General features: G+C 64.7%; 59 protein-coding genes, 1 tRNA gene and 2 pseudogenes (1 of these 62 only partly in view). 32 read left to right on the forward strand and 30 right to left on the reverse strand.

Going from position 1 to position 54,046, the window contains the following annotated elements; genetic code table 11:
* The first annotated feature begins 351 nt into the window (after positions 1-351).
* The 4 genes from RE429_RS08140 (at position 352) to rpsD (ending at position 4,039) form a co-directional block, all read left to right on the forward strand.
* On the forward strand, positions 352-1,086 hold the full coding sequence (locus tag RE429_RS08140; RefSeq protein WP_414473809.1) for an RNA methyltransferase: 735 nt from the start codon (positions 352-354) through the stop codon (positions 1,084-1,086).
* A 62-nt stretch (positions 1,087-1,148) separates the two neighbouring features.
* Positions 1,149-2,354, forward strand: coding sequence for a chlorophyllase/cutinase-like alpha/beta fold protein (locus tag RE429_RS08145; protein WP_414473810.1), 1,206 nt, complete (start codon positions 1,149-1,151; stop codon positions 2,352-2,354).
* Between the two features lie 11 nt (positions 2,355-2,365).
* On the forward strand, positions 2,366-3,238 hold the full coding sequence (murI, locus tag RE429_RS08150; RefSeq protein ID WP_414473811.1) for a glutamate racemase: 873 nt from the start codon (positions 2,366-2,368) through the stop codon (positions 3,236-3,238).
* Positions 3,239-3,421: 183 nt separating this feature from the next.
* Positions 3,422-4,039, forward strand: a complete 618-nt coding sequence (gene rpsD / locus RE429_RS08155; protein WP_414473812.1) for a 30S ribosomal protein S4 — start codon at positions 3,422-3,424, stop codon at positions 4,037-4,039.
* Positions 4,040-4,215: 176 nt separating this feature from the next.
* Here rpsD and RE429_RS08160 read toward each other — a convergent pair whose 3' ends face one another.
* Positions 4,216-4,815, reverse strand: a complete 600-nt coding sequence (locus RE429_RS08160) for a Spy/CpxP family protein refolding chaperone (RefSeq protein WP_414473813.1) — start codon at positions 4,813-4,815, stop codon at positions 4,216-4,218.
* A gap of 336 nt (positions 4,816-5,151) precedes the next feature.
* On the opposite strand from RE429_RS08160, the gene RE429_RS08165 reads away from it, so the two are divergent.
* Entirely contained in the window at positions 5,152-6,306 is a 1,155-nt protein-coding gene (locus tag RE429_RS08165) for a hypothetical protein (RefSeq protein WP_414473814.1), read from the forward strand.
* Between the two features lie 7 nt (positions 6,307-6,313).
* Positions 6,314-6,868, forward strand: a complete 555-nt coding sequence (locus RE429_RS08170) for a c-type cytochrome (protein WP_414473815.1) — start codon at positions 6,314-6,316, stop codon at positions 6,866-6,868.
* 172 nt (positions 6,869-7,040) lie between these two features.
* Here the strand turns inward: RE429_RS08170 and RE429_RS08175 are convergent, their stop codons facing one another.
* Entirely contained in the window at positions 7,041-7,595 is a 555-nt protein-coding gene (locus tag RE429_RS08175) for an RBBP9/YdeN family alpha/beta hydrolase (protein WP_414473816.1), read from the reverse strand.
* A 194-nt stretch (positions 7,596-7,789) separates the two neighbouring features.
* Here RE429_RS08175 and RE429_RS08180 point away from each other — a divergent pair, with 194 nt between their 5' ends.
* On the forward strand, positions 7,790-9,820 hold the full coding sequence (locus RE429_RS08180; protein WP_414473817.1) for a hypothetical protein: 2,031 nt from the start codon (positions 7,790-7,792) through the stop codon (positions 9,818-9,820).
* Positions 9,821-9,856: 36 nt separating this feature from the next.
* Here RE429_RS08180 and RE429_RS08185 read toward each other — a convergent pair whose 3' ends face one another.
* From RE429_RS08185 to rpe, 3 genes are all read right to left on the reverse strand, one after another.
* Entirely contained in the window at positions 9,857-11,107 is a 1,251-nt protein-coding gene (locus tag RE429_RS08185; RefSeq protein WP_414473818.1) for a class I SAM-dependent methyltransferase, read from the reverse strand.
* 74 nt (positions 11,108-11,181) lie between these two features.
* A complete protein-coding gene (gene purB, locus RE429_RS08190; protein WP_414473819.1) occupies positions 11,182-12,495 on the reverse strand; it encodes an adenylosuccinate lyase in 1,314 nt (437 codons plus the stop codon).
* A 59-nt stretch (positions 12,496-12,554) separates the two neighbouring features.
* On the reverse strand, positions 12,555-13,226 hold the full coding sequence (rpe, locus tag RE429_RS08195; protein ID WP_414473820.1) for a ribulose-phosphate 3-epimerase: 672 nt from the start codon (positions 13,224-13,226) through the stop codon (positions 12,555-12,557).
* A gap of 206 nt (positions 13,227-13,432) precedes the next feature.
* On the opposite strand from rpe, the gene RE429_RS08200 reads away from it, so the two are divergent.
* Entirely contained in the window at positions 13,433-14,674 is a 1,242-nt protein-coding gene (locus RE429_RS08200; RefSeq protein ID WP_414473821.1) for an NAD(P)/FAD-dependent oxidoreductase, read from the forward strand.
* A 138-nt stretch (positions 14,675-14,812) separates the two neighbouring features.
* Here the strand turns inward: RE429_RS08200 and RE429_RS08205 are convergent, their stop codons facing one another.
* The gene (locus RE429_RS08205) at positions 14,813-15,829 is read right to left on the reverse strand and encodes a P1 family peptidase (RefSeq protein ID WP_414474151.1); all 1,017 of its coding nucleotides are present in this window, start codon (positions 15,827-15,829) and stop codon (positions 14,813-14,815) included.
* A gap of 103 nt (positions 15,830-15,932) precedes the next feature.
* On the opposite strand from RE429_RS08205, the gene RE429_RS08210 reads away from it, so the two are divergent.
* Together RE429_RS08210 and RE429_RS08215 are read left to right on the forward strand one after the other, a co-directional pair.
* On the forward strand, positions 15,933-16,661 hold the full coding sequence (locus RE429_RS08210) for a cytochrome c biogenesis CcdA family protein (protein WP_414473822.1): 729 nt from the start codon (positions 15,933-15,935) through the stop codon (positions 16,659-16,661).
* A 120-nt stretch (positions 16,662-16,781) separates the two neighbouring features.
* Positions 16,782-17,249 (forward strand): DUF1203 domain-containing protein, encoded by a 468-nt coding sequence (locus RE429_RS08215; RefSeq protein WP_414473823.1) that lies wholly within the window; start codon positions 16,782-16,784, stop codon positions 17,247-17,249.
* A gap of 170 nt (positions 17,250-17,419) precedes the next feature.
* Here the strand turns inward: RE429_RS08215 and RE429_RS08220 are convergent, their stop codons facing one another.
* From RE429_RS08220 to RE429_RS08245, 6 genes and pseudogenes are all read right to left on the reverse strand, one after another.
* Positions 17,420-18,547: an ABC transporter substrate-binding protein gene (locus tag RE429_RS08220; protein ID WP_414473824.1), complete on the reverse strand. Its 1,128-nt coding sequence runs from the start codon at positions 18,545-18,547 to the stop codon at positions 17,420-17,422.
* A gap of 127 nt (positions 18,548-18,674) precedes the next feature.
* Complete coding sequence (locus tag RE429_RS08225) at positions 18,675-19,037, reverse strand: DUF6867 family protein (RefSeq protein WP_414473825.1); 363 nt, start codon at positions 19,035-19,037, stop codon at positions 18,675-18,677.
* Positions 19,037-19,804 carry an ABC transporter ATP-binding protein gene (locus tag RE429_RS08230; RefSeq protein ID WP_414473826.1) on the reverse strand — a complete coding sequence of 256 codons (768 nt, stop codon included), beginning with the start codon at positions 19,802-19,804 and terminating at the stop codon, positions 19,037-19,039. The genes RE429_RS08225 and RE429_RS08230 overlap by 1 nt, the downstream gene beginning before the upstream one ends.
* 32 nt (positions 19,805-19,836) lie before the next feature.
* A pseudogene (locus RE429_RS08235) lies at positions 19,837-20,646 on the reverse strand (ABC transporter ATP-binding protein); the annotation flags it as partial.
* A complete protein-coding gene (gene livM, locus RE429_RS08240) occupies positions 20,646-22,058 on the reverse strand; it encodes a high-affinity branched-chain amino acid ABC transporter permease LivM (RefSeq protein WP_414473827.1) in 1,413 nt (470 codons plus the stop codon). The pseudogene RE429_RS08235 and the gene livM, both read right to left, overlap by 1 nt.
* Positions 22,059-22,070: 12 nt before the next feature.
* Positions 22,071-22,991: a branched-chain amino acid ABC transporter permease gene (locus RE429_RS08245; RefSeq protein ID WP_414473828.1), complete on the reverse strand. Its 921-nt coding sequence runs from the start codon at positions 22,989-22,991 to the stop codon at positions 22,071-22,073.
* Between the two features lie 299 nt (positions 22,992-23,290).
* Between RE429_RS08245 and RE429_RS08250 the strand changes: the two genes are divergently transcribed.
* Entirely contained in the window at positions 23,291-23,815 is a 525-nt protein-coding gene (locus tag RE429_RS08250) for a flavin reductase family protein (protein ID WP_414473829.1), read from the forward strand.
* 9 nt (positions 23,816-23,824) lie between these two features.
* Here the strand turns inward: RE429_RS08250 and RE429_RS08255 are convergent, their stop codons facing one another.
* Positions 23,825-24,673 (reverse strand): methionyl-tRNA formyltransferase, encoded by an 849-nt coding sequence (locus tag RE429_RS08255; RefSeq protein ID WP_414473830.1) that lies wholly within the window; start codon positions 24,671-24,673, stop codon positions 23,825-23,827.
* A gap of 113 nt (positions 24,674-24,786) precedes the next feature.
* Here RE429_RS08255 and RE429_RS08260 point away from each other — a divergent pair, with 113 nt between their 5' ends.
* The 4 genes from RE429_RS08260 to RE429_RS08275 all read left to right on the forward strand — a co-directional run bounded on the left by RE429_RS08260 (position 24,787) and on the right by RE429_RS08275 (position 27,033).
* Positions 24,787-25,392, forward strand: a complete 606-nt coding sequence (locus tag RE429_RS08260; protein WP_414473831.1) for a helix-turn-helix domain-containing protein — start codon at positions 24,787-24,789, stop codon at positions 25,390-25,392.
* A gap of 10 nt (positions 25,393-25,402) precedes the next feature.
* Entirely contained in the window at positions 25,403-25,936 is a 534-nt protein-coding gene (locus RE429_RS08265) for an N-acetyltransferase family protein (RefSeq protein WP_414473832.1), read from the forward strand.
* A gap of 131 nt (positions 25,937-26,067) precedes the next feature.
* On the forward strand, positions 26,068-26,337 hold the full coding sequence (locus RE429_RS08270; protein ID WP_414473833.1) for an usg protein: 270 nt from the start codon (positions 26,068-26,070) through the stop codon (positions 26,335-26,337).
* 180 nt (positions 26,338-26,517) lie between these two features.
* Positions 26,518-27,033, forward strand: a complete 516-nt coding sequence (locus tag RE429_RS08275) for an exopolysaccharide biosynthesis protein (protein WP_414473834.1) — start codon at positions 26,518-26,520, stop codon at positions 27,031-27,033.
* A 25-nt stretch (positions 27,034-27,058) separates the two neighbouring features.
* On the opposite strand, the gene radC is transcribed toward RE429_RS08275, so the two are convergent.
* Both radC and map read right to left on the reverse strand, forming a co-directional pair.
* On the reverse strand, positions 27,059-27,745 hold the full coding sequence (gene radC / locus RE429_RS08280) for a RadC family protein (protein WP_414473835.1): 687 nt from the start codon (positions 27,743-27,745) through the stop codon (positions 27,059-27,061).
* Between the two features lie 91 nt (positions 27,746-27,836).
* Positions 27,837-28,658 (reverse strand): type I methionyl aminopeptidase, encoded by an 822-nt coding sequence (gene map, locus RE429_RS08285; RefSeq protein WP_414473836.1) that lies wholly within the window; start codon positions 28,656-28,658, stop codon positions 27,837-27,839.
* Between the two features lie 143 nt (positions 28,659-28,801).
* Here map and RE429_RS08290 point away from each other — a divergent pair, with 143 nt between their 5' ends.
* Complete coding sequence (locus tag RE429_RS08290) at positions 28,802-29,626, forward strand: FkbM family methyltransferase (RefSeq protein ID WP_414473837.1); 825 nt, start codon at positions 28,802-28,804, stop codon at positions 29,624-29,626.
* Between the two features lie 87 nt (positions 29,627-29,713).
* Here the strand turns inward: RE429_RS08290 and sfsA are convergent, their stop codons facing one another.
* Positions 29,714-30,433: a DNA/RNA nuclease SfsA gene (gene sfsA / locus RE429_RS08295; protein WP_414474152.1), complete on the reverse strand. Its 720-nt coding sequence runs from the start codon at positions 30,431-30,433 to the stop codon at positions 29,714-29,716.
* 120 nt (positions 30,434-30,553) lie between these two features.
* On the opposite strand from sfsA, the gene RE429_RS08300 reads away from it, so the two are divergent.
* The 6 genes from RE429_RS08300 (at position 30,554) to RE429_RS08325 (ending at position 35,899) form a co-directional block, all read left to right on the forward strand.
* Entirely contained in the window at positions 30,554-31,300 is a 747-nt protein-coding gene (locus RE429_RS08300; protein WP_414473838.1) for a competence/damage-inducible protein A, read from the forward strand.
* A gap of 35 nt (positions 31,301-31,335) precedes the next feature.
* Positions 31,336-31,842 (forward strand): xanthine phosphoribosyltransferase, encoded by a 507-nt coding sequence (gpt, locus tag RE429_RS08305; protein ID WP_414473839.1) that lies wholly within the window; start codon positions 31,336-31,338, stop codon positions 31,840-31,842.
* Between the two features lie 18 nt (positions 31,843-31,860).
* Entirely contained in the window at positions 31,861-33,417 is a 1,557-nt protein-coding gene (locus RE429_RS08310; RefSeq protein ID WP_414473840.1) for an AMP-binding protein, read from the forward strand.
* Positions 33,418-33,527: 110 nt separating this feature from the next.
* Positions 33,528-33,818 (forward strand): hypothetical protein, encoded by a 291-nt coding sequence (locus RE429_RS08315; protein ID WP_414473841.1) that lies wholly within the window; start codon positions 33,528-33,530, stop codon positions 33,816-33,818.
* Positions 33,819-34,191: 373 nt separating this feature from the next.
* Positions 34,192-35,421 (forward strand): porin, encoded by a 1,230-nt coding sequence (locus RE429_RS08320; RefSeq protein WP_414473842.1) that lies wholly within the window; start codon positions 34,192-34,194, stop codon positions 35,419-35,421.
* 184 nt (positions 35,422-35,605) lie between these two features.
* A complete protein-coding gene (locus RE429_RS08325) occupies positions 35,606-35,899 on the forward strand; it encodes a hypothetical protein (RefSeq protein WP_414473843.1) in 294 nt (97 codons plus the stop codon).
* Positions 35,900-36,687: 788 nt separating this feature from the next.
* Here the strand turns inward: RE429_RS08325 and RE429_RS08330 are convergent.
* Positions 36,688-36,840, reverse strand: coding sequence for a hypothetical protein (locus tag RE429_RS08330; RefSeq protein ID WP_414473844.1), 153 nt, complete (start codon positions 36,838-36,840; stop codon positions 36,688-36,690).
* A 112-nt stretch (positions 36,841-36,952) separates the two neighbouring features.
* Positions 36,953-37,141, reverse strand: coding sequence for a hypothetical protein (locus RE429_RS08335; RefSeq protein WP_414473845.1), 189 nt, complete (start codon positions 37,139-37,141; stop codon positions 36,953-36,955).
* 416 nt (positions 37,142-37,557) lie between these two features.
* Here RE429_RS08335 and RE429_RS08340 point away from each other — a divergent pair, with 416 nt between their 5' ends.
* Both RE429_RS08340 and RE429_RS08345 read left to right on the forward strand, forming a co-directional pair.
* Complete coding sequence (locus RE429_RS08340) at positions 37,558-37,956, forward strand: response regulator (RefSeq protein WP_370438105.1); 399 nt, start codon at positions 37,558-37,560, stop codon at positions 37,954-37,956.
* Between the two features lie 107 nt (positions 37,957-38,063).
* Positions 38,064-38,480, forward strand: a complete 417-nt coding sequence (locus RE429_RS08345; RefSeq protein ID WP_414473846.1) for a hypothetical protein — start codon at positions 38,064-38,066, stop codon at positions 38,478-38,480.
* Positions 38,481-38,522: 42 nt separating this feature from the next.
* On the opposite strand, the gene RE429_RS08350 is transcribed toward RE429_RS08345, so the two are convergent.
* Positions 38,523-38,774: a NepR family anti-sigma factor gene (locus RE429_RS08350; RefSeq protein ID WP_414473847.1), complete on the reverse strand. Its 252-nt coding sequence runs from the start codon at positions 38,772-38,774 to the stop codon at positions 38,523-38,525.
* A gap of 340 nt (positions 38,775-39,114) precedes the next feature.
* Between RE429_RS08350 and RE429_RS08355 the strand changes: the two genes are divergently transcribed.
* Complete coding sequence (locus RE429_RS08355; RefSeq protein WP_414473848.1) at positions 39,115-39,282, forward strand: hypothetical protein; 168 nt, start codon at positions 39,115-39,117, stop codon at positions 39,280-39,282.
* A 979-nt stretch (positions 39,283-40,261) separates the two neighbouring features.
* On the opposite strand, the gene RE429_RS08360 is transcribed toward RE429_RS08355, so the two are convergent.
* From RE429_RS08360 to RE429_RS08375, 4 genes are all read right to left on the reverse strand, one after another.
* Positions 40,262-41,053, reverse strand: coding sequence for a hypothetical protein (locus RE429_RS08360; RefSeq protein WP_414473849.1), 792 nt, complete (start codon positions 41,051-41,053; stop codon positions 40,262-40,264).
* 535 nt (positions 41,054-41,588) lie between these two features.
* A tRNA-Leu gene (locus tag RE429_RS08365) sits at positions 41,589-41,674 on the reverse strand.
* A 60-nt stretch (positions 41,675-41,734) separates the two neighbouring features.
* Positions 41,735-42,922, reverse strand: a complete 1,188-nt coding sequence (locus tag RE429_RS08370) for an FAD-dependent oxidoreductase (protein ID WP_414473850.1) — start codon at positions 42,920-42,922, stop codon at positions 41,735-41,737.
* A gap of 1 nt (position 42,923) precedes the next feature.
* On the reverse strand, positions 42,924-43,187 hold the full coding sequence (locus RE429_RS08375) for a zinc-finger domain-containing protein (protein WP_370438099.1): 264 nt from the start codon (positions 43,185-43,187) through the stop codon (positions 42,924-42,926).
* Between the two features lie 371 nt (positions 43,188-43,558).
* Here RE429_RS08375 and RE429_RS08380 point away from each other — a divergent pair, with 371 nt between their 5' ends.
* Together RE429_RS08380 and RE429_RS08385 are read left to right on the forward strand one after the other, a co-directional pair.
* On the forward strand, positions 43,559-44,323 hold the full coding sequence (locus RE429_RS08380) for an alpha/beta fold hydrolase (protein WP_414474153.1): 765 nt from the start codon (positions 43,559-43,561) through the stop codon (positions 44,321-44,323).
* Positions 44,324-44,453: 130 nt separating this feature from the next.
* The gene (locus RE429_RS08385; protein WP_414473851.1) at positions 44,454-44,939 is read left to right on the forward strand and encodes a class I SAM-dependent methyltransferase; all 486 of its coding nucleotides are present in this window, start codon (positions 44,454-44,456) and stop codon (positions 44,937-44,939) included.
* A gap of 3 nt (positions 44,940-44,942) precedes the next feature.
* On the opposite strand, the gene RE429_RS08390 is transcribed toward RE429_RS08385, so the two are convergent.
* On the reverse strand, positions 44,943-45,743 hold the full coding sequence (locus tag RE429_RS08390; protein ID WP_414473852.1) for an enoyl-CoA hydratase: 801 nt from the start codon (positions 45,741-45,743) through the stop codon (positions 44,943-44,945).
* Positions 45,744-45,821: 78 nt separating this feature from the next.
* Between RE429_RS08390 and cysE the strand changes: the two genes are divergently transcribed.
* The 3 genes and pseudogenes from cysE to RE429_RS08405 all read left to right on the forward strand — a co-directional run.
* On the forward strand, positions 45,822-46,658 hold the full coding sequence (gene cysE / locus RE429_RS08395) for a serine O-acetyltransferase (protein ID WP_414473853.1): 837 nt from the start codon (positions 45,822-45,824) through the stop codon (positions 46,656-46,658).
* 96 nt (positions 46,659-46,754) lie between these two features.
* Positions 46,755-46,967 (forward strand): DUF3126 family protein, encoded by a 213-nt coding sequence (locus RE429_RS08400; RefSeq protein WP_414473854.1) that lies wholly within the window; start codon positions 46,755-46,757, stop codon positions 46,965-46,967.
* Positions 46,968-47,233: 266 nt separating this feature from the next.
* Positions 47,234-47,377, forward strand: a pseudogene (locus tag RE429_RS08405) (DapH/DapD/GlmU-related protein); the annotation flags it as partial.
* Positions 47,378-47,614: 237 nt separating this feature from the next.
* Here RE429_RS08405 and RE429_RS08410 read toward each other — a convergent pair.
* Positions 47,615-48,298: a transglutaminase-like cysteine peptidase gene (locus tag RE429_RS08410; RefSeq protein WP_414473855.1), complete on the reverse strand. Its 684-nt coding sequence runs from the start codon at positions 48,296-48,298 to the stop codon at positions 47,615-47,617.
* A 395-nt stretch (positions 48,299-48,693) separates the two neighbouring features.
* Between RE429_RS08410 and RE429_RS08415 the strand changes: the two genes are divergently transcribed.
* A complete protein-coding gene (locus RE429_RS08415; protein ID WP_414473856.1) occupies positions 48,694-49,512 on the forward strand; it encodes a rhomboid family intramembrane serine protease in 819 nt (272 codons plus the stop codon).
* 130 nt (positions 49,513-49,642) lie between these two features.
* Positions 49,643-50,074 (forward strand): CBS domain-containing protein, encoded by a 432-nt coding sequence (locus RE429_RS08420; RefSeq protein ID WP_414473857.1) that lies wholly within the window; start codon positions 49,643-49,645, stop codon positions 50,072-50,074.
* Here RE429_RS08420 and RE429_RS08425 read toward each other — a convergent pair whose 3' ends face one another.
* The 5 genes from RE429_RS08425 to folE form a co-directional block, all read right to left on the reverse strand.
* Positions 50,075-51,082 carry a patatin-like phospholipase family protein gene (locus RE429_RS08425; RefSeq protein WP_414473858.1) on the reverse strand — a complete coding sequence of 336 codons (1,008 nt, stop codon included), beginning with the start codon at positions 51,080-51,082 and terminating at the stop codon, positions 50,075-50,077. It lies immediately after the preceding gene.
* A gap of 74 nt (positions 51,083-51,156) precedes the next feature.
* Positions 51,157-52,332 (reverse strand): MFS transporter, encoded by a 1,176-nt coding sequence (locus tag RE429_RS08430; protein ID WP_414473859.1) that lies wholly within the window; start codon positions 52,330-52,332, stop codon positions 51,157-51,159.
* 111 nt (positions 52,333-52,443) lie between these two features.
* Positions 52,444-53,201, reverse strand: a protein-coding gene (locus tag RE429_RS08435) for an IS5 family transposase (RefSeq protein ID WP_414471476.1) whose coding sequence is annotated in 2 segments (ribosomal slippage) — positions 52,444-52,865 and positions 52,865-53,201 — 759 coding nt in all. Because the reading frame shifts where the segments join, the coding sequence is not laid out codon by codon here.
* Positions 53,202-53,330: 129 nt separating this feature from the next.
* Positions 53,331-53,747: a phosphoribosyl-AMP cyclohydrolase gene (gene hisI / locus RE429_RS08440; protein ID WP_414473860.1), complete on the reverse strand. Its 417-nt coding sequence runs from the start codon at positions 53,745-53,747 to the stop codon at positions 53,331-53,333.
* A gap of 31 nt (positions 53,748-53,778) precedes the next feature.
* A protein-coding gene (gene folE / locus RE429_RS08445) for a GTP cyclohydrolase I FolE (protein ID WP_414473861.1) crosses the window boundary here: on the reverse strand, positions 53,779-54,046 show its 3' end. Its footprint extends 368 nt past the window's final position; only the last 268 of its 636 coding nucleotides appear in the window; the start codon falls outside the window, past its right edge — the gene reads right to left on this strand; the stop codon is at positions 53,779-53,781.

The following is a 54,046-nucleotide window of genomic DNA, read 5'->3' on the forward strand; positions in this document are numbered from 1 at the left end:
CATTCGGTGAAAGGAAATGACGGCTTGGAGAATGGACCCGCATGGGTTTTGGTTCCGATTGTAAGAAAGTTGGCCTGAGGGAGTCGTGAGCCTGGTTCGGGGGCGCTCGCTTGCCCCGAGGCGCTCTGCCGACAGAGCAAACGCCATGGGATTGTCATGGCTCCAGCGCATCGTGTGAACGAGTGGTCCCGGTTTTTCGCAGTAGCGATGCGCTCTTTCCAAGAAGGGAGCATTGGACCCGAAAGTGGATTCCACTTTCGGGTCCAATGCTCTAGTCGCGCGGCCGCGTTTGGCGTTATGGAGGGAGGTCTTCCCCCCGTCCGTTGGGTCCGTTTCCCTCAAAGGCGCACCATGATCCGCCCCATCATCATCCTCGTGGAGCCGCAGCTTGCCGAGAATATCGGCATGGTGGCGCGCGCCATGGCCAATTTCAGCCTCTCGGAGCTGCGCATCGTGGCGCCCCGCGACGGCTGGCCCCGCAAGGGCGCACATTCGGCGGCATCGGGGGCGGTGCATGTGCTGGACGGCGCGAAGCTCTACGACACCGTCCGCGAGGCCATCGCCGACCTGAACTTCGTCTTCGCCACGACCGCCCGGGAGCGGGGCCAGATGAAGCGGGTCTACGGGCCCGACGAGGCCATGGCCGAGACGCACCGGCGCGGCGCGGAGGGGCAGCGCATCGGCATCCTGTTCGGACGCGAGCGGACGGGCCTCGAGAACGACGAGGTGTCGCTGGCGGACGCCATCATCACCTTCCCGGTCGACCGGCAGTTCTCGTCGCTGAACCTGGCCCAGGCGGTGCTGCTCGTCTCCTATGAATGGTACAAGCTGGCGACCGGCGGCGCGCTGCCGTTCTCCGGCGAAATCCTCTCGCCGCCGGCTCCCCGCGAGATGGTGACCTCGTTCTTCGATTACCTCGAGGCCGAGCTCGCCGAGGTCAATTTCTACCCCGGGGACAAGCGGCCGACGATGACCCGCAACATGCGGGACATCTTTCATCGTCTCGCGATGACCGAGCAGGACGTGCGCACCCTTCGGGGAGCGATTCGGGCTCTCTCGGAAGGCCGCCGGTTGAGGAAGCCTTAAAGAACTCATGCTCTAGTGTTGCCTGGTGCCATCCGCACCGCCCATTCCGACCCGGGACCGCCATGCGCCGCTCGCTGACCACCTTCGTTCTTCTCGCGTCGTGCCTTTCCGCTGCTGCCGTTTCCGCGGCCACGCCTCCGAAACAGCCGGAGCAGGGGCCGGGCGGGTCGGATTACGCGATCGCCGACGTCATCAAGACCGGAACCGGCACCGTCGCGTCGGGCAGTTACGTCTTCTACGGCAACGACACGCCGTCGACGCCCCGTCCGGTGGTGGTCTTCTTTCACTCCTGGGGAGCCGTGAACCCCGCCCTCTACGGCGGCTTCATCGATCATCTGGCGCGCAAGGGCTATCTCGTCGTCTTCCCGCGCTTCCAGGAGGTGAACCGCTCCCGCCCTGTCGATGCGTCCGTGCGGGCAGGGGATCTGATCGCCGGGGCCCTGGCGGCGCTGGCCGCCGATCCGCAGGCGCGGCCCGATCCCGCCCGAGTGGCCTTCATCGGCCATTCCGCCGGCGTGCCCATCGCGCTCAACGTGGCCGCGGGCGTCTCGCAATCGGGGGTGCCCGCGCCCAGGCTCGTCTTCGGCCTCGTGCCCGGCGGCATCGCCTCGAACGAGAAGGAGCGTGGCATCATGCTCCACGATCTGTCCGCGATCGACCCCGCGACCCTTCTCATCACCATGAGCGGCGACCGGGAGCACCTCCCGAGCGATCGCGCCTCCCGCCGCATCTTCGAGGCGGCGAGCGCCGTTCCGGCGACGCGCAAGCTGTTCATGCGCGCCAGTTCGGACGATCACGGCTACCCGGCCCTGACGGCGACGCTGGCCTTTCCGGGCTCCCCGAAGGCCACATACGACGCTGCCGCCATCAAGCTGCAGCCCGATCCCCCGCGCGATCCGAAGCAGAAGAACACCTGGAAGTGGAGCGCCGACATGGCGCTCTCGGGGCCCCAGACCATCCTGACCCAGCAGCTCGGCAACAACCCGACCGATACGCTGGACTATCTCGCCCTCTGGAAGACCTTCGAGATCGCCGCCGATGCGGCCTTTACCGGCAAGGACGCCGCCGCCCTCGCGCGCGATCCGAAATTCGTCGATATGGGCAATTGGAGCGACGGCTGGCCCGTGCGCCGCCTGTCGGCCCAGATGCCCAAGGGGGAGGTGCAGGAGGAGAAGCCCGAACGAGGGCCCCGGCGCAGGCTCAATCTCGGCCCGACCGAAAGCCAGCAGGGCGCGGTGGATGATCTCGTCAAGCCGTTTCGCTCGTAAGGGGCGGGCGGATGCGTATCGATCTTCTGGCCGGTGCGTCCTATAACCCGGCTGTCATGCCTGCCCCCGTTCCCACGATTCTCGTCTTCGATTCCGGCCTCGGCGGCCTGACGGTGTTCTCCGAGGTTCTGAAAGCCCGTCCCGATGCCCGCTTCGTCTATGCGGGCGACGATGCGGGCTTTCCGTATGGGCGGCTGAGCGAGACGGCGCTGACCGCCCGGGTGCTCTCGGTCATGGAGCGGCTGATCGGCCTCTACGATCCCCGGCTCGTGGTGATAGCCTGCAACACGGCTTCGACGGTCGTGCTGCCGCCCCTGCGCGAACGGTTCCCGGTTCCTTTCGTGGGCACCGTGCCGGCCATCAAGCCTGCGGCTCTCGCGACCCGGACGGGCCATGTGACCGTGCTCGCGACGCCCGGCACCGTGGCGCGCGACTATACCCGCGATCTGGTCGAGACCTATGCAGGTGGTTGCAAGGTCAACCTCGTCGGCTCGCGCCGTCTGGCCGCCTTCGCCGAGGCGGAGCTCGCCGGAGCGCCGGTTCCCGACGAGGAACTGCTGGCCGAACTCCGGCCCTGCTTCGTGGAGGGAGAGGACGGCCGGACCGACGTGGTGGCCCTCGGCTGCACGCATTACCCGTTGCTGTTGCGCCGTTTCCAGGCGCTCGCGCCATGGCCGGTGACGTGGATCGATCCGGCGCCGGCCATCGCGCGCCGCGTCACCCAGCTCATCGGCCCGCCCGTTCCCGGGCACGAGGCCGACGAGAACGAGGCTCAGGCAGTCTTCACCAGCGGGGCCGGCATCACCCCGGCGTTCCGGGAGGCCTTGCGGGACAAGGGTTTGCCTCTCGTGACCATCGAGGACATGCCGCTCCTGCAGGGATAGGACGGTCCGGGTGCCCTTGATTGACTTCCTGCCCGTTTTCTCGTACATCCCTCCCGTTCACGCGGTCCTTAACGGGGCCGCGTAACTTTTTACGCTCCCGTGGCCCGGTTCCGGCCGGCCTGTCGTCCCTTACGGGAAGAGGAGGGCGCGTTCCTCGCAAATTCGACAACAAGAGGAACAGCGATGTCGAAGCGCATTCAGGCCAAGCACAAGCTTGACCGCCGCATGGGTCAGAACATCTGGGGCCGCCCGAAGAGCCCCGTGAACCGCCGCGAATACGGCCCCGGCCAGCACGGCCAGCGCCGCAAGGGCAAGATGTCCGACTTCGGCACTCAGCTCCGCGCCAAGCAGAAGCTGAAGGGCTACTACGCCAACATCACCGAGAAGCAGTTCCGCCGCTACTACGCGGAAGCCATTCGTCAGAAGGGCGACTCCGGTGAGAACCTGGTCGGTCTGCTCGAGCGCCGTCTCGACGCGATCGTGTATCGCGCGAAGTTCGTCGCGACCCCCTTCGCCGCTCGTCAGTTCGTCAACCACGGTCACGTGAAGGTCAACGGCCGCCGCGTGAACATTCCGAGCTATCTCGTGAAGGCTGGCGACGTGATCGAGGTGAAGGAGAAGTCCAAGCAGCTCGAAGTCGTGGTCGTTGCGAGCCAGCTCGCCGAGCGCGACGTGCCGGACTACATCGAGGTCGATCACTCCAAGATGACGGCCCGTTTCACCCGCATCCCGACCCTCTCCGAGGTGCCGTATCCGGTGCAGATGGAACCGAACCTCGTGATCGAGTTCTATTCGCGGTAATGTCCGCGAAGCCGATCTCAAACTGGAAAGGCCGCCCGATGGGCGGCCTTTTTATTTTGGGCGGGGGCATCCCTTCACGCAAAGCGGATTCGGCTTTGCGTGAAGGGATGCTCGAAGCCGACATGTTAATGTGCCGGACGTGGGTCCGAACCCATGTCCGGCACTTAAGCGTCTCTTTACTGCTGAGGGGCAGGGCCGCGCGGCCCGGAACCCATTCCTCCGGGACCCATAGGTCCTTGATGGCGCATCATCTCAGCATGGCGCCCGTGACGGCCGCCTCGCTCCTGCCGTCCGATGCCGTCGTTCAAGGCTTCACGCAGGAGGCGCGGAGCGATGCGCTTCTGATCTTCGCTGAACGAGTCCCACAGAGGACGCATGGCCTTCGCGACGGCCGCGGAGGTCTGCGCGCGCTCGGTCTGCATGGTGCTGCGCTGCTCCAGGCGCTGCATGAAGTCTGCCGAGCGGCGCTGCTCGCGATTCTCCCGGAACTGGGTCATCCGCGCGTAGCGCTGGTTGGCGGCGTCGCGGATGGCCGTTTCCACCGGAGCCCAGAGCTTCTCCTGGTCGCCGTTGAGTTTCAGGCCGGCCTTGATCGCGGCCACGCGGGCGTCGACGAGACGGCTGAAATCGTCCTGGGACAGGCGGGGGCGGCCCTGCGGTCCCTGATCCTGGGCGGCGGCCGGAGGAGTCGTAGCGGCCGGAGCCTGGGCGAAGGCATAGCTTCCGACGCCGGCGAGCAGAGCGGCGGCAGTGGCGAGGGTGGCGATCTTTTTCATGCGGTTATCCTCCTTGAACACCGATGAGAGGAGAATGCACCGGCCCCGCTATCGTCGGCATGACCCACGCATGAACTTTTCGTCATCTTCCGGGAAACGACGCCGGTGCCGGATGGTGGCGGCGTGTGGCCCCGCACCGTCTGTCCGCGAACCGTCATCCAGACTGGCGATCATCCAGCCGACGATAAGAAGCGTGTGCGGCATATCGCAAGGCTATACCATTTGATCGCGAAATGTTATATAGCTGGAATCATGCACGTGAGATGAAGGCGTCGGGACTCCGATGCCCTGCACGGCAAACGCCAACGACAATGGAACCGGAGAAAGGAGCCGATCGTGGAACGAGCCGCCGCGCCAGCCCTGCCGGACGTGCGTGAGCCGCGCGCCAGATATCGCGCGCTGGCTGTCGTTTCCGTGCTCGCCGCTCTGGCTCTCCTCGCGACGACTCTTCTCGGCACCGCTGCCCTCGCGCGCAGGCCCATTCTCAAGAACGCCCCCGAGCTGCTGCAGGAGACGGGGCTTTATGCCGATTTCGCCCGGCACCGGGTGGATCCGCGCCATCTGGAATTCTCGCCGCAATATCCGCTCTGGTCGGACGGCGCGGCCAAGAAGCGCTGGATTTCACTGCCGGCGCATGCGGCCATCAACGGCTCCAATCCGGATGCGTGGGTGTTCCCGGCCGGAACACGGTTCTGGAAGGAATTTTCCTTCGGCGGCCGGCGCATCGAGACCCGGTTCATGGAACTGCAGGAGAACGGCACCTGGCTCTACGCGACGTATGCCTGGAACGCGGACCAGAGCGAGGCCCGCCTCGTTTCGGAGAAGGGGCTGGCGAGGGCCTATGATTTCGGCGGGGGACGGTCGCACTTCATTCCCGGCGTCAACGACTGCAAATCCTGCCATCAGGGACATTCCGCAGAGGTGCTCGGCTTCAGCGCGCTCCAGTTGTCGCCCGCGCGCGATCCGAACGCCATTCACGGCGAGCCCGTGCCAGCGCCCGGCATCGACCTGAATTATCTCGTCGACAACAAGCTGCTGAAGCGGCTTCCCCAGGCTTTGCGCGACAAGCCGCCCGTCATCCAGGGCGCGACGCCCGTCGAGCGGGCCGCGCTGGGCTATCTCCACGGTAATTGCAGCCATTGCCACAACGATGCGGGCTCCCTGAGGAATCTCGGATTCTCGTTGCGGCATGTGGAGAGCCCCGCAGGGGAAGCGACCGAGCGCGCCGTGGCGACGGCCATCGGACGGCCGGTCAAGGGCCATGTTCCGGGGCAGGCGCCCGACGCGACGCTGCGGGTCGAAGCGCGGAACCCGGAGCGCAGCGTGCTGCTGCAGCGCATGAGTTCGCGCAACCCGATCGTGCAGATGCCGCCCGTAGCCACCGCCATGACGGACGAGGAAGCCATCCGCCTCGTCGCGCAATGGATTCGAGATCTGGAGCCCCCGGTGTCGTCAGCCGGGGCGCCCAGGAAAACCGCCCAACCAGAATGAGGGAACCATGAAGTCAAGCCGTATTGTTTTACTCGCAGCAGCCGTCGTGTTGTCGGCCCCTGTGATCGCCTTCGCGCAGAGCAAGGCACCCGCCAAGAGCCCGCAGGTCAAGCGCGGGGAATACCTGGTGAATGCCGTCGGCTGCCACGACTGCCATACGCCGATGAAGATGGGGGCCAACGGCCCCGAGCCCGACATGACCCGGATGCTCTCGGGCCATCCTCAGGGCATGCAGGTGCCGCCGGCTCCCGCGTCCTCCGGACCTTGGGTCGTTCATGCGGCACCTCTGACGGCCTGGTCGGGCCCCTGGGGCATGTCCTACTCGGCCAATCTCACGCCCGATCCGGAGACCGGCGTTCTCAGGGATTTCACGGAGCAGCAGTTCATCCAGGCGATCCGCACGGGCAAGCACCAGGGCCAGGGCCGGCCGATCCTTCCGCCCATGCCGTGGCCCGCGTTCAAGAACATGACGGACGGAGACCTGAAGGCGATCTTCGCCTATCTGCGCCAGATTCCGCCGGTCAAGAACAAGGTGCCGGATCCCGTGATGGCGGCTCATTAAGGCATCGGACGCGGGAAGTGGGTCCGGTCCGCCGCCCAAAAACGCGGCAAGGTTCGGACAAGGACCGGTCCACGCAAAGGGGAACGCTCTGAAGTGAGCCTGCGGAGCTTGTCCCCATCATGGCCCGACATCCCCGGATGTCGGGCATTTTTTTGACGACGGCTGCGCGTTCCTATGCCAGCCGCTTGAGGAAGCCTGCGAAGCGCATCAGGCCCTCGGGCCAAGGGCCGTGCCCGCTCTCGGTGTTCAGGTGCCCGGCATCCCCCGCATCGACGATGGACGATCCCCAGGCATAGGCGATGTCCTCCGCTTTCTCGTAGTCGCAATGGGGATCCGTGCGGCTCGCCACCAGCACCGAGGGAAAGGGCAGGGGGTCGCGGGGAATCGGCGCGAAGGCGCGGTCGATGGCGGGCATGAAACCGGGCCGCTCCACATCCGGCATGCTCACCAGAAAGGCTCCACGCACCTTGTCGGGGGCAAGAAGGGGAGCGGCATGCACGATGGCCAGGACGCCGAGGCTGTGGCCGACGAGCACGACGGGCCGTTCGGCGCGCTTCACGTCCTGAACGATCCGCTCGACCCATTTGTCCCTGTCGGGAGCGTCCCAGTTCTCCTGCTCGACGCGCCATGCGGTCGAGAGCTGGCGCTCCCAGCGGCTCTGCCAGTGGTCGATGCCGGAATTTTCATGGCCGGGGACGATGAGGATATCGCAATCGGAGGTTTTCATAGGCCGGAGGTAGATGCGCCGGGACGCGTCTTCAAGCGCTCCCCGTCATTTTGGAATGAACTTGCCGACGGAACCACAGTTTTCCATATTCAACGTGATGATGTATTATAATAGATAGCCCGGCGGCCCTTTGGTGCCGGTCCGGGCTTCGCCGAGATCGGAAGAGGCCGTGTCCGGGGAATGTGGTGAGTTGCATGCGGGAGAAAGCAGGGTTGCCGCGACGAGTTCTGCCTCGGATTCTTGCCGCGCTGTCTCTTCTGGTTTGCTACACCGCTGCCTCTGCCGACGACCGCTTCGTCCTTCGGGCGGGGAGGCCTCTTGTCGACATCCGGGACCCTGCTCTGCTTTCCCAGGTCGAGGACAGGGGATTTCGGTTTGGTGTCGTCCTGGGAGCGCCCGATGCGGTTTCGACGGCCCGCCTTTTCGAACTGAGCTCCGCCTTTCGGTCCATGCACGGATATCTGTCGCAGGATCTCGACGCGTTGAAATCGGACATGCGCGCCAGCGGACGAGAGCTGGGCCAGAAGGCCCAGTGGAACGTCGGGCGAAGCCTCAACCTCGACTGGCTCCGCTCACCGCACGCCCGGTTCCGCCTCGTGGGAGTGATCAACCGGCAGGACAGGAGAGATTTCGCCGAGATTTCGAGGCCGGGCGATAGCTGTGGCGAAATCCGGCTCATCTATCGCCTGGGCTATCGTATGGCGCCTGGCTGGTTGTCCGGCCTATCAGGCAACACCACCCTTTCCGCCTCGCGAATGCCGTTTACCCTGAACGTCATCTATGAGCGGCCTCGTTCGGCATTTCGGGATTGCTCGCTGGCCGCGCGGGCCGCGATCCCGGAGCGCGATTTCACGCGCAAAGAGGAGGTCATGGACTGGCTTCTGGGCGGCGTCCTGGCCCAGAGCCAGTTGCGTTTGAAACAGGTCGAGGTGAATGCGCAGGTCGTCCGGCTGCCCTCGGAAACGGAACCGGAATTCGGAGGACAAGCGATCTATCTCATGCGGATCTTCAAGCCCTCCGTTGCAGCCGGGACGCTCGATCTCGTTCCTCAGGTTCTGGAGAATACGCCAGATTCGGAGCGGATCGTTCAGGATGCGACTTTGCGGGGGGAGCTGATTGCTTACATCAGGTCCCATATCCCGGACATCGATCAGGGCGTCTATCAGCTCCCCGACAAGTTTCTTGCGACCAAGGCTCTGACCTATTCGACCTTCGGCAGTGCGCGGGGCGCGAACCATCCGTTCTCGGCTCTAATCAGACCTCATGAGCTTGGAAGAGTGCCGTTCCCGAAAACGAAGCTGGTTCGCTCCGCCAAGGGCGTGCTTGCGCGCCTCGATAACGGCAGCTGCATGGGCTGTCACCAGTCAGGAGCGACGGCAGGGTTTCACTTCTTCGGCTTGGATGACGAGGACGCGCTCGCGCACAACCAGGTGCAGCAGGGAACCTCGCCGCACTACTATGCTGAAACTGCACGGAGGGAGGCCTACATCACGGCCCAGGCTGAAGGCCGGAAGCCGAACCATTTTCGCCCCCTTTCGGCCGCGCCAAGTGCGGTCTGGTCGAAGAACGGGCCTGACTACCAGCCGGCAAACCTCGCCGGTTCATGCATCGTGGCCCCATCTGCGTCCCATCTCGCGTCCCCATGGAGCTGCCGGGCAGGAACGATCTGTGAGCCCATCGCCGACAACGACGGCCTGTCGGTGGAATTCGGCCAATGTGTCCCCGAGCGACGGTTCGCCATCAGCGCCGGGCTGGCCTGTCTGGTGGGCCGGATCAGGAGTTCCTCCAGGCCTTTCGATGACCGTATGGAGTCAAGCGAGGCTTTAAGCATCAGCCGGGGGCTCGCTTCTCCGAAGCACATCTGCCTGCAGCCTCGCCTCGGGGTCCCAGGCGGTCTGAGCTACAGGCGGTGTTCGCCCGACGATCTGGCGTTCGGGCGGTTCAAGAACGGGAATGTCCCCGACGAGATTTGCGGCATGGGCGGCGGGCAGGCCTTCGATCGATGTGCCGCCACAGGCGATTTCAGGTCCTGCCTCGATGCGAGCATCGTGAGGCAAAACCGGCAGACTTGCGGGAAGGATCGCTTCTGCCGCGAAGACTATATCTGTCAGGCATTGCCCGACGAAGTGCCCGGCGCAGCCGAAATCAGGAAAGATTGGGGCTATTGCTCGCCAACCTACTTCCTGTTCCAGATGCGCCTCGACGGCCACCCGGACCCGACCTGACGCCGGAGGGCCTTCGAGCGGCCCGCCCGCGCTCGTTCAGGCGCTGCGCTTCAGCTCCATCCTCTCGGCCTCCTTCAGCGCGGTTTCCCGTTCCGCGATGTAGTCGCGGGTCAGGGGCACCACGTCGTTGCGCTTGGCCAGCTGGACCTGGAACACGACCGCGTCCTGCCAGCGGAACGCCGATTCCGACATGGCGAGGTAGCATTCCCACATCCGGCAGAAGCGCTCGTCGTAGAGCTTCAGGACCTCGTCCCGATGGGCCATGAAGCGCTCGCGCCAGGCCTGGAGCGTATAGGCGTAGTGCAGGCGCAGGATCTCGACATCCGTGACCACCAGCCCGGCGCGCTCGACGGCGGGCATCATCTCCGACAGGGTCGGCAGGTGGCCGCCCGGGAAGATGTAGCGGGCGATCCAGGGATTGGTCGGATAGGGCTTTCCGGTCCGGCCGATGGTGTGCAGCAGCATCACGCCGTCGTCCTTGAGGAGCTTGCGGCAGGTCTGGAAATAATCGTCGTAGGACGCGAGGCCCACATGCTCGAACATGCCGACCGAGACGATGCGGTCGAATTGCCCGGCCGTGGCGCGATAATCCTCGAGCTCGAACTTCACCCGCTCCCCGATGCCTGCGGCGGCCGCGCGCTTGCGCGAGACGTCGAGCTGCTCCTCCGACAGGGTCACGCCCTTCACCGGGCCCGCACCCGCCACCTGCGCAAGGTAGAGCGCCATGCCGCCCCAGCCGGAGCCGATATCGAGCACGCTGTGGCCTCGCTCCACCAGGAGCTTCGCGGCGATGTGCCGTTTCTTGGCGGCCTGGGCCTCCTCGAGGCTCGCGTCGGGATGGTCGAAATAGGCGCAGGAATATTGCTTGTCGCTATCGAGGAAGAGGGAATAGAGCCGCCCGTCGAGGTCGTAATGGTGGGCGACGTTCCGTTTGGACCGGGTGGCGTCGTTCTCGCCGCGCCGGGTCAGCCATTGCCGGATCTTGCGCAGGCGGTGGAGGGGAAGATCGTCGAGTTCGCCATGCGTATCCTGAAGCAGGAGCTGGAGAAGGCCCAGAATATCGCCCTTCTCGATGACGAGCCTGCCCTCCATGAACAGTTCGCCGAGCTTCAGTTCCGGGTGGAGACAAAGGGCCGTTTCGGCCGCGCTGTCCGTGAACCGGATCGCGACTTCCGGGAGCCCGCCATCGCCGAAGGTGAAAACCTGGCCCTTGGCGGTGGTCATTCTGAGGTTGCCCCGCTTCACGGCTTGCGCGAAGGCGGCGGCGAGGATCTTCTCTGACAGCATGGATACAATCCCCCTGCCGTTGATCGTTCGACGGGGGATTGTTGCGCGCTAGGCAAAAATGTCCAGAGGGCGAGCTATGCCTTCGCGGAACCGAAGACCCGCGTGAAAATCGTGTCCACATGCTTGAAGTGGTAACCCAGATCGAAGCAGGCCTCGATTTCCTCGGGCTTCAAGTACCGGGTCACGTCGGCATCGTTCTTGAGGAGGGTCAGGAAGTCGCCTTCGCCGCGCCAGACCGGCATGGCGTTGCGCTGGACCAGGCGATAGGCGTCCTCGCGGGAGGCGCCCTTCTGGGTGAGCGCCAGCAGGACGCGCTGCGAATGCACGAGGCCACCGAGGCGGTCCAGGTTCTTCTGCATGTTCTCAGGGTAGACCACGAGCTTGTCGATGACGCCCGTGAGCCGCGCCAGGGCGAAGTCGAGGGTGACGGTCGCATCGGGGCCGATCATGCGCTCGACGGACGAATGCGAGATGTCCCGCTCGTGCCAGAGCGCCACGTTCTCCATGGCCGGGATCGCATAGGCGCGCACCATCCGGGCGAGGCCGGTGAGGTTCTCCGTCAGCACCGGGTTGCGCTTGTGCGGCATGGCCGAGGAGCCTTTCTGGCCCGCCGAGAAATACTCCTCCGCTTCGAGGACCTCGCTGCGCTGCAGGTGGCGGACTTCCGTCGCCAGCCGCTCGATGGAGGAGGCGATCACGCCCAGCGTCGCGAAATACATGGCGTGACGGTCGCGGGGAATGACCTGGGTCGAGACCGGCTCGACCTGCAGGCCCATCCGCTCGGCCACGTATTCCTCCACGGTCGGGTCGATATTGGCGAAGGTGCCGACAGCCCCCGAGATGGCGCAGGTGGAAATCTCCCGCTGGGCCTCGATCAGGCGCAGCTTGCAGCGCTCGAACTCCGCATAGGCCTGGGCGAGCTTGAGGCCGAAGGTGGTGGGCTCCGCATGGATGCCGTGCGAGCGGCCGATGGTCGGCGTCATCTTGTGCTCGAAGGCGCGGCGCCTGATGGCGGCGAGCAGCTCGTCCATGTCGCGCAGCAGGATGTCGGTGGCCCGGGCGAGCTGCACGTTGAAGGTGGTGTCGAGCACGTCCGAGGACGTCATGCCCTGGTGGACGAAGCGGGCCTCGGGGCCGACGATCTCGGCCAGATGCGTCAGGAAGGCGATGACGTCGTGCTTCACCTCGCGCTCGATGGCGTCGATGCGCTCCACGTCGAACGTGGCCTTGGAGCCCAGCTCCCAGACCTTCTCGGCCGCTTCCTTGGGCACCACGCCGAGATTGGCGAGCGCCGTGGTGGCGTGGGCCTCGATCTCGAACCAGATGCGGAACTTCGTTTCGGGCGACCAGATGGCCACCATCTCGGGACGGCTGTAACGGGGGATCATGGCTCTTCAACTTCCACGCGGGTGATGTGCCCGCGCGGTAGCACGATCGCCTGTCGATCTCAACGTGCCTTCGCGGCGGCCTCGCGAATGGCGGCAATGTTCGGGGCGTAGGCGTCGGGGCCGCCCTTGAAGACGGCGGAGCCGGCCACCAGGACGTTGGCTCCCGCTTCCGCGACCAGAGGGGCCGTCTCGGGCGTGACGCCGCCATCGATCTCGATGTCGATGTCCCGGTCGCCGACCATGGCCTTGATCCGCCGGAGCTTCGGGCAGACGGAGGGGATGAAGGCCTGACCGCCGAAGCCGGGATTGACCGTCATGAGGAGGATCAGGTCCACCTCGTCGAGCACCGGCTCGATCATGGCCTCATGGGTGCCCGGGTTGAGGACGATGCCGGCCTTCTTGCCGAGCTTGCGGATGGTCTGGAGGGACCTGTGCAGGTGCGGCCCGGCCTCCGCATGGATGCTGATGATGTCCGCGCCGGCCTTGGCGAAGGCCTCGAGATAGGGATCGACCGGGGCGATCATCAGATGAACGTCGAACGCCTTCGAGGTGTGGGGGCGCAGGGCCTTCACCACGTCGGGGCCGATGGTGATGTTGGGCACGAAATGGCCGTCCATCACGTCGACGTGGATCCAGTCGGCGCCGGCGGCGTCGATGGCGCGGATTTCCTCGCCGAGCTTCGAGAAGTCGGAGGCGAGAATGGAGGGGGCGATGAGAAGCGGGCGTGTCATGGCAGGCGCGGTAGCACGCGCCTTCATCGGCGGCAACGGGCTTTCACGAATGTCATGATCCAATTGAATACCACTTGCCTGGGGAGAGGCGGTTTTGCCGCACGAATTGCGTGGACGGTCTCGATGGAACGGGGGTAGAACTCCGTCTGCAACGGAGCGAAAAGCTCCGCTCTCCCCGCGAGAGGAAACACGACAGGCAGGGCTTCATGCGTAAGGATGTGGTTGTTCTTGGCGCCGGCATCGTCGGCGTGTCGATTGCCGTGCATTTGCAGAAACGCGGCCGCTCGGTTCTCCTCGTCGACAGGCGCAAGCCCGGTGAGGAAACCTCCTTCGGCAATGCCGGCCTCATCCAGCGCGAGGGCGTGTATCCTTACGGTTTCCCGCACGATTTCGGCGCGCTGCTGCGCTACGCCCTGAACAACACCATCGACGCCCATTATCACTGGAGCGCGCTTCCGAAGATCGCGCCCTTCCTGCTCCAGTACTGGATGCATTCCCGTCCCGCCCAGCACAAGGCGATCGCGCGCATGTACGCGCCTCTCATCGAGCACAGCGTCACCGAGCATATGGCGCTGGCCGAGGAATCGGGCTCGACCCATCTGATCCGCCCGACCGGCTGGATGAAAGTCTTCCGTAACGAGGAGACCCGGGACAGGCAGTTCCGCGACGCCGAGGCCGTGAAGCGCGATTTCGGCGTGAATTTCGATGCTCTCGACACCAGGGGCGTGGCGGAGCGCGAGCCGCACATCAAGGTCTCGACCAAGGGCGGCATCCACTGGACGGATCCGGCTTCGGTCAGCGATCCCCATCTGCTCACCATGGGCTATGTGGGCCTGTTCGAGCGCCTCGGCGGCGAGCTGGCGGCGGGCGACGCCAAGACCCTGGAGGAAACCCCGACCGGATGGCGCGTCCAGACCGAGAACGGTCCGGTGGAGGCGGACGCGGTGGTCATCGCCCTCGGCGCCTGGGCGGACGTGGTGACGAAGCGCCTAGGCTACGACCTGCCGCTCGCGGTCAAGCGCGGCTATCACATGCATTATCAGCCGGAAGGCAACGCGGTGCTGAACCGGCCGACCCTGGATTTCGACCGCGGCTACTTTCTGGCGCCGATGCTCAAGGGCATCCGCCTCACCACGGGCGCCGAATTCGCGGTGCGCGATGCGCCCAAGACCCCGGTGCAGCTTGCCCGCGCCGAGCCGATCGCCCGCGAGTTCTTCCCGCTCGGCGGGCGGGTCGATCCGGAGCCGTGGATGGGCATGCGCCCCTGCACGCCCGACATGATGCCGATCATCGGCAAGGCTCCCCGCCACAAGAACCTGTGGTTCGGCTTCGGCCACGCCCATCACGGCCTGACCCTCGGCCCGGTCACGGGCCGCCTGCTCGCCGAGATGATCACGGGCGAGACTCCGGTGGTGGATCCGAAGCCCTACCGCGTCGAGCGGTTCTAAAGGGTTCCAGCGGTATCCCGCACGTCATGGCCGTCCCCGGACTTGATCCGGGGATCAGTCCCGGCCATCCACGTTTTCGGGGCGCAACGTCAGTAACGTGGATCCCCGGGTCAAGCCCGGGGATGACGTGCTGCAATCCTAATCCCCCACCAGCCCGCCGAACCTGTCCTTCCAGGCGGGCAGCGCGCCGGCAAAGGGCAGGGCGGTGGCCTCGTAGATGCCGCGCGCGATGGCGCGGGCGAGGCAGTCGCTCGCCAGAGCGCCGATCTCGATGAAATCCGCGGCCTCGTCCTTCAGGGGCCTGCGTCCGGTCGCGGCCGAGAAGACGGTGTCGCCGTCGAAGAGCGCATGGGCGAAGCGCAGGCCCTTGGCGAGGCCGTCATGGGAGACGACCGCGAGGCGCTTGGCCTGCGCCTTGGTGAGAACCGCATCCGTGGCCACGAGCGCGATGGTCGTCGAGAGGGGCGGGGGCGCCTGCCGGGCGCGGCCTTTCCAGTCGAGCCTTCGCATGGCGGGCGTGATCCTGGCGGGAAAGCCCAGGCCGCCGAATTCCCGGCCCTCCTCGTAGGCCCCGGCCCAGAAATGCGGCCCGTTGCCGATCACGGTCGAGGCCAGGGCATTGACGATGACGAGCGCGCCGACCGTATGGCCCGCCTCCGTCACGGCGCTGGCCGAGCCGAGGCCTCCCTTCAGGTCGACCGTCGTGGCGCCGTATCCGCCACCGGCCGTGCCCAGGGAGAAGTCGATGCCGGCGGCCTGGGCAGCCTCGTAGCCGAGTTCGCGATAGGGCGCGAAACGGCCCCAATCCTTGTTGCCGCCGTTGAGCAGGTCGAAGGTGATCGCCTGCGGGACGAGCGGCACGAGCGCGGAGCCGACCGCGAACCCGATCCCCTTCTCCCGCAGAAAGGCCTGCACGCCGCCGGCCGCGTCGAGGCCGAAGGCGGAGCCCCCCGACAGGACGATGGCGTTGACCCCGGCCACCGCCTTGTCGGGTTCGAGCAGATCCGTCTCCCGGGTTCCCGGAGCGCCGCCATTGACGGCGTAGGACGCCACGGCGGCCTCGTCGAACAGCACGGCCGTCACGCCCGAGGCGAGGGCCGCGTCATGGGCGTTGCCGACCCGAAGGCCCGCGACATCGGTGATGAGATTGCGCAAATCCGTCATCCCCCAAGGCAACTCCAAAACGGCCGGCTTCACAAGCAGGCGAGCCCTGCATCCACCGGCTTTCTCCTCCGTCCGGAAAGGGCTAGAAGGCGACATGCTCAGCGTTTCCCTCCCTGCCGCGGCCCTCGGCGGCCTCATCAGCTTCCTCAGCCCGTGCGTTCTGCCGCTGGTGCCGCCCTATCTGTCGTTTCTCGCAGGCACCACCTTCGACCAGCTCCACGCGGGCGACGACCGGGCGGTCCGCCGCCGCGCGATCCTGGCCGCTCTGCTGTTCGTCGCGGGGTTTGCGACCGTGTTCGTGCTCCTGGGCGCGACCGCATCCGCGCTGGGGCAGGTGATCCGGCAATATCTCGATGTCCTGAGCACCGTCGCGGGCATCGCCATCATCGTGATGGGCCTGCACTTCCTCGGGGTGTTCAGGATCGGCCTGTTCTACCGGGAGGCCCGGTTCTCGGTCGAGAAGCCGGTGGGCCTCTGGGGCGCCTATGTGATGGGCCTCGCCTTCGCGTTCGGCTGGACGCCCTGCATCGGGCCGGTTCTGGCCGCGATCCTGGCGGTGGCCGGGTCGGAGAACAGCGTCGCCTACGGGGCCATGCTGCTCGCCGCCTATTCGGCCGGCCTCGGCATTCCCTTCCTTCTCGCGGCCTTCGCCATGAAGCCCTTCGTGGCCCTTCTCAAGCGCATGCGCTCCCGGTTCGGGCTCGTGGAGAAGGTCATGGGCGTCCTGATGATCCTCACGGGGATCGCCTTCCTGACCGGCTGGATCACGAACATGTCGTTCTGGCTCCTCGAGACGTTCCCGGTGCTCGGAACGCTGGGTTAGCGCTTCGGACGGGAACGGCCGGGACCGATCCCCGGACAGCGAGAGGCCGTCACAGGAAACGGGTCGCGCTCCTTGCGATGAAGAGCGCACATGGAATGATCCAGACCAAGGAGATCATCCATGACCTTCCAGATGCGCGGCCTCGAGGCCGCGACCTTCGCGCCGCTCTTCCGGCTCGGCGACGATGAGCTTCAGGCCATGGGCGCGCAGCGCGTCCATGCGGACGAGGCCGACGCCTATCCGTGCCGCATCTCATTGACCCGGGCCGCCGTGGGGGAGGAACTCCTCCTCGTCAACCATGTCCACCAGCCCGATCCGTCGTCGCCCTACCGGGCCAGCGGGCCGATCTTCGTCAGTCGCTCGCCCGCGACCGGGCATTACCGGGGTGAGCTGGCCCCGATCCTGAAGGACAGGCTCCTGTCCCTTCGCGCCTACGACGGGGCGGCCCTGATCGTCGATGCGGAGGTGGCGGAGGGCGATGCGGTCGTCGGAGTGATCGAGCGGTTTCTGGCCGATCCGCAGGTGGCCCATGTGGATGCCCATTTCGCCCGGCGCGGCTGCTTCGCGGCCCGGATCGAGCGCGCCTGAATTCAGGCGTGAGCACGGCCCGGTGAGGGCCTCGACGAGATCGCCGACACCATCCGATGTGGGTTCGACTTCACGTCCGATGCTGGAGTGATCGCCAGAAAAAACCCGCCCTGTCGCCAGGGCGGGCCCGTTCGGTCGGCTTCGCGCCGGTCGATTGATTGATCGATTGATTACATGCCGACTTCGTTGCCGGTGTAGTCGATCTTGCCGTCGGCGCCCTTCTTCCAGACGTACATGACGTAGTCCGGACGGGTGATGTCGCCCTTCTTGTCGAAGGTGAGATCGCCGATCACGGTCTTGAAGGGCTTGCCGGCCTTGAGGGCGTCGGCGACCTTCTTGCCGTCGATGCTGCCGGCCTGCTTGGCGGCCTCGGCCAGAACCTGGGCCGCAGCGTAGGAGTACAGGGTGTAGGCCTCGGGCTCGTAGTTCTTGGCGCGGAACTTCGCGACCACGTCCTTGGCGTTCGGGTTCTTGCGCGGATCGGGAGCGAAGGTCATCAGGGTGCCTTCGGCGCCCGGACCGGCGATCGAGGTGAACTCCGCCGACACGATGCCGTCACCCGACATGAGCGGGGCGTTCAGGCCCTGATCGCGCATCTGGCGGATGATGAGGCCGGCTTCCGTATGGAGGCCGCCGTAATAGACGACGTCGACGCCGGCCTGCTTCAGCTTCGAGACGAGAGCCGAGTAGTCCTTCTCGCCCGGGTTGATGCCTTCATAGACGACTTCCTTCAGGCCCTTGGCGTTCATGGCCTTCATCGTCTCGTCGGCGAGGCCCTTGCCGTAGGGGGTCTTGTCGTGGATGACCGCGACCTTCTTGCCCTTGAAGTGGTCGGCGAGGTAGGCGCCGGCGACGCCGCCCTGCTGGTCGTCGCGTCCGCAGGTGCGGAAGGTGTTCCACAGGCCGCGTTCGGTATAGGTCGGGTTGGTCGAAGCGGGCGAAACCTGGACGATGCCGGCTTCCTCATAGACCGAGGAGGCGGGGATCGAGACGCCGGAGTTGAAGTGGCCGACGACGAACTTCACGCCTTCGGCCGCGAACTTGTTCGCCACCGACACGCCCTGCTTCGGATCGGACACGTCGTCGCCGACGACGAGTTCCAGCTTCTGGCCATTGATGCCGCCGGCGGCGTTGATGTCCGCCACCGCCTGCTCGACGCCGTTCTTCAGCTGGGCGCCGAAAGTCGCATTCGGACCGGTGATGGGGCCTGCGACGCCGATCTTGATCTGCGCGCTGGCCGCGCTGGAGAAGGCGAGGCCAAGACCAAGCGCCACGCCGGTCAACAGCAGTTTTTTCATGAGGTCACTCCTCTGGGTGGTTTTATTAGGCCCCTCTTCCTCGTGGGGCCGGTTTGACGGGAAACCCGTCATCCAAGGTAACATCATGCCGTTTTTCGCACCGTTGTCACCTGGGAATCTTTTGCGCTTAGCTCTTTGTCGCAGAAGCCTTTTCCCGCCAGGAAAAGGGGCCGGTCCGCTCGTAGAGCCAGCGGTATTGGGTGCTCATCATGCGGGCGCGGCGGTACTGGAAACCGAGCGCGCCGATGATCAGCATCACGATCGTGTCCACCGCGTAATAGTGGATCGACAGCAGCGTCCCGCCGAACAGGGCGAAGTGGATGAAGCGCACCGCCGCCCCGAGGATGAACAGGTACAGGATCAGGTTCCAGAACGGGCGCCAGGTGACGGCGATGGCCCGCCCGGTCATCCAGGCCGCCCAGCCGCCCATGAGCACGGTGATGAGGAGAAAGAGCCAGATCGACGGCTCTTCGTAGAGAATGCCCTGCATCAGTGATGCCCTCCTTCGAGATAGGCCGCCCGGACCTGCGGATCCTCCAAAAGCTCCTTGCCGGTGCCGCTCATGGTGATGTTGCCCGTCACCATCACGTAGCCGCGGTGGGCGAGCCTGAGGGCGTGGTAGGCGTTCTGCTCCACGAGGAAGACGGTCATCCCGTCCTTCTCGTTGAGTTCCTTGATGATCGAGAAGATCTGCTTCACGATCAGGGGGGCGAGGCCCAGGGACGGCTCGTCCAGCAGAAGCAGCTTGGGACGGCTCATGAGCGCGCGGGCGATGGCCAGCATCTGCTGCTCGCCGCCGGACAGCGTGCCGCCGCGCTGCTGCAGGCGCTCCTTCAGGCGCGGGAACAGGGTGCAGACCCGCTCCAGGTCCTGATCGAAATGGGCGAAGCCGTTGATCGAGGCCCCCATCTGCAGGTTCTCGAACACCGTCATGCGCGGGAAGATGCGCCGCCCTTCCGGGGATTGGGCGATGGAGAGCTGGGCGATCTCGTGGGTCGGCATCCGGGTGATGTCGCGGCCCGCATAGGTGATCGTGCCTTCCCGCGCCCGCGGGTTGCCGAAAATCGTCATCATCAGGGTCGACTTGCCGGCCCCGTTGGCGCCGATCAGCGTGACGATCTCGCCTTCATGGACGTCCATGTCGACGCCCTTGAGGGCGATGATGTTGCCGTAATAGGTCTTGATGCCGCGCACGCTCAGGAGCGGCTGACGGCCCGCGGCGAGCGCGGTCTGTTGAATGCTGGCTCCAGCGGTCATGCGCCGATCTCCGCTACGACTTGCTGCACCTCTTCCTCGTCGGCCACGCCCAGATAGGCGGCGATGACCTTGGGATCGCTGCGCACCTCGGCCGGCAGGCCGTCCGAGATCTTGGTGCCGTAATCGAGCACCACCACGTGATCCGAGATCTCCATGACGACGGACATGTCGTGCTCGATCAGGAGGATCGAGGTGCCGTGATCCTTCCGGATCGAGAGCAGGAGCTCGTTCAGTTCCAGCGACTCGCGCGGGTTGAGGCCCGCCGCCGGCTCGTCGAGGCAGAGCAGGAGCGGGTCCGTGCACATGGCGCGGGCGATCTCCAGGCGGCGCTGGTCGCCGTAGGGCAGGTCGCCGGCCGGATCGTCGGCCCGGTGCATGAGCCGGGTCTTCTCCAGCCAGAACTTCGCCTTCTCGATCGCCTCCCGTTCGGCCTTGCGGTAGCCGCCGATCCCGAGAACGCCCAGGAAGGTGAAGCCCGAGGCGATCATCAGGGGGTTGTGCTGCGCCACCAGCAGGTTCTCGAGCACGGTCATGCCGGAGAACAGGCGGATGTTCTGGAAGGTGCGGGCCACCTTGGCCTTCCAGTTGATGTCGAAGCCGGGAAGCCTCTCCAGCAGCAGGTGGGAGCCGTCGGGCTTGCGCAGCGCGAGCATGCCTTCGGTCGGCTTGTAGAAGCCGGTGATGCAGTTGAAGACGGTCGTCTTGCCGGCGCCGTTGGGGCCGATGAGCGCGGTGATGTCGCCGCGCCCGGCCTGGAACGAAAGGTCGTTGATGGCGACGAGGCCGCCGAAGCGCATCGTGAGATGCTGCACGTCGAGGATGGGATCCTGGAGCCAGCGCATTAGCCGTGTCCTTCCTTCACGAGCGAGCCGGAAATGGCCTTGCGCTCTTTCAAGATCACCGAGGGTTCACGTTCCGAAATCAGTCCGCGCGGACGCCAGACCATCATGGCCACCATGCCGGCGCCGAAGATCAGCAGGCGGTACTCGTTCGGATCGAAGCCCTCGCCGAACACGGCCTTCAGGAAGGTCAGGTTGCGCAGGACCTCGGGCCCGCCGACGAGCACGATGGCCGCGATGGCGACGCCGATCTGGGAGCCCATGCCGCCCATGACCACGATGGCCAGAATGATCGCCGATTCCAGGAAGTTGAAGCTTTCCGGCGAGACGAAGCCCTGACGGACCGCGAAGAACGATCCCGCGAAGCCGCCGAACATGGCCCCGATGGCGAACGCCGTCAGCTTGGTGTTGGTGGTGTTGATGCCGAGCGAGCGGCAGGCGATCTCGTCTTCGCGCAAGGCTTCCCAGGCGCGTCCCACGGGCAGCTTGCGCAGGCGCATGGTGACGAAGTTGGTCAAAAGCGCGAGCGCCAGGATCAGGTAATAGGAGAAAATGATCCTGTGCATGCCGTTGAATTCGAGCCCGAAGGTCGCCGCGAAGCCGCCTTCGCCCGCGGTGAAAGGGATGCCGAAGAAGCTCGCGCGCGGGATCGAGGAAATGCCCGCGGCGCCGTTGGTGAGATCGACCCAGTTGATGAGAATCATGCGGATGATCTCACCGAAGGCGAGCGTCACGATGGCGAGATAGTCGCCGCGCAGGCGCAGAACGGGAAAGCCCAGGATCATGCCCCAGAAGGCGGCCAGGATGCCGGCGAGCGGCAGGCAGATCCAGAACGACAGCCCGAAGGTCGTCGACAGGAGGGCGTAGGAATAGGCGCCGACCGCGTAGAAGGCGACATAGCCTAGGTCGAGCAGGCCCGCGAGGCCGACCACGATGTTGAGGCCCCAGCCGAGCATCACATAGGTGAGGATCAGGATGCCGAGGTCGATCCAGTAGCGGGATTCGTTCAGCCCGCCCTGAATGAGATAGATCAGGACCGGGAAGGCGATCGCCACGCCGAGGAAGAACGGAATGGCGAATCTCGAGACGTGCTGGAACGCGCTCGGCTCCGCATGGACCGGTTCCGTCGCCTGATGGGCGCTGGGCGTGGCCTGCCGGTAGGCCCGCGTCGCCGTGAAGGCGTGGACCAGAAGGCGCATGCCGAACACGATGGCGCAGATGATCGCGACAAGTCCCCAGCGGGAGACCAGGAACAGGTCGGCACCGCTCTGCTCCGTCTTGAAGGACAGGATCGGAATGGACAGGCCGAGGGTGATCAGGGCCGTCTTGAAGGCGTCCTTGAGGGCCGCCTTCAGGTCGAAGGTTCTCGTGACGGCCTGCGTCTGGGACGAGGTGGTGATGGAAGGAGCGTTCATGCTCGCGGCTCCTTAAACCTTCTCGACCTCAGGCCGCCCGAGAATGCCGGAGGGCATGAAGATCAAGACGATGGCCAGGATCGAGAAGGCGGCCACATCCTTGTACTCGATCGAAAAGTAAGCCGACCAGAAGGTCTCGATGAGACCGATGATCAGCCCGCCGAGAACGGCGCCCGGCAGCGAGCCGATGCCGCCCAGAACGGCTGCGGTAAAGGCCTTGACGCCCGGCACGAAGCCGTCGGCGAAACTCACGACGCCATAATACAGAAGATACATGGTGCCAGCGACCGCCGCCAGCGACGCACCGATCACGAAGGTGAGCGAGATCGTCCGGTCGACGTTGATGCCGAGGAGGGCGGCCATCTTGCGGTCCTGCTCGCAGGCCCGCTGGGCGCGGCCCAGCGATGTCTTCTGGACCACGTACCAGAAGATCGAGAGCAGGACGGCGGTCGCCACCATGATGATGATCTGCTTGTAGGAGATGGCCACGTTGTATCCGCTCTCCCCCTGGAACAGGACGATCACGTCGCGGATCATGGGCGGGGTCGGCTTGTTGCGCGCGCCCTGGGCGACCTGAACGAAGTTGGACAGGAAGATCGAGACGCCGATGGCCGAGATCAGCGGCGCCAGGCGGAAGGAGCCGCGCAGGGGCCTATAGGCGACCCGCTCGATGGCCCAGCCCCAAAGGGAGGTGAGCACCATCGCGATGATGAGCACGAGAAAGAGCGCCAGCGCGATGGACGAGATCCCGAGCCATGTCGTCAGGATCAGGAAGAAGATGAGCGCGATGAATGCGGAGAGCATGAAGACGTCGCCGTGGGCGAAGTTCACCATGCCGATGATACCGAAGACCATCGTATAGCCGATGGCGATGAGGCCGTAGATCGACCCCAGCGTCAGCCCATTGATGAGCTGCTGCACAAAGATTTCCATGTCCTACCCTTAGCCCTCTGGAAGCGGGTCTTTGCTTGGGAACACGTCTCAGCAAAGCACGATGCGGGTGCGAGGCCAAGCCGGACGTTTGCTTAAGCCCGTCTCTAGCAAACGCTTTTTCGTTCGACAACGCGGAGTTATGGATCGGATCTACAACTTTGATGGAATATGCGGCAGCGGTTGACCTAACAGGAGGCAGGGCACAAAGGGTGGGTTTCAAAGCCTTTCCTTAAGCCCCATATGGTTCGGTACGGCCTTGTGCTCCGCTCGAAAGAGTGGGAGAGGCTTCCTGGAAGAAAATGTTGAAGACTCCTGCTCCCCCCCTCGCCGAAACCGGTGCACATGGCGTCGATCCCGTCCTCTTCCGCGAGGGCATGAGCCGCGTTGCCGCAGCCGTTCACGTGGTCACCACCGACGGGCCCTCGGGCCCGGCCGGGTTCACCGCGACCGCCGTCACGCCGGTCACCGACAGCCCCGCTTCGCTTCTGGTCTGCGTGAACACGGCGGCCCGCTCGGCGCAGGCGCTTCTGACCAACCGGGCCTTCTGCGTGAATGTCCTGTCCGCGTCGGATCGGGATCTGGCGGATGTCTTCGCCGGACGCACCGAGCTGCACGGCCCGGCCCGATTCTCGAAGGGCGAGTGGGGCAAGCTCGTCACCGGCGCGCCCGCCCTTGCCACCAGCCTCGTCGCCTTCGATTGCCGCCTGAGCGACGCCCGGGTGGTCGCCACGCATCACGTCATCATCGGCGAGATCGTGAGCATCCGGCTCGGCGAGACGAAGCCGGCGCTCGTGTATCAGGGGCGGCTCTATCACGGGCTGTGAGCCCGTTCCTCACGATCCGCGCGCCGGTCCCGGCGCAAAGGGGCTCCAGCCGGTGATCTGCACGAGGCCGTCGCTCGCCGCCACCACCATGTGCCTGCGGTGCCTGTGGACGAGGGTTCCCGGCCTGTAGGGGTGCTCCTCGCGCCAGCCCGAGGCTTCCCAGACATAGACGTAGCGGGAATCGACCTGCCCGAAGGCCTCGATGGACCCGAAGGCCCGGATGGTGCGCAGCACGTCCTCGACGCTCCCCGTCCAGTCGATCGTCCGTTCAGGTTGGGTGATCCTCGGCCAATAGGTCCCCGGGCCCTGGGGGCGCGCCTCCCGCCACAGCCCGGGGAGCTCCTCGGCCACCTGCGCGGCGATCTCCTTCGCGGCGATCTGGCATTTGGCCAGGAGCGTGTCGTGGGTCTCCCGCGGGCTCAGGGCAAAGCGCTTCTGAGTGAGGATGGGACCGGTGTCGAAGGCAGGCGCGAGGACATGGGCCGTGACGCCCCACTCGGGAAGCCCGTCGAGAATCGCCTTGAAGAGAGGGTAGGGACCCCGCCCCTCGGGAAGCGGCGAGGGATGGAAGTTGAGCCCATAGGGAACGTGCTGTTCCCAACCCTTCACGAGCCACGGATAGCCCGCCACGATCAGGGCATCGCAGCCCATCCCCTTCAGCCCCGAAAGATCAGAGGGAGCAATGCGCGACATCTGCACCGGGATGCGCAGGGCTCGGGCGCGGGAGACGGTGGTCTCGTTGAAATCGTAGATGCCGTCGCAGGGCCGGCTGAACAGTTTCAGGGGCTTCCAGCCCTTGCCGATCAGGGTTTCGAAAACGTCCCCGAGAAAATCGATTCCCGCAAAGGCGAAGCGCATTCCGGGTCATCTCCTCTCCGATTGGGCCTCGTGAAGGCAGGTTCGTGTGTTCATGCAAGTCGCGATCGTCAAGCGGGTTCCGGCCGGAAAGCGTTGACTCCAGGATAGTGGAAATGCATTCTACCTTCATGGAAGAAGCCCCCGGCATCAACGCGCATCTCGCCGAACGGCTCCGTGGACTGAGAACCGAGCAAGGCCTGACGCTCGATGCTCTGGCCGAGCGCACGGGCGTCAGCCGCTCCATGATCTCGCTCATCGAGCGCGAGGAAAGCAGCCCGACGGCGGCGGTTCTCGACAAGCTTGCCGCGGGCCTGGGCGTCACTCTCGCGTCCCTGTTCGCCGAGAAGGCGAGCGCCGCCGCCTCGCCGCTGGCGCGCCGGGCCGACCAGCGCGTCTGGCGCGATCCGGACAGCGGATATCTGCGGCGCAACCTGTCGCCTCCGGGCTTCCCGTCTCCCCTGGAACTCGCCGAGGTGATCCTTCCCGCCGGAGCGCGCGTGGCCTACGACACCGGCCGCCGCATGGTCGGCGTCAGCCAGCAGATCTGGATCGTCGAGGGCGAGATCGAGGTCGGGCTCGGCGGCGAAACCTATCGGCTTTTCGCCGGTGACTGCCTGTGCATGGACATCGAGCAGCCGACCATCTTCCGCAATCCGTCCGGGAAACCGTCCCGTTATCTTGTGGCATTGACCGCCGGGGCCAGGCCCCCGATCCGGTGAGGAAGTTCCCATGAACGAAACCGTCACGATCCGCACCCTGTCGCCGCGCGAGGCGGACCTGCAGCTCGGGGCGCTGTCCGATGTTCTGATCGATTGCGTGGAAGGAGGCGCGTCCGTCAGCTTCATGCTGCCGATGACGCGGGACAAGGCCGGGGCGTTCTGGAGCCGGGTGGCCGAAGGCGTCGCCGCGGGCGCGCGCATCCTGCTCGTGGCGGAGAACGGCGGAGACATCGTGGGAACCGTGCAGGTGATCCTCGATCAGCCGGAAAACCAGCCTCATCGGGCGGACATCGCCAAGATGCTGGTGCATCGCAGGGCCCGGAAGCGGGGCATCGGCGCGGCTCTCATGCGGGCCGCCGAGGACGCGGCCCGGAAGGCGGGCAAGTCGGTGCTCGTGCTGGATACCGTGACAGGAAGCGACGGAGAGCGCCTTTACACCCGTCTCGGCTGGCAGCGCGTCGGCGTCATCCCGAACTATGCCCTGTGGCCGCAGGGGGGCCTGTGCGACACGACCTATTTCCACAAGCAGATCACGCCCGCCTGACCTTCTCCGGGCGTGCTCCGTCGCCTTGCGGGAACCGGAGTTTGCGATCAAGATCGAGCCTTGAGCATAGGGCGGGACATGGCCCTCCGATCGGGCGGATGCCTGCCTCCTCAAGGAGAAAAGGAGTTCGCATGGCATCCAAGGACTTCATCCGACAAATGGAAGGCTACGGGCTGACGACGGCCCAGATCCTCTATCGGATTCCGGACCATCCCGCGCTGCTCCAGACCTATATCTGGCAGGACTACGATCTGGCTCCCGGCTTCCCGGTTCTCATCGACTTCCTGGATTTCTGGAAGCGGGAACTGGCCGGGCCCCTTCACTCGGTGACGATCACCCATGCGCGGCTGATCCGCCCGGCCGAGTTCAGGGCCGTCTCGGGGGAGATCAACATTCACTAGCTTCCTCGAGAACGCGCATAGGACGGTGCCCAAAAGTGCATTTCACTTTCGGGCCCGATGCGATAGAGAGGCTCGTCGCCTCGAACTGGCCAGGGCTCCTTGTTTTCCAACGCTCGAACATCGCAAATCCTGCTTGCCCTTGCATCCCAGCCGGGTGATCGCCTGACCGTACGGGACATCATGGCCGTCCTGCAGGACCGGGCGTTCGCCCTGCTCATCGTCCTGCTCGGCCTGCCGAACTGCCTGCCGATGCCGCCGCCGATCCCGCTGGTCTGCGGCTTGCTCCTGGCCCTGGTCGCCATCCAGATCGTGTTCGGCCGCGATGCTCCCTGGCTCCCGGGGACGCTGATGAACCGCTCCCTGGCCCGCGCGGACGTGGAGCGGGCCGTAGGCCGGGCCATGCCGGCCTTCCGAAGGCTGGAGCGCTTCTCGCGCCCGCGCATGACCTTCCTCGACACCCCGCTCGCCATGCGCGTCATGGGGGTGATCATCCTGGTGCTGGCCCTGGGGCTCCTGTTCGCTCCCCCCTTCGTGGGCCAGATCCCGCTGGGCCTCGCCGTCTGCCTCGTCGGCCTGGGCCTCGTGGAGCGGGACGGCCTGGTCATCATCGGCGGGCTGATCGTCGGCTCCGTCGGCATGGTGCTGAGCCTCGGCTTCGTCTACGCCATCTTCACGGGGCTCGACACGTTTCTCTGAAAACCGCCTTCCGGCATTCCGGGCCTCAGATCAGGCGCAGCCCCTTCAGGCTGGCGTGCCCTTCGCGGCTGACGATGATGTGATCGTGAACCGTGATGCCCAGAGGCCTCGCCACCTCGATGATCTCCCGGGTCATCTTGACGTCGGCGGCGGAGGGTGTGGGATCTCCCGAGGGGTGATTGTGCACCAGAATCAGGGCGGACGCGGAGAGTTCGAGGGCCCGTTTCACCACCTCGCGGGGGTATACGGGCGTATGATCCACGGTTCCGGATTGCTGCACCTCGTCGGCGATCAGCGCATTGCGCTTGTCGAGGAAGAGCAGGCGGAACTGCTCCTTGTCCATGAAGGCCATGGCGGTGCGGCAGTAATCGAGCACCGATGCCCAGGAGGACAGGACCGGCCGCTTCGCCACCTCGCCCCGGGCGAGGCGCCGGGCCGAGGCCTCGACGATCTTCAGGTCGGCGACGACCTTCTCGCTGATGCCCTCGACCTCCAGAAGCCGCGCAGGAGCGGCCGCCAGAACCTCGGCGAAGGTGCCGAAGCGCCGGATGAGGTCCTTCGCCAGCGGCTTCACGTCCCGGCGGGGAATGGAGCGGAAGAGCACGAGCTCCAGGAGCTCGTAATCCGGCAGGGAATCGCTGCCCATTTCCATGAAACGGGCGCGCAGGCGGTCGCGATGGCCGTGATAATGGGGAGTGTCGTCGCCGCTCATGCTGACATGAATCTTCGCTCTCGGACAAAGGAACGAAGAAGCTTTAGCTCAGCGGCGGAAAAGATACAAAGTAGCTTTTTCCGCCCCGCGCTCAGGCGAAATTGTACGGCGGCTTGTCCAGCCCCTTGGGCGAGTAGGTGAAGACCTCAACGCCGGTTTCCGTCACGCCGACCATGTGCTCGAACTGGGCCGAGAGGGAGCGGTCGCGGGTCACGGCGGTCCAGCCGTCGGAGAGCACCTTCACCTGCGGACGGCCCAGATTGATCATGGGCTCGATGGTGAAGAACATGCCAGGCTCCAGCACCACGTTGTAGGCCGGCTCCACATAATGAAGGATCGTCGGGGAGGCGTGGAAGGTCTTGCCGATTCCGTGGCCGCAGAAATCGCGCACCACGGAGCAGCGTTCGTCTTCCGCATAGGCCTGGATGGCGGCCCCGATGTCGTTGGTGGTGGCGCCGGGCTTCACGACCGCGATCCCGCGCAGCAGACACTCGTAGGTGATCTCGCAGAGGCGCTGCGCCCGGCGGGGCACCTCGCCCACGTAGTACATGCGGCTCGAATCGCCGTGCCACCCGTCCAGGATCAGGGTGACGTCGATATTCATGATGTCGCCATCCCGCAGCGGCTTGTCGTTGGGGATGCCGTGGCAGACCACGTGGTTGATCGAGGTGCAGATCGTCTTGGTATAGCCGCGATAGTGCAGGCAGGCCGGGTAGGCGCCGTTGTCGCGGATGAAGTCGAAGGCGAGCCGATCGAGATATTCGGTCGTCACGCCGGGCTGCACGTGCTCGCCGAGCATGTCCAGGCATTCGGCCACCATGCGTCCGGCGCGCCGCATTCCCTCGAAATCCTCGGGGCCATGGAGCGGAATATCGCCTGAGCGCCTGCGCTCGACAATCTCGGTCTCGGTCATTCTGGATCCTTGCTTTCAAGCCCGAATGTAAGGATCATCTCGCCCGGCGCAAGCAAGGATCCTGCTTCGATGGCTTGCGAATAAGCCTCAGGGGTGTCATGAGCAACCCTGTTCATCCGGTTTGGGCTTTGGATACTTCCGTAATGAATGACCCCCGTCCCTTCGGGACATTTGCGCCTTTAGGCCTCACTCGTTGGGTGATCGATCGCACGCGCGGTCTGCCGGGCGGCTGGGTGGGGCGGCGCATCGCCATGATGCTGCGCCGGGTGGTCATGCGGTCGCTCAAGGATCGGCCCCTCGATCTGGAGACCTTCGGGGTGCGCATGCGGCTCGTTCCCTACAAGAACGTCTGCGAGCGGCGAATCCTCTTCACCCCGCAGCTTTTCGACCTCGATGAAATCAAGCACATCGCCGCCCGCGACAGGCAGGGCTTCACCTTCGTGGATGTCGGCTCGAACGTAGGCTGGTATTCGCTCCTCGTGGCCCGGAAGGTGGACGCGTCGTCCCGGATCCTGGCCGTCGAGCCGCAGCCCGAGATCTTCGACCGGCTCATCCATAATATCCGCCTGAACCCCTTCGGAACGGTCAAGGCGGTCGCCTGCGCCATCGCCGACAAGACCGGCGAGCTGACGCTCTTCCTCGACCCCCTCAACAAGGGCGAGGCGAGCCTCAAGATCGTGAATTCGAGCCAGACGGACACGATTCGGGTCCCCGCCGTGACCCTGCTCGATCTCGTGAGGCAGGAGGGTTTCGCCCATCTCGACGCGGTCAAGCTCGACGTGGAGGGAGCCGAGGACCTGATCCTCGATCCGTTCTTCCGCGACGCTCCGGCCTCGCTCCATCCCGCGCTCCTCATCATTCCCGACGTTCCGGACCGCTGGCAGGTGGATGTGCCGCAGCTGCTGAAGGAGAAGGGCTATCGGAAGGTCCTTCAGACCCGCATGAACCTCGTTTTCGAGCGGGCGTAAGGTCTCCCCCTCTTCCTGGCGTCATCCGGGCCTCTTCGAGCATCGGACGCAGAAGCGGGAACCGGCTTCCCGGGATGAGCGCCGGCGCTACCGCGGCGTGACGATCTCCACCGGCCGGTCGATGACGACCTCCTCCGGCGTGATCCGGCAGACATAGGCGTAGGACTCGACACCCGCCGCGAGGGCGTGGCGAAAGGCCTTGTCGTAGGCCGGGTCGATGTCGCGGGCCACGTCGAAACGGGCGGCATCCATCTGGATCACGTAGACGAGGGCGGCCCGGGCTCCGGCGGCGACCATATCGGCCAGCTCATGGAGATGCTTGGCGCTGCGGGCCGCCACGCAATCCGGGAACTCGGCAAAGCCCGCCTCCCGCATCAGGTGGCAGTTCTTGACCTCGAGGTAGCAGGGGGGCAGCCCGTCCGCCTCCAGGAGAAAATCCACCCGGCTGTTGCGGCCGTATTTCACCTCCGGCCGGACCCGGTCGTAAGGGGCGAACGGGGCGAGACGACCCTCGCGCAGGGCCTCCGCCACGAGCAGGTTGGGGCGGGAGGTGTTGATGCCGATGAGCTGCCGGGGCCCGCCGCCCGCGGCGACCTCGACGAACTCCCAGTTGTACTTGAGCTTGCGGGCCGGGTTGGAGGCCCTGGAGAGGAGCACCCGGCTGCCGGGCTCCTTGAGACCCATCATCGCGCCCGGATTGGCGCAATGGGCCGTCACCACCTCACCGGTATCGAGTTCCACATCGGCCAGAAATCGCTTGTAGCGCTCGATGAGGCGGCCTTCGAGCAGGGTTTCCTGAAAACGCATTGACATCCATCGTTGCTGAAGAAGATCCCCGTAGCAGGGGAGAAGCGCCGTCTTCAACTGAACCCTTGCTTGAGAATTGCCGTTTCTGAAGTTAAAGGCCCTCAAAAGGGATCGATGCACATGGCCGCCTCCGTCACAGCCGCCCTCCTCATCATCGGCGATGAGATCCTCACGGGCCGCACCAAGGATAAGAACACCGGCTATATTGCCGAGTACCTGACCGGGATCGGCATCGACCTGCGCGAGGTCCGCATCGTCCCGGACGTGGAGGAGGAGATCGTCTCGGCCGTGAACGCCCTGCGCGACCGGTACACCTATCTCTTCACCACGGGCGGCATCGGCCCGACCCATGACGACATCACGGCCGATTCCATGGCCAGGGCCTTCGGCGTCGGCATCGGCCACGATCCGCGCGCCGTCGCCATGCTGCAGGAGCGCTATGCGCCGGGCGAGCTGAACGAGGCGAGGATGCGCATGGCCCGCATCCCCGAGGGGGCCGATCTCATCGAGAACCCGATTTCCAAGGCTCCTGGATTCAGGATCGGCAATGTGTACGTCATGGCGGGCGTGCCCGCGATCATGCAGGCCATGCTCGACATCGTCGCGCCGACGCTTCGGGCCGGGGCGCGCATGATCATCGAAACCATCGAGGCCGAGGGCCTGGCCGAGGGGCTCTATGCCGAGGGCCTGAGCCGGATCGCCGCCGCGCATCCGGGCCTCTCCATCGGCTCCTATCCCTCGTTCTCCGCGGGCGGCTTCCGCAACCAGATCGTCGTGCGGGGCAAGGAAGCCGCTGCCGTCGCCTCCGCCGCCGCCGCCATTCACGATCTGCTCGGCCGTCTGAAAGGCGACCGGGCTCCCCTGTAACCCGTCTTCATCACGACAGCCATACGAGCGAACCGATGTCTCCCACCTCTCCGAAAGCCTTCCCGGTCTCCTGGGACCAGTTTCACCGCGATTGCCGCGCGCTCGCCTGGCGCCTGGCCTCGGCGGGTCCGTTCGAGGCGATCATCTGCATCACCCGCGGCGGCCTCGTGCCGGCCGCCATCGTTGCCCGCGAGCTGGATCTCCGCCTGATCGAGAGCGTCTGCATCGCCAGCTATCACGACTACAAGAACCAGGGCGAGCTGAGGGTGCTCAAGGACATCGCGCCCTCCGTCAAGGCAATCGGCGACGGCAAAGGGAAGGGCGTGCTCGTGATCGACGACCTCACCGATACCGGCAAGACCGCCAAGATCGTCCGCGACATGCTGCCGAACGCCCATTTCGCGGCCGTCTACGCCAAGCCGGCCGGGCGCCCGCTGATCGACACCTTCGTGACCGAGGTCAGCCAGGACACCTGGATCTATTTCCCCTGGGACATGGGCCTCGCCTATCAGGCGCCGATCCGCGAAGGTTCCGCAGGCTGAGGCAGAGAAGGAGCGCCCGTGACGGAATTCGACATCGCGCGGACGCGCAAGAGCCTGTTCGGAGCGCTGCTCGATGCCCGCGACCGGTTCGGGCGGAACAAGGTCGCCCTAGAGGATCTGGAGCGGCAGCCCGTCACCTTCGGACGGCTCGTTCTCGGGTCGCTGGTTCTCGGACGCAAGCTCGCGGGCCTGACGGAGCCCCGTGAAACGATCGGCGTGCTGCTGCCGAACGTCCAGGCCATCGTGGTGACGCTGTTCGGCCTGAACGCCTTCGGGCGCGTGTCGGCCTTCCTGAACTTCACGTCCGGCCTCAAGAACCTGAGGGCCGCTTGCGAGATCGGCGGGATTACGACCATCGTCACGTCCCGCCGCTTCGTGGAACAGGGCAAGCTCGACGAGATCGTCGCGGCGCTGGGCGAGGGGAGACGGATCCTCTGGCTCGAGGATGTGCGCTCCACGCTGACGAGCTTCGACAAGCTGCGGGGCGTGTGGGATTCATGGCGGGCGCGCGGGGTTCACTCCCGGGCCCAGGTCGCCCCGGACGATCCGGCCGTCGTGCTGTTCACGTCGGGCACCGAGGGGATCCCTAAGGGCGTGGTGCTGTCGAACGCCAACCTGGTGGCGAATGCCTATCAGGTCAAAGCGCTGGCGGGCGACATCCTGACCCCGGACGACGTGTTCTTCGATCCGCTCCCGATCTTCCATTCCTTCGGGCTGACGGCGGGGCTCCTGACGGCCATCCTCAACGGCATGAAATCGGTGCTCTATCCGAGCCCTCTCCATTACCGGCAGATTCCCAAGCTCGTCGCCGGCACGCGCGCGACCTTCATGCTGGGAACCGACACCTTCCTCCAGGGCTATGCCCGCGCCGCGGGCGAGAACGACCTGTCGAGCGTCCGCTACGTGATCTCGGGGGCCGAACGGGTCAAGGACGAGACGCGCGCGCTCTGGGCCAAGCACGGCGCCGTCATCCTCGAGGGATACGGCGCGACCGAATGCTCGCCGGTGATCAGCGTCAGCCTGCCGGGCCGCAATCGCCCGGGATCCGTCGGGCCGCTCCTGCCCGGAATCGAAAGCCGTCTCGATCCGGTCGAGGGCATCCATGAAGGCGGCCGCCTTCACGTGCGCGGCCCGAACGTGATGAGGGGGTATCTCGATCCTGCCGCCCCCGGACAGATCGTTCCGCCTCCCGACGGATGGCACGATACGGGCGACATCGTCACGCTGGACGACGGCATCGTCACCATTCGCGGCCGCGCGAAGCGCTTCGCCAAGATCGGCGGTGAGATGGTGTCCTTCGCGGCCATCGAGGCGATGATCCAGGCCCTTTGGCCCGATTACAACCATGTGGTCGTCTCCCTGCCGGATCCCCGCAAGGGCGAGCAGCTCGTCCTGGTGACCGACAAGCCCGATGCCGACCGTGACGCGCTGCTGGCCCATGCCCGCGGGCAGAGCTTCCCGGAGCTCTGGGTTCCGAAAGCGATCCTGGTCTCCGCCATTCCCGTCCTGGGCTCCGGCAAGACAGACTACCCCGCCACGGTGGAGATGGCCCGCCGCTTGCAGGCCATGCTCTGAGGAACCGGTCCTAGGACCGATCTCCCAGGGGACGTAACCAAGCAGCCCCCATTCGCGTTGTTCCGCCACCAGGGCTGCCCAGGGGCAGCGCAATACGGATGGATGGCATCATGAAACGGCTCGCGTTCGCTTTGGCCTTCTTCGCCTTGGCCTCGGGCGTGCAGGCACAGCAGCGCCTTTCGACGCTCAATCTCACCTGCGGCCAAGCCCAGCAGGTCATCCGCTCGAGAGGCGCCGCCGTGCTGAGCACCGGCACCTATACCTTTGACCGCTTCGTCGTCGACCGGAGCTTCTGCCAGTTCGACGAGTGGCTCGAAGTCGCATTCGTCCCGACCCGGGACACGCCGCAATGCCCGATCGGGTATCGCTGCAAGACCCAGCGCGACTGGTGGGACGATTAGAGCATCGTGCGGCCCTCCGGGGCCGCTCGCAACGGTGCGCTCCTTGAGGAGAGAGCGCCGGATGCCGTCCCGAAGTGCAAGTCCACTTCCGGCGTCCGATGCTCTTGGCCGGGTTCCGCAGCGTCGTTCGGAACGGTGGGGTCCCACACCCCGCGGCGGCGGCGGTTCGAAGGGTGTCCCAACATGTGGAGAATATGACACACTCGGCAAGAAACCTTCGAGGTACCTCTAAAAGTGCCCAATTATTGTGCATCGTGTATATCTGCTAGGCAAAACCGGTGCGACGGATTGTTGCCTGAGGCCGCGAGCTGAGTATTGTCGCCATTGCTTATGGGTCCTGGGACTCAGACGTTTTGAAGTTCGGAGATCAACCATGAAGCTCGCAAAGAGCCTTCTCCTCGGATCGGTTGCTGGTTTCGCCGCAGTTGCAGGGGCTCAGGCTGCTGACCTTCCTGTCGCGAAGGCCGCGCCTGTCGAATACGTTCGCGTCTGCTCCACCTATGGCGCGGGCTTCTTCTACATCCCGGGCACGGAAACCTGCCTCCGCATCGGCGGCCGCGTCCGCGCCGACTACATCTATGTCGAGCCGAGCGACCGCGCCGACGATGCGATCGGCTTCCGCGCCCGCGGCCGCATCCAGCTCGATACCCGCACGGCGACCGCCTATGGCCTGCTGCGCACGTTCGTCCGCTTCGAGATCACCCGCAACACCGGCGCTTTCAGCGTTCCCGGCGTTGTCACCACGTCTCCCGACGTCGACCAGGCCTTCGTGCAGTTCGGCGGCCTGACCGCCGGTCGCGCCCAGACCTTCTTCGACAATGGCGACATCGACTCCCAGGCCTTCGGCACGCTCCGCTGGTCGGATCAGCCGAACGTCAACATGCTGGCCTACACCTTCACGTTCGGCAACGGCTTCGCGGCCACCCTGTCGCTCGAAGAAGGCCGCTTCACGGATCGCTTCCCGCTCGCCGGCACCATCGTCGGTGAAGGCGCCGGCTTCGTGGCCGGTCAGCGCGCTCCCGACGTCGTCGGAAACCTGACCTATACCGGCACCTGGGGTTCGGCGACCGTGGCCGGCGCTCTTCACCAGCTCCGCGGCATGCCGATCCTGGCGACGGTCGGCGGCGTTCCCACCGCCGTCACGCCCGATACCGAGTACGGCTTCGCCGTAACCGGTCAGCTCAATCTGGAACTGCCCATGCTCGCTCCGGGCGACGCGCTGTGGATTGCCGCGACCTACGCGAACGGCGCTCCCGGCTATGTCGGCTACGGCGACGGCGAGGGCGTCGCGGATGCCGGCTATGACGTCAACGGAAATATCGACAAGACCCGTGCATGGTCGGTCGCCGGCGGTCTGCGTCACTACTGGACTCCCGAGATCCGCCAGAACGTGTTCGGTTCGTACGCTCGCGTCGAGCTGGGCGCCGGCATTCCCGGCAGCGACTTCACCGAGTGGCGCGCAGGCTCGAACGTGATCTGGTCGCCGGTTGCAGGCCTCGACCTCGGCGTCGAAGTGCTTTACGCCAACGTCAACCCGCGCGCTCCCGGCGAGCGTACGACCGACGCTTGGGAAGGCCGGCTGCGCGTGCAGCGCGACTTCTGATCGGCATTCCATCTGTTGAGAGGAAACCCCGGCGAAAGCCGGGGTTTTCGTTTGTCTGGAAAGGGAAACCGTGCAGCAGGGACGTGTGATGCCGAAAGGTCGTCAGCTTGGGCGGGTTCCCCTATATTCCCTCTCGCAAGGTGCGGAAGGCGTTCCGCACCCCATGGCAACCGGGAGGGAATTGATGCAGTGGCGGAGGATCCGGCGTTCGGAAGGTCGCCTCATCGTGGCGGCACTTGGAGTGGCGGCACTTGGAAGTGTCATCGGCATGGCCCTCGCGGGCTGTTCGACCTCGGCCGATGTCTCCTACGGTTCCTATCAGTTCGGCCCGGGCTACCAATCCGGTCGTGTCTATGAGAGCCGCGTCTATGGAGATACGCAGCAAGGAATCGGGGCCGAGAGCTGCCGTACGGTGATGCACCGGCAGGCCGATGCGTTCGGAAGACCCTCCTCTTCGGAAGAGACCGTTTGCGACTAAAGCATCGAATTGCGACAAGAGCCTTTTCCATGAATTTCGGTTCATGGAAAAGGCTCTTGTCGTTTGAGAAAGACGCCTTTTCTTCGCAAAACCGGCATCCACTTTTGCGGAAAAGGCTCTAGAGCATCAAGCGCGGGAAGTGGGCACCGGTTCTGCGTGAAAAGATGCGCGAGACCATGGACCGACTGCATCGGATATGGGTTCGATCTCACGCCCGATGCAGTCATGCGTCGTTACGAAGAACCGGACCCGCTTTTCGGATGCGCACGACGTGTCGCCTGACGGCTGGAGCATCGCCCTGCGCGATCCGGAGGGCTGCGCCAGAACCCCATCGAGCCCGTCCGGAAAAGAAGGTTCCATCCGAAGCGTGATGAGCCGCTTCGTTCCGCCGAAAGGGGCATGGCGCTCGCACGAGCGCCCGCACGGCGAGGGAACGAACGCCCACCGTGGCGGTTGGCATAGCGTCAACGCTTCGTCAGGAGAACATCATCATGAACAACATCATTTGGCTGATCGGCGCTATCGTGGTCGTCCTTGCGATTCTGTCCTTCCTGGGGCTGCGCTAGAGAACCGGACGCGACAAGTGGGTTCCGCTTTCGGGGTCAATGCGATGCTCCCTTCTTGGAAAGAGCGCATCGTTCTTGCGCAAAACCGGATCCACTTCTCATCGATGCGGTCCCTTCGGGGCTGCATCATGCGCTGAGGCGCCGCTCATTTGCTGGAAGGGCAGCCCTGGGTTGCCCTGCAGCCTTTCCTGGAACGGGGGCATCGCGCGGAATTCTCCTTCCTCACTCGATGAGGGCCAGAATGGTGGCGACGATGTTCACGAGCGCCAACGCTCCGACGAGAGTTGGAATGACCGGAACCCGCAATTGCGGCTGCCGGTCTTCGTCCTCCACATTTCCGGTATGGCACGAAAGACGAGAGCGCTGGTTCACCATTGCTCATCTCCACAAACAACTCTCCGGGAGAGCGTTCGTACCTTGAGCCCGCTCTTGCGGACGGGAGGTGCGCTTTCGCACCTCGGAACCCGATTCCCGTGATTTCAGGCCATCAATGCCGTGTCGCGGTCTTCTGAATCTGCAGGAGCTGCCCCTCGATCGCGCGCATGCGAGTCATCAGGCGGTCAAGCTCTCTCAGAAGAATCCGTTCGTCCTGCTTGGCTTGCTCGATGAGGTCTTCGGACGAGCCATGGCGGATCCGCTGAAGGGCATCGGCCAACTGCAAGTCCAGGAGACGCATGGTCCGCTCCAGGTCCAGGAATTCCTGATGTAGCTGGCTCTCCTTGAACACCACTGAATCCCGTATGCGAAGCAGGCCCTTAAGCTAAAACTACATGGGTCGGCCGGGTTCCTCCAGGCATAAAAGACGCATGGGGAGCACTTTTCTCAACGGCCAAGCTGAAACGGTTCACTCTCCTCACCGTTCTGTGATGAATGGCCTGCAGCGCGGGGATCCTATCGACGGCCCCGCCTGGGGTCTTGTGTGCTGCTTCCATGAATGGTGCGTAGGACCGTGAAGCGGCGATCAACTGTAGCCGGACGTTTGCGTCGCGCGGCCTCGTGGTCGTCAGGCTTCGCAATCGTCCGCGACTTGGGCAAATGAGATGCCAGTTGCTGCGGTTGCCGAAGGAGAAGGCGGGTAGATGGAGACACCGCATGGGACAGAATGTTGAGGCACGCCGCATTGCACTGATCGTCGAGGATGACTTTGAGGTCAGGGGCCTGGCGGCCGCTCTCCTGGAAGAGACCGACCTGCGGGTCGTGGAGACATCCAGCGCCGAAGAGGCCCTGGACTTCCTTCGCGGGCACGCGGAGGAGGTGGCATTCCTGTTCGCGGACGTTCGACTGCCATGCCTCATGTCCGGGGTCGATCTGGCTCGGACCGTGCGCATCAAGTGGCCCTGGGTCCGCACTGTCCTGACATCGGGTCTTTCTCCGGAGGATGGCCTCGGCGACATGCCGCGGGATGTGCGTTTCATGCCCAAGCCCTGGCGTGCCCTGGAAGTGCTGATGGAGGCCGAGAGGGCCGCAGCGCAAGGCTATCGTCATCATTGACGCGGATGCATCGGCGCGGATGTGCCGTCCGTTTCCCCTTCTGCGGTCCCGGCTCAGGGAACCTTGGCGCTTGCTGGGAATTGGCGTCAGCAGAAAGGAACTCACCGATGCCGCACACGAATGTTGCCACTGGAACCTTCCCGTCCCGCAAGGAGGCCCATCAGGCGGTCCAGCGCCTTGTCTCCAGCGGGTTCGCGCACAACAGCATCGAACTTCACCGTCACGAGGACGACGACGGCTACGATCTCGAGATTCGGACCCGGCCGGAAAACGTTCGTCGCGCCAAGCGCCTCATCAACGCCTATTCGCCCATGTCCGCCATGAATTCCGCCATGAACATGGGACGCGCCGCCTCCGGAGCCGTGCAGAGCGCACGAACGCATCCCCTCGTCGTGCTGGGGGCCGGCCTTCTCGCGGGCTTCGTACTCTACAATCTGATTCCACGCTCCGCCTCGCAGGAAGCCCCGCAGCGCAGGCGACCGGCTGAACGCTCAGGCCAGCGCGCGCGCAGCGTCCGCCGTTGAGGGCGGAGGTTGAGGACAGGTGTTGAGGACAGGAGACGGCGCTCACAAATCCTCGTCGTCCGGTCCGGGCTCCGGTGGAGGGATGCGAGCTTCTAGTTTCTCCAGCAGAACTCTAATGCTGTCCGGAGTGGGCTCTTTCAAGATGCCCTGGTAATCGGCTTGGAGGCGGCGCCCGATGTGCTTCAGCAATTCATTCTGGCCAGCCTCCGTCAGACGATTGGAGCCGATGCTCCAAGCCGTGTGCTTGTTCGCGGGAAAGGGCGGTCCATCGGCTTGGTGGAACCGCTTCGGCATTCATGCCTCCTCCATCGATCCGTCCTGAGCCTAAGAACGGGGCACGAAGCTTTCGGTTTCAGTTAAGTTTCTGGAGAAAATTAACTTTTTGACTAATCGGAGGTAGTTGGTCGCCTGAAGGGACAAAGCTCCTAAAGTATCGGACGTGAGAAGCGGGTGTGCACGTCTCGCGTCCGATGTTCCCGTCTTGGAAAGAGCGTATCGGTCTTGCGAGAAACCTGTTCCGGCTTTTGCGTTCGATGCGCTAACGGCGATGGAAGGCGACCGCCGGTCGCATTGGTTTCGCGTGGTCTCTCGTTCACAAGCTCGACTTTGCCGATAGTGGCGGGGGCCGTGTGAAATGCGTGAAGTCTTAGGGGTCTATCTGTGCGGGGTCATTCTGGTTCTGGCCGTCTGCACCACAATCGACGGTGACGAGCCGGTCGGGTTCGATCACATCATCATCGCGGCCTTCGGGTGGCCGATCTTCACATCGATTCTCGCCCTGAAAGCCTGGAGCAGCCGCTGAGCTGCCGGCTGCGTCCTCGGCTTGCCTCGCTGTCCTGCTGGGCTTTTGCCTGGCGCCGATGTGCGCGGGCGGCGTCGAACTCGTCACGAAGCCGTCTCCACCGCGGGCCTTGTCGAGGGCACCCGGCGCGTCCTGGAGGGCGACCGGAGGTGACAAGAAAAGAGCGCCCGGTGGGGCGCTCGAGTTGCGATCCGTAGGGGCAAATAAAGGATCGTTCCTCCTAGGTATTGATTCTTTTCAAAAAAGCCATCCTGTTTTGCACATTCATAAGCAGTACCTCCAAAGGGCATATCCTTAAGTGGTGCTTCGGGCTTTTTCAGTGTTGATCGCACGAAGTCGGATCAGCTAGTGCTTAGCTTGCCGTTAGGGGCGTATTTGTCAGAAGAGCCGCGCTTCGCATCTTGATAAAAATAAGCGAGCGCGGCTCTAATTCGTTTTCAGAAACATCGTAATTAAAAGAATAGCCGCGATCAGGATTTGGGCTGATCGCGGCTATTGCCGTGCATAGAGAAAATTACGGCAGATCTCGATGAATGATTACTATATGATTACAAGAATCAACAGCTTCACGAATAGAATCTGTTTACGGAGGGCCCGTGAGTCGGGCAATTAGACCAAACGGTCTATTACCGGAAACGGACCCAGGAACGCGCTCTCGTTTTCAAGGAAGTGCGGAGACCCGGCATGTAATCCGTCCGGCCGCCGATGCTCCTCATCCCAAATCGCCGGAGGTCGGGAGAGCCTGGCGAACCGGAATCGGGCGGCTGGCGCATCGTGCGAAAAGGTGGACCCGGTTGTTCGCTGGAACGATGCGCTCATTCCAAGAAGGGAGCATCGGACGTGAAAAGTGGATGCCGCTTGTCACGTCCGATGCTCCAGCGCGGAAAACTCCAACCAAAAACGATCCAGTTTTACGGGCTCAGATCAGATGGGCAAGAACCCTAAAAGCGATCATGGCGCAGGGAGCACGCATGACGGGTTAGCTCTTAGCGGTCTCTTGCAGGACTTCGACTTCGTGAACATCAGCCCCAACCACAATGGTGATGGTGTACGACTTCGGCGCATTGTTCCCATCGGATTGAGGCGGCTCAAAGTGCAATTGGCCGCCGTACCATTCACCGGGAAGAAGCGTGTTGTCCTTGATTACCGACTGTTCGAGAGTTGAGAGATTTCGACGCCCTTGCTCAACGGTGCTGGAAATCATCGCTTCGTTCTGTGCGGCAGCGTTCGCCTGGGCGATTGCATTGGCTGTTGGGTCAAAATATGACGCCGTGACCGTGCTGACGCGGTTATAGGAGCCGTACGGCGTATAGGTCGTGGAATATACATTGGCACGAGCCGTACCATATCCCGCCTGAGATGCGGCGGCTGCGTTGGCGCCAGCCGCAAGGCCGACGAGGATTGCTTGTGCGACCTGCTTACTACGCTCTTCCGCTACAAGACTCTCGTAGGTCTTCACAGGAAGAGCCACAGTCCTGCCGTCCGCAGCCTTCTGGTGAACAGAGATGTTGCTCACCGTAAAATCAAGCGGGCTCTTCGTCAGATTGGTGATACCTACGACAAACACTGGCCGGGCCCCAGATTGAAACTCGCGAGAGGCCGGACTGACCAGGAGGATAGAGTTCTTGCGCTTTGAGACGATCGCTTGACGACCATCGCGAACCATCGCCTGTTGATTGCCGCTGGCCTGGAAGCGAACCGTCTCTGTGCTGACGCAAGCCGACAAAAGCGGCGCGATTGCCGCTGCCGCAATAAGATTTTTTGTTTTCATTAGAGCCCCCGTTCTTCTTTTAGGGAAACTAACTTAGATAGGCTCGGCAAGAGGCTGCTTAAGATTCTGGTAATGCTGCGCCGGGTTGGTCACAGGAAATAATGTCTAGAACTCAGCGTAGCGGGACTCGGCCGGTGATGCACCAAGTGCCGCCCTCGGCTGGCGGGCCCGTGAGGGCATCGAGCATCCTATCGCCAATGCTGCGCCTGTTGGCGACCCGTATGAAGGTGTGACGCCATGCTTGATTGGGGCGAAGCTCAGGGTCGTCGGCCCCCAACGACTGCACCCATTCGCCAAGGTGGCCGGCTGTTCCACGGGCTTGGGATTTCCCTGGATTCGTCGGATCTTCTTCAGTGACTTCCCGGCGTCCTCCGGGATCGTACAAAAGTGCCAGGGGCTCAATCGCCGCTCTTTGGACTCCGAAACAATCTGGGCACGAGTAAAGCCATTTGTCGGCTCTGTTTGTAGGCTGGAGCCGTTGGAAAGCCTTGCGATAAAAGGAAATCCTCGGCCTGCAACAAGTTGGGAGTTGGAGTGGTGCGGACGGCGGGGGTCGAACCCGCACGGGCAGTGCCCGAGGGATTTTAAGTCCCTTGCGTCTACCGGTTTCGCCACGTCCGCGCTGTGATGAGGGTTATCGGTGTCGGGCCTACAGCGCAAGTCCGCGGCAGGCCCGGGCGCTCATTCGGGTGTGCGGAAGCCGTAGATCCAGTCGTAGCGATTCGACATGCTCTCGGGTCCGATCAATTGCATGATCTTGTCCCGGCCGAATGCCACGAGGGCGCCCGAATGATAAATTCGTCCGTTCCGGCGGCCTTCGGCCTGAATACGGGTCACCCGCTCGAGACGCTGGCTCTCATAGGCCGACAAGGCCTGAGGGATGTCGCCAGGATGACGGGCCAGGACGGAGGCGAGCGTCGCCGCGTCCTCGATGGCGAGCGCCGCGCCCTGCGCCAGAAACGGCAGAACCGGGTGAGCGGCGTCGCCGACCAGGGCCATGCGGCCCCGCGCCAGACGTTTGATGGGGTGCCGGAACAGGGACCAGCGCAGCCATTCCCGAGGTCTGCCCAGAAGCTCACGCAGGGCGGGAGTAGCCCTGGTATAGTGAGAGAGCAGTTCGTCCGGCCGCCCCGGGGCGGCCCAGCCCTCGACAGGGTCCCGGGCTCTCTCGATGGCGACCACGTTGATCAGGTTGCCGCTGAAGATCGGGTAGTGAACGACGTGGCCCTTGGCGCCGAGCCAAAGGCCGGTCTCGTTGCGGGCCAGCTCCGGGGGAGCGAGCTTGCGCTCGAAGGTCGCGCGCCAGGCTACATAGCCGTGGAATGTCGGAAGGGCCGTATCGCCGATGACCTGCCGGACCTTGGACCAGATCCCATCCGCGCCGATCACGGCATCCGCCGTCAGCGTCTCCCGCGTCCCGCTGGAGGAGGTCCAGGCGAGTTCCACGCCCTGAGGGCCGTCCCGGACCTCCTCGACCTTCCGCCCGGTCATGATGCGGATCGAGGATTCCGACCTTACGGCGTCGAGCAGGATCGTCTGCAGGTCGGCCCGGTGGATGACCCAATAGGGAGCGCCGTAGCGCTGCAGCACATAGGCGCCGAGGGCGACCTCTCCGATGCGCTGACCGGACGAAATGCCGCGCACGACCACGCGCTCGGGCACCGTTGCGACCCGGCGCAGGGCAGGGGCGAGCCCCAGCTTGATCAGGATCCGGCTGGCATTGGGCGAGAGCTGAAGCCCAGCGCCGACCTCGCTGAATCCCGTGCGGCGCTCGATCAGCGTCACCGAATGGCCCTGGCGGGCGAGGCTCAAGGCCGCCGTCAGTCCGCCGATTCCCGCGCCGACGATGGCGATGGAGAGGTGGGGCACCTTAACGCGAAGACGGATCGGTTGCGAAATCCGGCTCCCAGACGCATTCGGCCGGGCGGGCCTCGTCGGCCTTCAGGGACGGGTCGTACTTGAACAGGGTCGAGCAATAGGAGCAGATCGTCTCGGTATCGTAGCCCATGTCGATGAAGATATGGGGATGATCGAAGGGCGGCGTGGCTCCGATGCACATGAACTCCTTGGAGCCCACATGAATGACGGGAACGCCCGGGTCGTTGTGAAAATGGGGTGTGCCTTTGTCAGCCATTGCCCTTGCCTGAAGCGGTGAAATTTTGGCGCACCATAATGGCCGAAGGGCCATGCGCCTAGAGCAAAAATGACCCTTGTTCCGCCTGCCGCCCGGGGCTTCCCGGCCTCGTCCCGGGGCAGCCGAAGGCTCGAGACCGGGTTCCGTCGTCACTGACGGCGCAGGCACGGCGGCGGAGAGGTCGGGCGTGACGGGATGCCGGACGGTGCGGCCAAGGTGGCGGGCGTCGCCGGATGTCACGGCGATCGTCTTTGAGGGGGCGGGTGCTCCCTTGTTGGAAAGAGCGCATCGTTCTGACGAAAAACCGGGTCCACTTTTGCGCACGATGCGCTAGGTTGCGCCGCAACCGATACCAGCTTTCCGGTCTGTCCATGCGCTATTTCAATTCCGCCGGCGTGAGCATCGCCTATATCGATGTTCCTCCTCATGAGGGGCAGGGCGAGCCGGTCCTGCTCATTCACGGCTTCGCATCGAACCATGCCGTGAACTGGGTCAACACCCTATGGGTGAAGACGCTGACGCGCGAGGGCTACCGCGTGATCGCGCTCGACAATCGCGGGCATGGCGAGAGCGAGAAGCTCTACGATCCCGAAAGCTATCACTCCTATCGCATGGCTGAGGACGGATGCCGTCTCCTCGATCATCTCGGCATCGAGCGCGCGGACGTGATGGGCTATTCCATGGGCGCGCGCATCACGGCCCATATGGCGCTGGCGTCTCCCGAGCGCATGCGCTCCGCGATTCTCGGCGGCCTCGGCATCCATCTCGTCGAGGGCGTCGGTCTTCCGCTCGGCATCGCCGATGCCATGGAAGTGCGCTCGCTCGACGAGTTGACCGACCCCATGCAGCGCATGTTCCGCGCCTTCGCGGAACAGACCGGAAGCGACCTGAAGGCGCTTGCCGCCTGCATTCGCGGGTCGCGCCAGGCCCTGACGAAAGAGGAGGTGGCGTCGATCTCGTTGCCAACGCTCGTCGCGGTCGGCACCAGCGACGACGTGGCGGGATCGGGGCCGGAACTCGCGAAGCTGATGCCGAACGCAATCGCCCTCGACATCCCCGGGCGCGACCACAACCTCGCGGTCGGCGACAAGGTTCACAAGCAGGGCGTGCTGGAATTTCTCGCCAATCGTCCCTGAGTGCTGTGCTGTCCTGATCGTGAGGACCGGGAATCAAACCTCCGGCGCCCAATGGGCCGTCATGAATCGGCGGCCCGTTTCGTTGATTTCACGTCCGCTTCCTCCATGTTCGCTCCGGCAGGAGACATGGATGACAAGACTCGACAGCGTCATTAGGCGCCTGACGGCACAGCGCGATCTGCTGGACTGGGCCGCACGGGAAATTTCCGCGCAGGGGCTCGTGCTCGAACTCGGTCTCGGCAATGGACGCACTTACGATCACCTGCGGACCCGTTTGCCCGGGCGCGAGATCTACGTGTTCGAGCGTTCGCCCGCCGCCCATCCCGATTGCATTCCTCCGGACGGTCACCTGATCGTCGGCGACATTTTCGAGACCTTGCCCCTGTTCACCGAGCGTTTCGGGGCAGGCTCCGCCGCGCTGATTCACAGCGACGTCGGAACCGGCGACGAAGAGGCCAACAGAATCCTTGCGAAACGTCTGTCGCCTCTCCTGGAAACGCTTCTCCAGCCGGGCGGCCTGCTCCTTGCGGACCGCGCCTTCGACCTTCCCTCATGCACGGACATCTCGTCCCGGACCGGAATCGCGGAAGGCCGCTACTTCGTCTACCGGCGCTGAAACTCACCGCCCCGTGAAGACGGGTCTGCGTTTCTCGAGAAAGGCTTTGCGCCCTTCCACGGCGTCCGCGCTGTCGAAACAGCGATCCGCGAGCCCGACCGGGTCGGTGCCGGGATGCGCAAGGCCCACGGCTGCGTCGATGGCGGCCTTCGCGGCGCGGATCGTCAACGGTGCATTCGCCGCAATGTCGTGCGCGAGCGCAAGCGCTGTCTCCTCCAGCGCTCCGTCGGGCACGATTCTCTGGACGATGCCGAGGCGTTGGGCTTCTTCGGCTCCGACGCGGCGCGCCGTATAGAACAGGTCCTTGGCCGCCGGTGCGCCGACCGCGGCCGTCACCAGCCTCACGGCCCCCGGAGGATAGCCGATTCCGAGCCGTGCGGCGGGCACGCCGAAAGAGGCGTTCTCGGAGGCGATGCGCAGATCGCAGGAGAGCGCGAGCCCGAACCCGCCTCCAAGGCAGTAGCGCCGGATCATGGCGATCACCGGCTTCGCGCAATGGGCCACGGCCCAGAAGGCCGCCTCGTTGACGGCCTCATAGCGCCGCCCGCCTTCGGCATCCGCCCGCACGGTCTCGAATTCCGCGATATCGGCGCCCGAGGCAAAGGAGCCTTTTCCGCCTCCGCGCAGGATGATCGCGCGCACGCGCTCGTCCCGCTCCAGCTCCGCGATGAGGCCCGGCAGCGCCTGCCACATGCCGAGATCGAGGGCGTTGTGCTTTGCCGGATTGTCGATCGAGAGCGTCGCGACAGGACCCACGACGGATGCATGGAGCTTGGATCTGCTAGGCGAAAAAGAGGCGTTCATGACGTTCCGGGATCTATGGTAAGGGGCGGGGACTTCCTATGTATGCCCTTTGAAAGGGCGAGCCGGCAGGAGAATATCATGACACAGACCCGCCTGAAGTCCGGGAGCCCGGATTTTCTCGCCGGTAAGGTCGATCCGATCTGGAGCCGCCTCCGTTCGGAGGCCGAGGCCATCGTCCAGAGCGAGCCCGTCCTGGCAGGATTCGTGCTGAGCGCCATCCTGCATCAGCCGAGCCTGGAAGCGGCGGTGATCCATCGCGTCGCCTCGCGCCTCGGCCATGCGGCGCTGCCGGCCGACATCATCGAACAGGTGTTCCTCGAGGCCGTGGAACAGGACAAGGGCATCGGCCAGGGATTCCGCGCCGACATCAGCGCCGTGCTCGATCGCGACCCCGTCGTGACCCGGGCCATCGAGCCCGTGCTCTATTTCAAGGGCTTCCACGCCATTCAGACGCATCGCCTCGCCCATTGGCTCTGGAACCGGGGGCGGCAGGATCTGGCGCTCTATCTCCAGAGCCGGTCCTCCGACACGTTCCAGACGGACATCCATCCCGCGGCCCGGATCGGGCGCGGCATCTTCCTCGATCACGCCACCGGCCTCGTGGTCGGTGCGACCGCCGTCATCGAGGACAATGTCTCGATGCTCCAGGACGTGACCCTCGGGGGCACCGGCAAGGAGCGCGGCGACCGCCATCCGAAGATCCGGCACGGCGTGCTGATCGGAGCCGGCGCCAAGATCCTGGGCAATATCGAGGTCGGCCATTGCGCGAGAATCGCCGCGGGTTCCGTGGTGCTCAAGCCGGTGCCGCACAACGCCACCGTCGCCGGCGTTCCGGCCAAGGTGGTCGGGACGGCCGGATGCGACGAGCCCGCCCGGGCCATGGATCATCTGATCTCGGAAGCCGACGGGATCTGACGGGGAGAAAAGGGAGAGCGCGGACCCAACCCCGCTTGCTCGCGTTGCCCCGGCGTGGCAATGGCTGAGGCCGGACATATTCAGAAAGGACCTGTAGTGGACAAAACGGAGATGGCGAAAGTCGAGCGCTACCTGCGCCAGACCTTTGCGAACCACTCGATCCGGGTGGTCGGTCGCCCGAAGAAGGCCGACTCGGCGGAAGTTTACATCGGTGAGGAATTCCTCGGCGTGCTCTTCGTCGACGACGAGGACGGGGACCGCTCGTTCAACTTCACGATGGCGATCCTCGATACGGATCTCGAAGACTAGGGGTACTCCTCACGGCAGAGCTCTTACAGGCTCTGCCGCTTTCATGTCCGGAACCAGCGATGCCCATCTACAGCCTCGACGATGTTGCTCCCATCCTTCCCGACGAAGGCAGGTTCTGGGTCGCCCCGGACGCCCATGTGATCGGCAAGGTGCGGCTGGGGTCCGATGTGGGCATCTGGTTCGGAGCCGTTCTGCGCGGCGACAACGAATTGATCGATATCGGCGAAGGCAGCAACATTCAGGAAAGGGCCGTGCTCCATACGGATATGGAGGCGCCGCTCAGCGTCGGTTCCGGCTGCACCATCGGCCACGGCGCGATCCTGCATGGCTGCACCATCGGGGAGAATTCCCTGATCGGCATGGGGGCCACGGTGCTCAACCATGCGCGGATCGGCAGGAACTGCCTCGTGGGTGCCAATTCGCTCGTGACGGAAGGCAAGGCGTTTCCGGACAATTCCCTCATCGTCGGCGCCCCGGCCCAGGTGGTCCGCGTGCTCGACGAGGCCTCGGTCGAGACGCTGCGCTGGTCGGCGCAGATTTATGTCGCGAACTGGAAACGCTTTTCAAAAGGAATGAGGCGGATCGACTGACCCGCCTCATGATCGATCCGGACGATGCGGACCGGCGCCCTGGGCGCCGGTTTCGTTTTAGCGGTTCGCGGTCGTGGTCGGCGAGGTGGCGATCCCGCCCAGCGAGACCCAGCCAACCTGATATTGGCTCTCGCGCTTGATGTACACGTAGCCGGTGCGGGTCCATGGGAGGACCGACGACGTCTTGTTGTCGAGCACGTAATCGCCGCGGTTGGTGCGAACCAGCAGCACCGCATGGCCTTCGCCGAGTTCGTCGATCACGACGGTCATGCGCATGGCGCGGCGGGGCAGGCCGCTCTCGGCCAGAATGCGGCGCTTCAGAAGCTGGAAATCCTCGCAGTCGCCTCGGCCGTCCTCGGCGAAATCCCAGACGTCCACGACGCCCCAGTGATCCGCATCCGTGACGGCCTGGATCGTGGAGTTCACGCGCTGGTTGACCGAAACGATGGTCTTCCAGATCTGCGGCGTCAGCTCGATCACTTCCGGTTCCGTCACATCGACGGCGCACTCGGTGGGATTGCTGTCGCAGAACTTCGTCCAGGCCAGGAGGGGCTTTGCCGAGCCCATGCTCACGAGCGGGTTGCTCGAGGTGGGAAGGGACGCAAGGGTCTGAGCCTGGGCCGCCTGTCCTGCGAAGGTCAGAAGGGCGGAGACGAAGGCTGTCTTGATGAAAGTGCGTGAGAAGGAAAACGTCCCGGTCAGACCGTTGAAAAAGCCATTTTTGAAAGAAGCCTGCCGCATGCCCCACCAGCCGGTTAATGTTCTTTTAACCAAACTGACATGGTTGGATTCTGGGCTCAAGCAGAAAGTAAAAGGTGAGTTAACGCGTCGCGCCCCGAGACGGTTCCTTTATGGTTAACAAAAAAGTGGAGGGTCCGACGGAATGAGGAAAATTTTCCTCGAAGAAGCGTAAGGTCGAGCTAAGCGCTTGGTTTTGCTTGCGCCGCGGGCCACATAGAAGGCTTAGAGCATCGAACGTGAAACGTGGGAACCGGTTTCGCGTGAAAAGATGCTCAAGACCATGGACTGACCGCATCGGATGAGGGTTCGATGTCACGTCCGATGCTGTAAATGAAACGTCACCGCTGCTGACGGCCTCGATTCCTTCATGCTGCCAGCTCAAGAAAAAGTTGTCCATGCCCCTGCCTCAGCCCCGTGCGCGCGAGCCGATTTTCAACCTTCCGCCGGTCGTGACCGCCAGCATTCTCGCTCTTGTGGCGATCCACGCCTTGCGCATGTTCCTCCTCCCGGAGGAGACCGATTTTCAGGTGGTGATCGACTGGGCCGTGATCCCCGCCCGCTGGTCCGTCGCCTATGGCGGGGTGGAAGGCCGGGAGATCGTCCGGATGCTGCAGGATGGCGCGCCGGCGGATGCCATGGGGCCGATCGCGGCTTACGCCCAATATGTCCTCGGCGACGGCGAGGGACGTCCGTGGACGGCGCTGACCTATACGCTGCTGCACGGGTCCTGGGCCCATGTGCTCATCAACAGCATCTGGCTCGCGGCTTTCGGCACGCCGATCGCCCGGCGCTGCGGAGCCGGCCGGTTCTTCCTGCTCTCGGCGCTGTCGGCGATCGGCGGGGCCGTGCTCTACGCGGCCATGAACCCGACGCAGGTCTTTCCGCTGATCGGCGCCTCGGGGGCGGTGTCCGGCCTCATGGCGGCGGCTTCGTGGTTCATGTTCGCGCCGGCGGCCTGGCTGTGGGAGGGGCGGCTCTCCGAACCGCACGAGCGACCCCGCCAGGGGCTGGGGGACCTCATCCGCAACCGGTCGTTCCTGATCTTTCTCGGCGTGTGGTTCGCCACCAACTACCTGTTCGCCTTTGCGCAGCCGATCGGGATCGGTGAGGGCACCATTGCCTGGGAGGCGCATGTGGGCGGCTTCCTGGTGGGCCTCGTCGTTTTTCCCTGGCTCGACCCGCTGCCGGCGCGCCGAAATCGCCTCTCGGCTTGAAAGCGCCCTTTTCCGCCCAATCATCCTTTTGGCTGACGTTGGGGCACGTCTCCCGCCTGGGAGGCTTTCCCGTCAGCTTGGCGGTCGCGAGGGCTGGTGCCCCTTGCCTCCGCGTAATGGGAGGAAAAGCATGAATGTCGATCAGATCCTTTTGCTGAAAGGGCGCAATGTCGTCTCCATCGAAGCGGACCGCTCCTTGGGCGAAGCGGCGCGGCTTCTCTCCGAGCGGAGGATCGGCGCTGTCGTGGTGGTGGACGGCCGGAAGCCCGTTTCCGGCATTCTCTCGGAGCGCGATATCGTCCGGGCCGTCGCAGCGCACGGTGCACGGGCTCTCGACGAACCCGTGTCGCGCTTCATGACCGGAGAGGTCGTCACCTGTACGTGCCTGAACTCCGTCAACGAGCTGATGGAGCTGATGACGCAGCAGAAATTCCGGCACGTGCCCGTCGTCGAGGGCGGGCAGCTTGTCGGCATCATCTCCATCGGCGACGTGGTGAAGCAGCACGTCGAGGAGGTCGAGGCAGAAAGTCAGGCGATCAAGGAATACATCGCGACCGCCTGATCAGGCGCCTTGCGTCTCCTGGATGAGCTCCAGGATATCCGGCAGGGCGCGCTCGGTGGCCTGCCGTCCGAGACCGATGCATTCCTGCGCGCGGTGGAACTCGAACAGGCCCATCTTGGCGAGCTTCGGCGCGATCATGACGTCCGGCGGGTCGCCCGCGAGGCGCGAGCGCGCGATGCGGTCCTGCGTGATGTTGAAGGCATCGACCATGACGGTCGCCATGCCCGGCGCGTTGGGCTTTCGGGACCTGTCCGCGCGCGTTCCCGAGAAGAGGGCCCATTTGCGCGGCGCCTCCTCGATGACCTCCTCGATCTCCTTCTCGTCGCTCGTCTCCGCATCGTAGGACTGGATCACCGTTCCCCGGACGCGTACTTCGCCGTTGAGGTTCACGCAGATCACGAGATCCGCCCCGAGGGCCCGTGCCGCCGTGATGGGGATCGGGTTCACCAGGGCTCCGTCCATGAGCCACCGGCCGCCCACGAGGACGGGGTCGAACACGCCGGGGAGGGCGTAGGACGCGCGCATGGCCTGGACGAGGGGACCACGGGTCAGCCAGATCTCGTGCCCGCTCGTCAATTCGGTGGCGATGGTGCAGAATCGGATCGGTAGCGTCTCGACGCGCCGGTCGGTGAGGTCCTGGTCCAGGAGGCGCTGCAGGCGCCCGCCCGCGATCAGGCCCGCTCCGCTGAAATGGAAATCGAGCAGCCCCATGACGCGCCGCTTCGTGAGAGACAGGGCGAAGGCCTCGAGTTCGTCGAGCTTGCCGGCCGCGTAGCAGCCGCCGACGACTGCCCCGATGGAGCATCCGGCGATCACGTCCGGAACGATTCCGGCTTCGTCGAGAGCCCGCAGCACGCCGATATGGGACCAGCCCCTGGCCGCGCCGCCCCCGAGAGCCAGGCCGATCCTGACCTTCGTGCGCGGCATACGCTCCACGGGCGGCCTGACGTCCATGTCGCTTCCGCTGCCCCCTCCGGCGTTGCGCCGGGCTATTCCATCCCACAACATCGCTCAACTCCAAGGCCGCTTTGCCCGATCATGCGCCGAGCTCGTGAAAAGCGCATGAATGCTGCCCTTAAGTTTCACCTAGGTCGCGTTGCCGAAAACTGAACAGCGGACGGGCGCAGGGCACGGTGCGACAAGATGATGATGGTGATGGAAAAGAGGATCAGAACGCCCAGCATGGCGCGCAGCCCGAACAGGTCGCCGCCGAAGCCGATGAGCGGCGGGCCCGTGAGATAGCCGCCGTAGCCGAGAGTGGCGACCATCGCCACGCCCACGCTCGGCGGGATTCCCTCCATCTGCGCGGCGGTGCTGAAGAGCACCGGCACGACATTGGCGAGGCCGAGGCCCACCAGGGCGAACCCGACCGTGGCCGGGACCGGCTGCGGCGCCAGGATCGCGAGGGACAGGCCGGCGGCGGCGAGCAGGCCGCCGAGCTGCACCGTTCGCGTGCGGCCCAGGGCGCGCACCACGGCGTCCCCGAGGAAGCGGCAAATGGTCATCATGAGAGAAAAGGCCGCGAATCCCGTCACGGCGGTCTGCAGGTCCGCGCCCGTGACGGTCTGAAGGTAGATGGCGGTCCAATCGACCATCGCGCCCTCGACGACGAAGCAGAACATGGCCAGCACGGCGACGAGGACGACGGGCCCCCGCGGCCAGGCAAAACCGTGGCCTTCGCCACCATGCGCCGGTTTCGCTTCGCTCATCATGCCGAAGGCCGCGGCGGCGAAGAGCGCCGCCATGCCGAGGCAGGCGACGAGCAATGTTCCGGAGATCGAGAGGCCGAGCGCGATCAGCAGCCCCGAAATGGCCGCTCCCGCCAAGCCGCCGAGGCTGAAAAAGGCATGGAACGAGGACATGATCGCCGATCCCCAGGCCTTTTCGACCACGGTGGCGTTGGTGTTCATGGAAATGTCCATGGTGCCGTTGCAGCCTCCGGCCAGGAGAGCGGCGGCGATGAAGAGGGGAAGCGAGGGCGCCAGTCCGATCAGCAGGAGGGTGAGCGTGAACGCGAAGGCCGACGCGAGGGTCGCAGTCCGGCTTCCGACGATCGTGACGGCCCAGCCGATGATGGGCATGAGCGCGACCGCCCCGATCGAGAAGGCGAGCAGGCCGAGGCTGAGCTGTCCGTCCGAAAGGCCGAGCGCCGCCTTGAACCGGGGCAGCTGCGCCGCCCAGATGCCGATGCCGAAACCGTTGCCGAAGAAGGCAGCGCTGGCGGCTGCGCGGGCTGGGATGAGATCGCGTCGTGTCATGCCTTGGGCTTTTAGCGGGTGTCGGGTGATTTGAAACCCGCCGAAAACCGTGGGCGAGGCCTTCGATCCTGCAGGACTGGCTTATGGCAGGGCGCTAGGACGAATCCACATTCAGCACAGCCAGAGCATGATGGCGGCGAGGTGGATGAAGGCGAGGAAGTGGCAGGCGCGCCGGTCGTACCGGGTTGCAAAGCGTCGGCAGTGCTTGAGCTTGTTGAAGCAGCGTTCGATCCGATTGCGCAGTTTGTAGGCGGTGGCGTCATGGGCAATCGGCTGCTTGCGCGATCGGCTTGAGGGAATGACCGCCTCGGCGCCCATCGCCGCGATGGTCTGGCGCAGCTCGTTGGTGTCATAGGCCCGATCGGCCAGGACGGACCGGGCCTGGAAGCCGTCGAGCAGCGCCTTGGCGCCGAGGCAGTCGTGGCGCTGGCCGGCGCTCAGCAGGAAGCGCAGCGGTCGGCCGAGGCCGTCACAGATCATGTGGATCTTGGTGGTCAGACCCCCGCGGGAACGCCCCAGCGCCTGAGTGGCGGCCCCCCTTTTCCGGCGGCGGCCTGCTGATGGACGCGCACCAGGGTGGTGTCGAGCATGAGATAGTGATTGTCGCGATCCTTGATCAGCTCGGCAAACACCTGCTCCCAGACCCCGGCCTTGGTCCAGCGGGTAAAGCGGGCGTGGACGCTCTTCCATTTGCCGTAGCGCTCGGGCAGATGCTGCCAGAATGCTCCAGAGCGCAGCACCCACAAGACGCCGTTGACGAACAGGCGGTTATCCGCCCCGCTGCGGCCGGGGTCGCCCACCTTGCCCGGCAGCAGGGGGGCGATGCGCCGCCACTGGGCTTCGCTCAGTTCGTATCGCTTCACACCCATCGTCCGGCTCCGAATCAAACCACCTGCAACCCAGTGAGTCAGCTTTCTTCGCTCGTGTGAATCCTGAATGTGGATTGGCCCTAGAGCCTTTTCTTCGCAAAACCGGCATCCACTTTTGCGGAAAAGGCTCTAGGCCCGAACCAGGACGGGTTTTCCGTCCGCCGCTTCCACCTTGCGGTAGAAGCAGGAATGGCGGCCGGTATGGCAGCAGCCGCCGTCGCCCGCGACCTTCACCTTGAGCCAGAGGGCATCCTGGTCGCAGTCCACCCGCATCTCGACCACGGTCTGGACCTGCCCGCTCGTGGCGCCCTTGTGCCAGAGCTCGCCGCGCGAGCGCGACCAGTACCAGGCCTCGCCGGTCTCGAGGGTCCTGGCGAGCGCCTCCGCGTTCATGTGCGCGACCATCAGCAGCTCTCCCGTCTCCGCGTCCGTCGTCACGCAGGTGACGAGCCCGTCCGCGTTGAAGCGGGGCGTGAGGGCGGCGCCCTCCTCGAGATCGGCCTTCGAGCCTGGAGCCGGGAACGAGCTGGTAGAGGACGCGCACATGGTAATGTCTCTTTAGGGCTGAGGAGTTGCCTCAAGCCTTACCGTGCCGCACGAGCGTGAGGAAGCGGACCTGCTCTGCGGGATCGTTCTTGAAGGCGCCCGTGAACTGCGTCGTGAGCGTCATGGCCCCGGCCTTCTGCACACCGCGCATGGACATGCACATATGCTCGGCCTCGATCATCACAGCCACGCCACGCGGCTCGAGGGCCTGCTCCATGGCGGTCGCGATCTGCGACGTCATGGTTTCCTGGGTCTGGAGGCGACGGGCATAGACCTCGACGAGGCGCGCGAGCTTGGAC

Origin of the sequence: Microvirga sp. M2, assembly GCF_047497095.1 — a bacterium.
Classification (GTDB): Bacteria; Pseudomonadota; Alphaproteobacteria; order Rhizobiales; family Beijerinckiaceae; genus Microvirga.

Coding starts and splice junctions, on each gene's coding strand:
- RE429_RS08140 (WP_414473809.1), top strand. CDS start 352: ATGATCCGCCCCATCATCATCCTCGTGGAGCCGCAGCTTGCCGAGAAT.
- RE429_RS08145 (WP_414473810.1), top strand. CDS start 1,149: ATGCGCCGCTCGCTGACCACCTTCGTTCTTCTCGCGTCGTGCCTTTCC.
- murI (WP_414473811.1), top strand. CDS start 2,366: ATGCGTATCGATCTTCTGGCCGGTGCGTCCTATAACCCGGCTGTCATG.
- rpsD (WP_414473812.1), top strand. CDS start 3,422: ATGTCGAAGCGCATTCAGGCCAAGCACAAGCTTGACCGCCGCATGGGT.
- RE429_RS08160 (WP_414473813.1), bottom strand. CDS start 4,815: ATGAAAAAGATCGCCACCCTCGCCACTGCCGCCGCTCTGCTCGCCGGC.
- RE429_RS08170 (WP_414473815.1), top strand. CDS start 6,314: ATGAAGTCAAGCCGTATTGTTTTACTCGCAGCAGCCGTCGTGTTGTCG.
- RE429_RS08175 (WP_414473816.1), bottom strand. CDS start 7,595: ATGAAAACCTCCGATTGCGATATCCTCATCGTCCCCGGCCATGAAAAT.
- RE429_RS08180 (WP_414473817.1), top strand. CDS start 7,790: ATGCGGGAGAAAGCAGGGTTGCCGCGACGAGTTCTGCCTCGGATTCTT.
- RE429_RS08185 (WP_414473818.1), bottom strand. CDS start 11,107: ATGCTGTCAGAGAAGATCCTCGCCGCCGCCTTCGCGCAAGCCGTGAAG.
- purB (WP_414473819.1), bottom strand. CDS start 12,495: ATGATCCCCCGTTACAGCCGTCCCGAGATGGTGGCCATCTGGTCGCCC.
- rpe (WP_414473820.1), bottom strand. CDS start 13,226: ATGACACGCCCGCTTCTCATCGCCCCCTCCATTCTCGCCTCCGACTTC.
- RE429_RS08200 (WP_414473821.1), top strand. CDS start 13,433: ATGCGTAAGGATGTGGTTGTTCTTGGCGCCGGCATCGTCGGCGTGTCG.
- RE429_RS08210 (WP_414473822.1), top strand. CDS start 15,933: ATGCTCAGCGTTTCCCTCCCTGCCGCGGCCCTCGGCGGCCTCATCAGC.
- RE429_RS08215 (WP_414473823.1), top strand. CDS start 16,782: ATGACCTTCCAGATGCGCGGCCTCGAGGCCGCGACCTTCGCGCCGCTC.
- RE429_RS08220 (WP_414473824.1), bottom strand. CDS start 18,547: ATGAAAAAACTGCTGTTGACCGGCGTGGCGCTTGGTCTTGGCCTCGCC.
- RE429_RS08225 (WP_414473825.1), bottom strand. CDS start 19,037: ATGCAGGGCATTCTCTACGAAGAGCCGTCGATCTGGCTCTTTCTCCTC.
- RE429_RS08230 (WP_414473826.1), bottom strand. CDS start 19,804: ATGACCGCTGGAGCCAGCATTCAACAGACCGCGCTCGCCGCGGGCCGT.
- livM (WP_414473827.1), bottom strand. CDS start 22,058: ATGAACGCTCCTTCCATCACCACCTCGTCCCAGACGCAGGCCGTCACG.
- RE429_RS08245 (WP_414473828.1), bottom strand. CDS start 22,991: ATGGAAATCTTTGTGCAGCAGCTCATCAATGGGCTGACGCTGGGGTCG.
- RE429_RS08250 (WP_414473829.1), top strand. CDS start 23,291: ATGTTGAAGACTCCTGCTCCCCCCCTCGCCGAAACCGGTGCACATGGC.
- RE429_RS08255 (WP_414473830.1), bottom strand. CDS start 24,673: ATGCGCTTCGCCTTTGCGGGAATCGATTTTCTCGGGGACGTTTTCGAA.
- RE429_RS08260 (WP_414473831.1), top strand. CDS start 24,787: ATGCATTCTACCTTCATGGAAGAAGCCCCCGGCATCAACGCGCATCTC.
- RE429_RS08265 (WP_414473832.1), top strand. CDS start 25,403: ATGAACGAAACCGTCACGATCCGCACCCTGTCGCCGCGCGAGGCGGAC.
- RE429_RS08270 (WP_414473833.1), top strand. CDS start 26,068: ATGGCATCCAAGGACTTCATCCGACAAATGGAAGGCTACGGGCTGACG.
- RE429_RS08275 (WP_414473834.1), top strand. CDS start 26,518: ATGGCCGTCCTGCAGGACCGGGCGTTCGCCCTGCTCATCGTCCTGCTC.
- radC (WP_414473835.1), bottom strand. CDS start 27,745: ATGAGCGGCGACGACACTCCCCATTATCACGGCCATCGCGACCGCCTG.
- map (WP_414473836.1), bottom strand. CDS start 28,658: ATGACCGAGACCGAGATTGTCGAGCGCAGGCGCTCAGGCGATATTCCG.
- RE429_RS08290 (WP_414473837.1), top strand. CDS start 28,802: ATGAATGACCCCCGTCCCTTCGGGACATTTGCGCCTTTAGGCCTCACT.
- sfsA (WP_414474152.1), bottom strand. CDS start 30,433: ATGCGTTTTCAGGAAACCCTGCTCGAAGGCCGCCTCATCGAGCGCTAC.
- RE429_RS08300 (WP_414473838.1), top strand. CDS start 30,554: ATGGCCGCCTCCGTCACAGCCGCCCTCCTCATCATCGGCGATGAGATC.
- gpt (WP_414473839.1), top strand. CDS start 31,336: ATGTCTCCCACCTCTCCGAAAGCCTTCCCGGTCTCCTGGGACCAGTTT.
- RE429_RS08315 (WP_414473841.1), top strand. CDS start 33,528: ATGAAACGGCTCGCGTTCGCTTTGGCCTTCTTCGCCTTGGCCTCGGGC.
- RE429_RS08320 (WP_414473842.1), top strand. CDS start 34,192: ATGAAGCTCGCAAAGAGCCTTCTCCTCGGATCGGTTGCTGGTTTCGCC.
- RE429_RS08325 (WP_414473843.1), top strand. CDS start 35,606: ATGCAGTGGCGGAGGATCCGGCGTTCGGAAGGTCGCCTCATCGTGGCG.
- RE429_RS08330 (WP_414473844.1), bottom strand. CDS start 36,840: ATGGTGAACCAGCGCTCTCGTCTTTCGTGCCATACCGGAAATGTGGAG.
- RE429_RS08335 (WP_414473845.1), bottom strand. CDS start 37,141: ATGCGTCTCCTGGACTTGCAGTTGGCCGATGCCCTTCAGCGGATCCGC.
- RE429_RS08340 (WP_370438105.1), top strand. CDS start 37,558: ATGGGACAGAATGTTGAGGCACGCCGCATTGCACTGATCGTCGAGGAT.
- RE429_RS08345 (WP_414473846.1), top strand. CDS start 38,064: ATGCCGCACACGAATGTTGCCACTGGAACCTTCCCGTCCCGCAAGGAG.
- RE429_RS08350 (WP_414473847.1), bottom strand. CDS start 38,774: ATGCCGAAGCGGTTCCACCAAGCCGATGGACCGCCCTTTCCCGCGAAC.
- RE429_RS08355 (WP_414473848.1), top strand. CDS start 39,115: ATGCGTGAAGTCTTAGGGGTCTATCTGTGCGGGGTCATTCTGGTTCTG.
- RE429_RS08360 (WP_414473849.1), bottom strand. CDS start 41,053: ATGAAAACAAAAAATCTTATTGCGGCAGCGGCAATCGCGCCGCTTTTG.
- RE429_RS08375 (WP_370438099.1), bottom strand. CDS start 43,187: ATGGCTGACAAAGGCACACCCCATTTTCACAACGACCCGGGCGTTCCC.
- RE429_RS08380 (WP_414474153.1), top strand. CDS start 43,559: ATGCGCTATTTCAATTCCGCCGGCGTGAGCATCGCCTATATCGATGTT.
- RE429_RS08385 (WP_414473851.1), top strand. CDS start 44,454: ATGACAAGACTCGACAGCGTCATTAGGCGCCTGACGGCACAGCGCGAT.
- RE429_RS08390 (WP_414473852.1), bottom strand. CDS start 45,743: ATGAACGCCTCTTTTTCGCCTAGCAGATCCAAGCTCCATGCATCCGTC.
- cysE (WP_414473853.1), top strand. CDS start 45,822: ATGACACAGACCCGCCTGAAGTCCGGGAGCCCGGATTTTCTCGCCGGT.
- RE429_RS08410 (WP_414473855.1), bottom strand. CDS start 48,298: ATGCGGCAGGCTTCTTTCAAAAATGGCTTTTTCAACGGTCTGACCGGG.
- RE429_RS08415 (WP_414473856.1), top strand. CDS start 48,694: ATGCCCCTGCCTCAGCCCCGTGCGCGCGAGCCGATTTTCAACCTTCCG.
- RE429_RS08420 (WP_414473857.1), top strand. CDS start 49,643: ATGAATGTCGATCAGATCCTTTTGCTGAAAGGGCGCAATGTCGTCTCC.
- RE429_RS08425 (WP_414473858.1), bottom strand. CDS start 51,082: ATGTTGTGGGATGGAATAGCCCGGCGCAACGCCGGAGGGGGCAGCGGA.
- RE429_RS08430 (WP_414473859.1), bottom strand. CDS start 52,332: ATGACACGACGCGATCTCATCCCAGCCCGCGCAGCCGCCAGCGCTGCC.
- hisI (WP_414473860.1), bottom strand. CDS start 53,747: ATGTGCGCGTCCTCTACCAGCTCGTTCCCGGCTCCAGGCTCGAAGGCC.